Genomic DNA, 46439 nt, shown 5'->3' with positions numbered 1-46439 from the left:
CTCTCCCGTAGAAATAACGGGCGAGGTATTTGGAGGCCGCAGCGGCTGGAGCGGAACGAGCGATAAATCGGATTTGGAATTAGCGCGCGGTGGTCTTCAGGGTGGCGGCTTCTACTCTTGCGCGGGCTAGTTGTAGCGCTTCCTGGGCTGGCTGGTAGTTGGGGTCGTAGAAACTCAGGGTTGAGAATTGTTTGTCGGCTTCATCTACTTGGGCGGCGGCGGCGGTGGCGTCCACCGTCTCCGGGGATTCGGCGGTGCTGGCTAGAACCGTCATTGCGCTGTCCTTCACCTCGGCGAGGCCGCCGGAGATTACCCAGTGCATCTTCGTGCCGTCGGGGAGTTTGGCTTCCAGGACGCCGGGGACCAGCGACGTTATGAAGTTGATGTGATCGGGCAGGATGCCGAATTCGCCCAGCGGGCCGATCGCTGAGACTTCTTCGGCGTCGCCTTCGAAGACTACGCCGGTAGGAGTGACCAGTCTGAATGGGAACGTTGAGGCCATAGGTTCCACAACGAGTGCTATTCGCCGCGGGCGAGGCGTTCGGCCTTTTCGCGCGCGTCTTCGATAGTGCCGACCAGGTAGAACGCCTGCTCGGGGAGGTCGTCGCATTTGCCGTCGAGGATTTCGGCGAAGCCGCGCACGGTGTCCTTGCGGGTGACGTACTTGCCGGGCTGATTGGTGAACGGCTCCGCGACGAACATCGCCTGCGACAGGAAGCGCTCGACGCGGCGCGCGCGTGCGACGACCAGCTTGTCGTCGGCCGACAGTTCTTCCATCCCGAGGATCGCGATGATGTCCTGCAAGTCCTTGTAGCGCTGGAGGATGGCCTGCACACGGCGCGCGACGTCGTAGTGCTCTTCACCGACGACTTGCGGATCGAGAATTCGCGAAGTCGAGCCGAGCGGATCAACGGCGGGGAAGATCGCTTTCTCGAAAATTTTGCGATCGAGCGCCGTGACGGCGTCCAGGTGCGTGAACGTGGTCGCGGGCGCGGGGTCGGTGTAGTCGTCGGCGGGGACGTAGATGGCCTGCACTGACGTGATCGCCCCTTTCTTGGTGGTGGTGATGCGTTCTTCGAGCTCGCCCATGTCGGTGCCGAGGGTAGGCTGGTAGCCGACGGCACTGGGCATGCGGCCGAGCAGCGCGGAGACCTCCGAGTTGGCCTGCACGAAGCGGAAAATGTTGTCGATGAAGAAGATGACGTCCTTGCCTTCTTCGTCGCGGAAATATTCGGCGACGGTGACGCCCGTCAGCGCGACGCGGGCGCGCGCGCCGGGTGACTCGTTCATCTGGCCGTAGACCAGCGCGGTTTTCGAGATGACGCCCGACTCGGTGAGCTCGCGATAGAGGTCGTTGCCCTCGCGCGAGCGCTCGCCGACGCCGGCGAACACTGACACGCCGCCGTGCTGCTTGGCGACGTTGTTGATGAGCTCGAGAATCGTGACAGTCTTGCCGACGCCGGCGCCGCCGAACAGGCCGATTTTTCCGCCGCGCGCGTAGGGGCAAATCAGGTCGATCACCTTGATGCCGGTCTCGAGGATTTCCGCCTCGACTGCCTGGTCGGCGAAGGGCGGCGCGTCGCGATGTATCGGCATCAGCGACTTGCCCTGGATTGGACCGCGCTCATCGATCGCGTTGCCGGTCACGTTCATGATGCGGCCGAGGGTGCCCGGGCCGACCGGCACCGAGATTGGCGCTCCCGTGTTGGCGGCTTCCATCCCGCGCACGAGGCCGTCGGTCGAGTCCATCGCGATGCATCGCACGGTGTTCTCGCCGAGGTGCTGCTGCACTTCGAGCACGAGGTTGCCGACCTCGTCGCTAATCGAGGGATTGCTGACGCGCAGCGCCGAGAAAATCGGCGGGAGCGTGCCGGCGCCGAACTCGACGTCAACGACGTTGCCGAGCACCTGGTTTATTTTTCCTGGAGCGATCTGAGTACTCATAAACGGTGATTTCCCCGTGTGATTTCGATACGTGTTTTCAGCGCAACGCCTCGGCGCCGCCGACTATGTCCATCAGCTCGCGCGTGATTTGCGCCTGGCGGGCGCGGTTCATCTCGAGCGTGAGCGACGAGATCATCTCGTTGGCATTGTTGGTCGCCGCATCCATCGCGGTCATGCGTGCGCCCTGCTCGCTGGCCTCGGATTCGAGCAGCGCGTGGTAGACGCTCGCCTCGAGATATCCACGCAGCACGACGGGCACGAGTTCAGCGCGCGACGGCTCGACGAGGTAGTCGATTTTGCCTGCCTCGGATTTCGATATGGTGGCGTCAACGCTCGCGCCTTCTTTGATACCGGCGTCGCCCGGCGGCTTGATCGGCAGCAGGCGCTCGTAAACCGGCTTCTGCACGATGGCGGATTGGAAACGCGTGTAGACGATGCCGGCTTCGTCGATGGCGCCGGAGCTGTAGTCGGCGAGCATCTTGGCGGCGATATCGCGCGCGAGAGCAATCGTGGCGAGGCGTGGAAAATTATCGATTCGCGAGAGCGCGACCGGGACGTTGGTGCGGCGGAAATGATCGACGGCCTTTTTGCCGACTGCGAACAATTCGATGTCGAGGCCGTTGCCGCGGATCTCGCGCTGCGCCGCTTCGGCCGCGCGGAACAGGTACGAGTTGTAGCCGCCGGCCAGGCCGCGATCGGACGCGACCACCACCAGCAGCGATCGCTTTTGCGCGCCTTCGACCGGACCGACCGAAATTCCTTCCGACGTGAGCAGTGAGTCGGCGACGCGCGCGAGCGCTTCACTATATGGCAGCGCATTGACGAGCGCTTCCTGCGCGCGACGCAGCCGCGCGGCCGAGACCAGTTTCAACGCGCGCGTGATCTGTTGCGTCGATTTGGCCGACGCGATCCTGCGGCGGATTGCCTTGAGTGATGCCATCGTCGAGCGTTATCGCAACTACGCCGCCGTTGCGGGCGCGGCCGTTTTGTTTTCGGCCATGAACGATTGTTCGTAGGCGTCGAGTGCGGCCTTGAGCTTTTTCGTCAGCTCGTCGGAGATTTGTTTCTGGTCGCGGATTTCGGCGAGCAGGTCGGCGTGAAGCGAATCGAAGTTGGTGTAGAGTCCCATCTCGAACGGCCGAATCTGCTCGACGGAGAGCTTGTCGAAGTAACCCTCCTTCGCGGCGAAAATGATCAGCACTTCTTTTTCCACCGGCAGCGGACTGTACTGACCCTGCTTGAGCATCTCGGTCAACCGCGCGCCGCGAGCGAGCAGGCGCTGCGACGACGCGTCGAGGTCGGAGCCGAATTGCGCGAACGCCGCCATCTCGCGGTACTGCGCGAGGTCGAGCTTGAGCGAGCCCGCCACCTGCTTGATTGCCTTGATCGCGGCTGAGAATCCGACGCGCGAGACCGACAGGCCGACGTTGACGGCGGGACGCACGTTCGAGTTGAAAAGATCCTTGTCGAGAATTATCTGGCCGTCGGTGATCGAAATGACGTTGGTCGGGATGTAGGCCGACACGTCGCCTTCCTGGGTCTCGATCACGGGCAGCGCGGTGAGCGAGCCGCCGCCCATCTCGTCGCTCATCTTGGCGGCGCGCTCGAGCAATCGCGAATGGAGATAGAAGACGTCGCCGGGGTAAGCCTCGCGTCCGGGCGGGCGTCGCAGCAGGAGTGACAACTGGCGATAGGCCTGCGCGTGCTTGCTCAAATCGTCGTACACGAGCAACGCATGCTTGCCGGTGTCGCGAAAATATTCGCCCATCGTGCAACCGCTGTAAGGCGCGATGTATTGCAGCGGGGCGGCTTCGGAAGCGGTCGCGGCAACGACGGTGGTAAACTCCATCGCGCCGGCGCTGGTGAGCTTCTCGACAACCTGCGCGACGGTCGAGCGCTTCTGCCCAATCGCCACGTAAAAGCAATGCATGTTGAGGCCTTTCTGATTGATGATCGTGTCGATCGCGATGGCGGTTTTGCCGGTCTGGCGATCGCCGATGATCAGCTCGCGCTGTCCGCGTCCGATGACCAGCATCGTGTCGATGGCCTTGATGCCGGTTTGCAGCGGCTCCTTGACGGGCTGGCGGCGGATGATACCGGGCGCCTTGATTTCGATTCGCCGCGTCTCGGCCGATTTGATCGGACCTTTGTCGTCGATGGGCTGACCTAGTGCGTTGACGACGCGGCCGAGCAGGCCCTCGCCGACGGGAACTTCGGCGATTCTGCCGGTACGCTTGACCTCGTCGCCTTCCTGGATGGCCTGCGGGTCGCCGAAGAGCACGGCGCCGACGTTGTCTTCTTCGAGGTTCAGCACTAGGCCGTAAATCTGATGCGGGAATTCGAGCAGCTCGCCGAAGGCGGCGTTCTGCAATCCGTAGATTCGGGCGATACCGTCGCCGCATGAAAGCACACGGCCGGTTTCGCGCACCGAGATGCTACCCTCAAAACCCTTGATTTCGTTTTTGAGGATTTCGCTGATTTCAGATGGTCGGATTTCTGCCATATAGATGTCGTTTGTTCCTGCCTAGCCCGCGAGCAGGCGCTTGGCCTCCGCGAGGCGAGTTGCAATGCTGCCGTCGTAGATTTTACCGCCCAATTCCGCCGTGACGCCGCCGAGCAGCGCTGCGTCGACTTTCACAGTCGGGATGATTTTCAATTTCGCGATCGTCTCGAGGCCGCCGACCACGCGCGCGACTTCGGCGTCCGAGGGCTGAATCGCAAACGTGAGGGTCGCGCGCTCACGGCCCATCGCCTGATCGAGCAAGTCGCGATACGACTCGGCGATCGCGCCGATTTCGCGGACGCGCCCGTGGCGCGCGATCACGACCGCGAACGAGCGCACCGGGAAACTGAGATTGAGGCGCTCGGCAATCTTCGCCATCGCCTCCTGCCGCGATTGCTCGGACAGCTCGGGCGAGGCGAGGCGCTCGAGCAGCTCGGGCGACTCGACCATCGCGGCCAGCCGGTCGAGCTCGGCGCCCCACTTCTCCTCGATTCCCTTGTCGGCAAGATCGAGCAGGGCGCGCGCGTAGCGCTTGGCGACTCGCGAGCCTTTCATTGGCGGTCACCGTTGCCGAGCTTGTCCATGAAGCTGTCGAGCAGCCGGCCCTGATCGTTGCGCTGAAAATCGCGACTGATCAAACTGCTCGCCAACGTCGCGGCGGATTCGGCAAGCTGCGCGCGCACGCGCCGCTTCGCCGCTTCCGACAGTGCGGAACTGCTCATCTCGGTATCGCGATGGATTCTTTCGGCGGTGGATTTCGCCAGATCGGCGACCTTGCTGACCTGGAAAGCGGTTTCCTGTTCCAGCTCGTCCGCAAGCTTCTTGAGTTCCGCCGAGAGCGCGGCCATCCGCGCCGCCGCCTTGTTGGCTAAATCCTCGGCCTCGGCCAGTGCGCTTGCCGCGCGGGACAGCGCAGTGCGAATCGTGACGGCGCGATCGGCAAAAAATTTCTTCAGCGCAGGACCCGCAAAATGAACCAGCACCCAGACGAACAGGAAGAAGTTGATCGCGAAGAACATCAGCAGCAGCCATGAGCCGTGCTCCGCGCCTCCCTCTTCGGCGGCCAAGGCGGCTTGCGGAAAAAAAGCGGCAGCGAAAATCGCCGCCGATGTGATCCACTTCTTCATTTGGGATTGAAAGCAGTCGTGCCTAATTGTTTTTGCCCGTCGCCGCGCCGCTATTCAATGGCCGGCCCAGCACGCGCTCGGCGAGCTCGCTGGCGAGGCTATGCCCCATCTGCTCTAGCTCTCGCTCCGCCGCCTTGAGCTCCGCTTCTATCTTGACGCGCACCTGCTCGAGCGCCTCCCGCGCCTCGGCCTTTGCCCTTTCCATCATTTCGGTGGCTTCGGCTTCGGCCTTGCGGCGCTCGGCCTCGCGCCGCGCGATCGCGCCCTTCCGAACTTCGGCGAGCCGCGACTCGCGTTCCGCTTCGGCCTCGCGCGCCTGCTTGATCAAGAGCTCGGTGCGATCGTTCAAGTCCTTGAATCTGCGTTCGCGCTCGGACAGCAGGTTCAGGAACGGGCGAAAAAATAATCGGCTGAATATAAACCAGAAAACCAGGAACGAAACAATCAGCGCAAAGAACGTCCCCCAATTCGGCGGGATATGCATTTTACGGCGTCTCCCCTGGGGGGACTATCGAAGTTCTCTCCATCATCGGGAATGGGAACGCGGACTATACCAGCTCAACCGGCCGGGGCAGTTCAGGCCTGCTTCTGCCCTCCGACGGCGGCCTGCGGCACGCGCTCCTCCTTGGGGAATACTGTGACTTTGCGGTCGTCGCGGATGCCCTCGGGCTGCATCGAGCAATGCCCCTCGAATAGCGCGCCTTCCTGGACCGACAAGACGGGCGCCGTGATGTTCCCGCTGACTTTCGCCGACGGGCGGATTTCGATTCGCTGGGTCGCGACGATGTCGCCGCTGACTTTGCCGGCGACTGACACCGAGGCGGCGCGAATATGCGCGGTGATCACCGCGGCCTCGCCAATCGTAAGGCTGTCCTTGGCGTTGATCTCGCCGTCAACCTGGCCGTCGATTCGCGCGGGACCTTCGAATGAGATCTTGCCGGAGATTTTCGAGCCGCGATCGAGATATGCGCGACCGTCGGCCGGAGCAGGCCCGTTGGCTCGTGGAGCCATCGCGGACGTCGTCGAGGAAGCCGATGATGCAGGCGCTGGCGATGTGGACGAAGCTTGCGGCGTCATGGTCGGTTGAATTTTCGGATTCTTTTCGGGCTCTTTCGTGAACAGCGCCATCGCAAAACACTCCTCGGCGCAAACGGGCTTTCGCCCCGCGCCGCATTCCAGATTCGAGCTTAGGCTTGGCTATTAACCCATGCAAATGTAGGTGTCAAATTCATCCGGCAGTTTGTCGCACAGACGGTTGCCTCAACTGAGCGATCGTCTAATCTGAATCGATACCGTCACTAATTAAGGAGTATCCCCGATGGCCTCGAGCACGATCCCCGAGAAATTTCTCGACCTCCTCACTACCAAAAAGCCGCTCGCGAATATCGCGACGATAATGCCCGACGGATCGCCACAAGTGACCCCGGTGTGGTTCGACTACACCAACGGAAAAATCCGTATCAACACGGCGCGCGGACGGGTGAAGGCAAAGAATATGAAAGTCGGCACAAAGGTCGCGCTGGCGATCGTGGACCCTGATAATGCTTACCGGTACGTCGGAATCCGCGGTCCGGTCATCAGCGAAGACGAGACCGGCGCTGACGCGCATATCGACAGCCTGGCCAAGAAGTACCTGAATCAGGACAAGTATCCGTTCCGCACGCCGGGCGAGAAGCGCGTGACGTACGTGATCGAGCCCACCTCGGTGCACAGCCAAGGCTAACGCGGCGCTAGTCTGCGAATGTCGAGAATAGTCGGTGTCGCGGTCGAAGCTGCGGTGCTTTCGCGTTGACTCCAGCTATATCGTACGATATACCTTCCATCATGTATTACGCTGTTGCGGAGGATCACTCATGATGGTTTGCGGAACTCGACGTTTTCACAGACGCGGCCACTGGGGAGAATTCGGCATGATGGGCATGCGCGCGCGATTCTTCGGCCCGGGCGAAGTTCGGCTCGCGCTCCTGTCGCTAATCGCGGACGGTCCCAAGCACGGCTACGAGCTGATGCGTCAGCTCGAAGAGCGCTCGGGCGGAATCTACAGCGCCAGCGCCGGCACCGTTTATCCCACGCTCCAGCAACTCGAAGATGAGGGGCTGATTTCCTCCGATTCAAAAGAAGGCAAACGCGTCTACGCGATCACCGACGCGGGTGCCGCCGAACTCAAGCGCGAGGACGAGACGGTGCGGCGAATCTGGTGGCGGGCGCGTCGATGGGCCGGATGGCGTCACGCGAACGACCCGGACGCGGCCGAGGTTCGCGGCCCAGCCGAGCGCCTGGTCAAGGCCGCATTCAGAGCGGTGGCAGGCGAGTCGGCGTCGCAGGAGCGCATCGACAAGGTGCGGGAAATACTCGAGCGCGCGATGCGCGATCTTGACAGCATGCGCGACAAGCCGTAGCGCGCGCGTTCGCTATCGTGCGATAGGTGGCGGCGTCTCGATCGTCTCGCCACAGGTCGAGCCGCAATCGGGGCAGACGTACAAGTACTTGTCGCCCTGCGGGAGGACAAGCAGCAGGCGTTTGCGCACCTTGACCGCGCGCTTACACTGCGGACACGCCAGCAATGTGGCCTCCATCCGCTCGAACGATGGCCTGCGCTGCTCTCGCATCGGAATGGTAGGGTAGCCTAAGATTTCTTTTCGTCCAATGAATGAACGCACCGCCAATACGACGCGTCCGCGGGTTTATCTGGAGACCTACGGATGCCAGATGAATGTCGCCGACTCGCAAACGGTCAGCGCGGTTTTGCGCCGCGCGGGTTACGTCACCGCGGATGCCGTCGAAGATGCGGACGTCGTGCTGCTCAACACCTGCGCGATTCGCGAGCATGCCGAAGAGAAGGTGCTGCATCGGCTGCGGGAGCTTGCGCGCCTCAAGAATTCGCGGCCGGAGGTGAAGCTCGGGCTGCTCGGATGCATGGCGCAGCACAATCGCGTCGCGATCATGGAGAAGGCCGCGTTCCTCGACGTGGTCGCGGGGCCCGACAGTTATCGCCGCCTGCCTGAAATGATCGGCCGCGCCGGCTTCGACCCGTCGATCGACGTGCGCCTCGATCGCGCTGAGACCTACGCCGACATCACGCCCGACTACGGCGGCGGCGTGCGCGCATACGTGACTGCGATGCGCGGATGCGACAAGTTCTGCGCGTTCTGCGTGGTGCCATACGTCCGCGGCCGCGAGCGCTCGATTCCGCCGACCGACCTGATGCGCGAGATTGGCGAACTGGCCGCGCGCGGCGTGAAGGAGGTCGTGCTGCTCGGGCAAACCGTCAACGCCTACCACTTCGGCGACACCGACTTCGGCGCGCTGCTCAGGACGATTGCGACAATCGATGGGATCGAGCGGATTCGCTTCACATCGCCGCATCCGGGCGACATGAGCGAGTCGATCATCGAGGCGATGGCGACGGAGCCGAAAGTCCAGCCGTATCTGCATCTGCCGATCCAGTCCGGCTCGGACAGAATTCTTGCTGCGATGGAACGCGGCTACACGGTCGCGGAATATCTCGACCTGGTCGCGCGCGTGCGCGCGGCGATTCCCGGAGTCGCGCTTTCGACGGACATCATCGTCGGCTTTCACGGCGAAGAGGAATCGGACTTCGAGGCGACGACCGCGATCATGCGCCAAGTCGGCTACGACTCCGCGTTCATGTTCAAGTATTCGGTGCGCGAGCACACGCGCGCATTCAAACTCGGTGATTCTGTCAGCGAAGAAGAAAAGGGCCGCCGGCTGACGGCCCTGATAGCATTACAGGAAGAAATGTCGCTGGCGCGCAATCGCGCGATGATCGGGCGCGAGTTCCCGGTGCTCGTCGAGGGGCCGGCGCGGCGCGGCGGCGCGATGATGTCTGGCAAGACGCCGCAGTTCAAGACTGCGATCTTTCGCGGTCTCGAGGGAGTCCGCGCGGGCGACACCGTTAACGTGCGCGTCGATTCCGCCACCGGGCATTCGCTGATGTGCTCGATCGCGTGACGGTTTAACGTTAGATAGAAACCGAGCTGGGAGGCATCTCGTCATGATCAAGACCCGCGGAGTGAACCATATTGCGATCAGGATCAGCGATGTCGCGCGCGCATCTGACTTTTACGGCAAGCTGCTCGGTCTCGAGGTCGTGCCGTTTCCCACGATGGACCGCGAGAAGGCGGCGGAATTCCGCGACGGGGTAGCGTCAAGCAAGGGAGTACCCAAGCCTACCGGTGGGATTTGGTTCGCCGCGGGCAGCACGCAGCTTCATCTGATTGCGACTCCCGGGCACACGGAACGCACCGGAAGCCCGTTCGGACCGCATCTGGCGCTGGAGGTGGAAGATTTCGACGAGACCAGGCGGACGCTTCAGAAAGTCGGCATCGACTTCCTTGAGGCGCCGTCCAGGCTGGGCGCGGGCAGGCAAATCTGGATATCGGATCCCGACGGCAACACGGTGGAACTGAGAGCGGAGAAGTAGACGGACCACAGCGCTTCGTTACGGCGTCGACAACTTGCATCTTGATCCGCAGAACCCTCACCTACCGGCCGCGACGCGGCCGGCTGCCTCTCCCGTGAAAATAACGGGCGAGGTAGGATTCGCTTCGCTCAGAGTCACTCAAAGGAAGTTCTAACAGGGACGAAGTCCCGCCTCTTTGTCCTACTACCGGTGCAGGGGTCACCCCTGCCGAAGGAAGTGTGAAATCCACCGCGGGTTTCACATTCAATTGGTTCTTCGCGCTGGTGTGCACTCTCACCGTACGTAAATCGGATTCGACAGTATCCACAGCTTGCCACTGCGGTAGGCTTCGATTCGGTATGCGCCTGGGGACTTGGGCGTGAACTCGAGCGTCGATGCGTTCTCGGCTGACGCCACTTCAGCGCCGTTTTGATACATTGCGATGATATCAGCCGGCGCCGGCAGCTCGGTCCTGAGCGTTAGTCCCGGCGCGAGATGTATTTCGTCGCCCATCATCGCCATCGTGTCGCCGACGTGTGCGAAGAACGCGAACGCGCCGACGTAGCCTAAATAGTCGAAGCTCACGTACGAATGCCCGAGGCGGAGCGCTTCGAGGAGCGGCGCCGTATTGCGCTCGCGCGCAAGCAAATGGGTCGTGCAGAACAGAAAAAGTTGCGGAATCGTCCCGACCTTCGCGCCGAGCACGTTGAGGTTGTCGGGTGCGCCTATCCCCGCGAGCATCGAAATACGCGCGCCGGTCGTCATCCGGTCGTAGAGTGCGAGGTTCGCGTCGGGGCGGACGTCGAGGCCGGCCAGGAAATGATCGGTGCCGGAAAAAATCGCGCGAAAGTAGAGCGTCGTGGGACTCTGTGCGAGCCACGCCGAGCGATCGTTGTAAACTTCCATCGCGTCAGCAAGCGCGTAGTCCTCCGACGACGCGAACTTCGCGGGGTCGCTCGCAATCGCGAGTCCGCCCTGGTCGTGGATCGCCGCAATCAAATCGTTCGATGCAAGATTCGGCTTGATCGGCTCGTGGAGGTTTGCGCCGACTATCTGGCTTCCACCGACGTCGAAGGCGCCGCCTGAAACAAAAAGTATGTCGTTGGTGAAGCCGGCGATTCCGAAGTCTGTGTCACCGGGCCCGACGCGATCGGCGAGAAAAATAAAATCGATTTGGGCAGTCTTGGCCAGGTCCGCGATTCCCGGTTGATCCATCCCCGACGCTTTGATCGGCAGGTCGACGATTCCGCGGTAGTCGTGGAAGCCGGGAAACTCCGGCGCCACCTCGATGTATCGTGCGGGCGGAAGTTCGGTGCTCGGCAGCGGCGAACTGCATGCTGTCAGAGTAGCCACGATAGCCAGCAGCCAATACTGAAAAAAGCGCGGACGCGTCATCAGAGAATCGAGCGTCCCTGCGCACCGTCCACGGGGAGGTTCGCGCCCGTAATCCAGCTCGCGCGCGGCGACGCCAGCATCACGACCGCGTACGCGACTTCGTCGGGACGGCCCAGGCGCCCGGCCGGCATCTCGTGGCTGATGAAATCCTTCTCGAAGGCTGGATTCTCGCGAAAGCGCCGCTCCCAGTTGCCGCCGGGCGTGAGGATCGAGCCGGGAGCGATCGTGTTGACGCGGATATTTTTCGGCGCAAACTCCCGCGCGAGCATCTTGGTGAACGAATGCAGCGCCGCCTTCGACGCGTTGTAGGTGAGCGGCCCACCCGACTCGCGCCCGTAGATCGAACCAATATTGACGATCGAACCGCCGCCGCGCTTCTCCATGTGCGCGGCGCAAAGCCTCGCGAGCCGCACCGGCGCGAACAGGTTCAGATCGAACTGCTCCTGCCACGCAGACTCGGGCAGTTCCGCGAGCGCCCCCGGCCGCGCCGCGCCCGCATTGTTGACGAGCACGTCGATTCCGCCGAATTTTTTCACTGTCTCGTCAACCCACCTTTGCGCATCGCCGGGCTTGGTCACGTCGCCGACGAATCCCATCGCCGACCCCGTTTTCGTCAGCACGGCGACCGCTTCGTTCAACGTATCCCGCGTTCGCGCGCATACGCTGACGTGCATCCCTTCGTCCGCGAGCGCATGAGCCATCGCAAGGCCCAACCCGCGGCTGGCGTTACCATCGCGACTTTTCCCGTCAATCCCAAGTCCATCTGGAGCTCCTTCCTAACACTGGGTGCAGGGGTCACCCCTGCCGCCCACTGCGCAGGTGATTTCTTTTACCAGACGCGGGTTGTGCTCATGAAGTGGAACTGCGCGATCCGCAAAGAACCTGTTGCCGCGACTTCGCAGGTTGACTCTGACCGGGGGCGGACCTAGACTCGACGGGCTAATCACCGGACGGACGGAGGACTATGGAAATTCGGGTCGAAGGCTCTCTTGATCAGGCGATGCGAGTGCTCAAACGCAAGCTGGCCAAGGAGGGCGTTTTCAAAGAGATGAAGAAGCGGGCTTTTTACGAGAAGCCCAGCGTCCGCCGCAAGCGCAAGCGTTCCGAGGCCCAGCGCCGCCGCCGCAAGGAACAGCGCCGCCGCCGCGCCTCCGCGATGTAGCTTTTTTCAGTGAATCCGCTTTTCTGCGGATGATCGAGTGAAATTTCCCTTCCTGTCCGCGAAGTAAACTACGCTGGCAATGGGCGCCAGGTGAAGATCACCTGCCCGCCCGCGACGTAGCAGTCTAAATCATAATGAGGTTGGCCGCCTTCGGCGCGGTGGACGCGGAAATTTTCGACCGCGCGATGCAACGCGTCTGGAGTCAGCGTCCCGTCAACGCACTTGCCTTCGAGCTGCTGCGCGCGCACCTCGGCGCCGAGATGGACCGGCAGGCATCGAGCGCCGCAATGCTGATCGAGGGTGCCGGCGCCCACGCATGAGCATCGCAGGCACAGCACTACCGGTCCGCGAGTGTCACTGGGCGCGGCGAAGAACTCGCGCTCGAGGCGATCGAGTCCCATCGCACATTCGCACCATGCTTCGCGCGCGCGCTCGGCGGAAAAGCGGCGAATCGCGCGGGCCAGCTCGCGCATCAGCGTTTCATTCGAGCGCGGCTCGAGCGCGACGATCGAGTCGTCCTCGATTCGCATCGAGGCTCCGAGTTGCTCGGCCAGGAAGTGGCGCAGGTTGATCGGCAGGCGGCTGCCAAGCTGCAAGCGCTGCGTCTCGAACGGCGCGGGCTCGGTTGGGGTGCCGCGCGACGGGCGCGAAAACGTCCGCGGGTTGCCGAATACCGACAATGATTGCAGACGCTCCAACGGCGACGGCGCGCCGTAAGCAAATCGCGATGCGTGGGCGCGTCGATGAACCAGGGGTCCGTTTCGCACAGTCTCAACCTCCCAAGGCTTCGAGTTCCGGTCGGTATGCCGCGCGCGCGGCCTTGCCGCCGGACACCGTCAGGGGCCGTCGGATGGATATTTCAAATTTCGAATTGTAACTGCGAGTGATGTGTGAGAAATCGAATCGGGAAGCGCGGGAAATGGTCCCTATCGCCCTCGCGCCGCGCCAATAACAACAGCCGCGGCGCCCGGCGACGCCGACTTCAGGGCTGCGTGATCGAAAAGCGCCAATACAAACTTGCGCCATGCGCACCGGCTCTTTTCATCGGACCATCAGCCCGGCTCGGCATCTCGCGATGCCCGCCCGCCTGCCCGCACCACACCTCAATCCAAGCAGCGGCTCGATGGATATGCGCGCGTCGAACTAAGTGGTCAAATCCCCCAAACTTGGCCGTTGCGATCCGCGCGACGTTTTCAGGCCATCAAGAGTAACGATCAGTAAGACGGCATCTTAACTAGCGCGCGTACCGTGGTCGGGCAACATCGCGCGAGCGATTAAGATCCGATTGCAAACTTGACAACCGGTGGCGCAAGTGCACCTTTTCGCGCGCGATCGAGCCGTGCCCACAGCAGCTAAATGAGATGAGCTAATGAACTTCGCTCGCCGCTAAAACACCGTGGTCCGCAAACGCCTCGAAATCAAAATATCCACTGCCGCAGGCCGGAATAGGGTTTGTCGCATATGCGACACTTGCGGAGGCACTCTTCGACATACGCTGATCCGAACGCGCCGCTTTGCAATCGCCGAGCGCGCGAGAATTAAGCGAACAAATCCTCTGTCTTGCGCGGATGACCGCAAGTCCATTCGCGGTCTAATGGAAAAGATTTACACCCTGGAAATTTTTTTTAATGGGCCGCTTCGGCCGGCAGGTTGCGCGTGTCGCGCTTGAGGAACAGGAACGTCGGCACCAGCACCAGCATCAGCACCGTCAGGATGCGGTAGATGTCGTTGAACGACAGCATCATCGCCTGCCGCTGCACCATCCCGTAGAGCATCGCCATGCCGTGCTTGTGCCCCATCGCGAATTCGGTGCCCATGTTGAGGCCGCCCGGCATCTGCATATGCGGGAGAGTGAAGACCGTGATGTGCTCGACGAGGTAGCTCTGATTGATCTGCTGGCGATGTATCAGCAGGGTCGTCAGGTACGACGTGCCGATCGCGGCGCCGAGGTTGCGCGTGACTGAATAGAGACTCGCCGCGCGCCCCATCTTGAATTTCTCCATCGAGCTGAGCGCGGCCGCCGACAAGCCCGGGAATATCAGCCCGGTGCCTACACCCTGGATCACTGTCGGAACTACGATTCGCCGCACGTCGGACGCGAGATTCAGCCCCGCCATCCGCCACATCGCGATCGCGACCAGGATGAAGCCGATACCGACCAGCGGCCGGATATCGCCGCCGCGGCGCGCAATCGAGCCCAACACGATCATCGAGAACATCGTGCCGAAGCCGCGCGGCGCCATCACCAGTCCCGCCTTCGACGCCGTGTAACCGAGCGTCTCCTGCAGAAACACGGGATTCAGGATCGCAGTGCCGTAGAGCGTGAAGGTCAGAAAAATTATCAGCACCACCGGCAGGGTGAAGTTCATGTTCTCGAGAATCGAAAGATCGACGACCGGGTCCTCGGTGTGCAGCTCGTGATAGATCAGCACCGCGAGCGAGACGAGCGCGGCGGCCGTGCAGTAAACGACCCAGGGGCTGGTGAACCAGTCGGCGCGCTCGCCGCGATCGAGCACGATTTCGCCGAGTCCGAGCGTGACGAACAGGCAGGTGATGCCGAGCAGGTCGATGGGACCGCGCCGCAGGTTGCGCATGTAGGCGGGGTCGTCAACGAAGCGATACACCATGAACGCCGCCAGCGTGCCGATCGGCACGTTGATATAGAAGTTCCAGCGCCAGCTCCACGCGTCGGTGATATAGCCACCGATCGTCGGACCCATGATCGGCGCGACCATCATCCCGATTCCCCACACCGCCATCGCCATCGCCTGCTCGCGCGGCGGAAACGTCTCCATCAGGATCGCTTGCGACAGCGGCATCATCGCCGCGCCGGCCGCTCCCTGCATCAGGCGGAAAAAAACGATTTGGTTGAGCGATTGCGCCACCCCGCACAGCGCCGACGACACGATAAACATCGTGATCGACGCGACAAAGTAGCGCTTGCGCCCGAAGCGCTCGGCAATCCAGCCGGTCATCGGGATCATGATTCCCGCGGCAACCAGGTACGAAGTAACGACCCACGCGATCTCGTCAACGCTCGCCGAAAAACTACCCTGCATATGCGGCAGCGAGACGTTGACGATCGAGCTGTCGAGCACCTCGAGCACCGTGCCGAGCATCACGGCGAACGCGATCACCCACTTGCGCGTCGAGGAAAACTCATGCACCTCGTGCGTCGGTTGGGTGAGAGTTTTAGGCGCAACAGCCATAGAGGGAATCCTCGCCTCTAGGCTACAAAGGCGTTGTCGAGGATGCAAAAGACTTGAACCGCCGATGCGGTCATCGCGACAGCATCGACAGGAACTCTATTGAATGTGAAACCCGCCGTGGGTTCCACTACAATCAAGTTCCTCATGCCTCATTCCGCCCTGCCAGCCGGCCCCGGCCTGATCGCGACTTTCGATTTCGTGCGCAATCCGTTTCGATTCCTCGACGCATGCGCGCGCCGCTACGGCGATTGGTTCACGGTGCGCGTGCCGGGAGTCTCGCCGTTCGTATTCACCAGCGATCCAGCCGCAGTGCGCGAGGTTTTTCTCGGCGACCCCGACGCGCTTCATGCGGGCGAGGCCAACCGTCCGCTGGGCGCGTTCATGGGCGAGCGGTCGTCGCTGTTCCTCGACGGCGCAGAGCATCTGCGCCAGCGCCGGCTGCTGCTGCCGGCGTTTCATGGCGAGCGGATGGCCTCGCACGCTGATGCGATGCGCACGGCGGCCGACAATGCGATCGCGTCGTGGCCGACTGGGCGGCAGTTCGCGATTCATCCGCAGATGCGCGCGATCACGTTCGAAACGATCATCCGCACAGTCTTCGGATTCGCCGACGATGAATCTGGCACGGAGCTGCGCGCCTTAATGAAAAAATTGTTCGCGCTCTACTCGAGCCGCCTCGGCACGCTGCTGTCTCTGCCCGCGATGCGCATCGACGCCGGCCCGTGGAGTCCATGGGGCCGCGCGGTCAGGCTGACGCGTCAGATCGATTCGATCCTCTACGCGGAGTTCGCGCGGCGGAGAAAGGAGGGCCTCGAAGGACGCGCGGACGTCCTTTCGATGCTGCTGGCGGCGCGCTACGAAGACGGACAACCGCTCCCCGACAACGTAATCCGCGACGAGATGTACACGCTGATGCTCGCCGGCCACGAGACCACCGCAGCCACGATGGCGTGGATAATCAACCGCCTGCTCACGAATCCCGACGTGATGGAACGCGCCCGCGCCGAAGTCTTTTCAATATTAAGAGACCAACAACTCGATTCGTCTCACGTCGGCAAATTGAAATATGTAGAGGCGGTGATCAACGAGACGATGCGCCTGGACCCTGTGATTCCAAACTTCGGCCGCACGCTGAAAAGGCCGCTGAAGATCGCAGGCGGCGATCTACCCGCAGGCGTGACGATCGCACCATGCATCTACCTGGTGCATCGCCGCCCCGAACTATGGCCAAACCCCAACCAATTCAACCCCAACAGATTCCTCGAATCCCGCCCAAGCCCCTACACGTTCTTACCCTTCGGCGGCGGCGCAAGAAGATGCCTGGGCGCAGCCTTCGCGACGTATCAGATGAAAATAGTAATCGCAGAAATCCTATCGCGCGTGGAGCTAAAGCCAGTGGATGGCTACGTCGCGAGAGCCACCCGCCGCGGCATCGCCTTCGCGCCGAGCGAAGGCCTCCCGGTTATCGCGACCGGTGCCGCTGTATCGTGACCTAGCGCTTTTTCGGGGTGGAGGTCATGCCTAGAGTCGGTGGTCCGGGAGAATTGAACCCTTCCAGTCCTTACCAAACTGGGTCAGTTCGATCCAATTGCGATGACTGCGGGTCTGTCTGGTTCACAGAGTTTGAAGACGGCGCGGAAGCAACCGCTCGATTGCTGGATCGTATGAAATTTCGGAAAAATCCTTCTTGAGAAGCTCGGGCTCTCTGATAGCGATAGCTATTGTCACGACTGCTAGGTGCGAGATTCGAGCTGGCTCAAGTCCGGATGCTGCGGCGGTGATCCAATCGACCTCGCCTCGCTTCGTTCCCATGTAAGGACTTGTCGTTGGAGCGGGTCCGACGGGCGCACGGAGCGGCACATTCCGGATGACCGCTACGTTGAGAAGTACTCACTTCGCCGATATCGATCGCGGTCGGGAATGCGTAGATTTCGTCCTTGACTTGGGGGGAAGACTGTATCTACCTTCCACCCACACTCTCGGGCTTGCTTTTTGAAGCTTCTTGTTCGTCAGGGCGCAGACCATGTTTCGGCTTCCACGCGGCGGCGAGCGCATTGGCTTTTTTGATATCCGCCGAGTTCATTTGCCGTTCTGCTCCTTCAACTTGGAGCTCGTAAAATGGGAGATTGCCCTTGGCCGCGAGCCGCATCCACATATCCGCCTGAACCATATCGCGTGGGAGCTCCTTGAGGCCCTGCATATAAGTCTGGCCTCGCAGTAACTGCGCATCCTGGTTTCCCTGTTCGGCGGAAAGCCTCATCCACATCAATCCCCGGGCGACGTCTTTGCGGGGCAGGAGGTAAATAGTGCCGAGAAAGAATTGCGCGTCAGCGTTGCCCTGATCGCCGGACGCCTTGAGCCATTTAATTGCCTCGTCACGATCCATCGGGACCCCCTGGCCCAGCAGATACATTTTGCCGAGATACAGTTGCCCTTCCGCGTCGCCTTGTTTGGCCGCAGGCGCAAATTCCTTAAGTGCCGTGGCATAGTCCTTATTCTTGTAGGCGCGCTCGGCAGATTTAAGATCCGCGGCAACCGAAGGCTGAGCATAGAGCAAAATGGCGAAGGCGCAGAACCACACACGCTGTAACCACAAACCCATCTGGACTTCCTCTTCTTCGCGGTTGTCTCGCGCCGCGGATTTGAAGTTGGGCGCCGTACTCCGGATTACATGAAGCGAAAGCAGGCCTCAAGCTAGGTTCGCTTGAGGCCTGCCTTGTTTCAGCGGAGAGCAGTCGTCAGAAAGAAAGATCCGAAGTGGCCTCAGCGCTTGGCTTGAAGACCTTGTTCTGTTGGATGGTGAGGTTCACCGGCCCGACGCAAGTCATCGATTTGGCTATCCCAAAATCGGCCAGAGAAGAAGTCCATGTCGTCCGAACATCGTAGACGCCCGAGCTGAGGGGTGCGAGGATCCAGTCGAAGCTGTGGGCCGAAACTGTGCCCTCATTGAAGCTGATGAAGCAGCCACCAGCCGACGCCGTGCAAGTGGCTTGAAGTCCCTGGAACAGGTTGGTGCTAATCTGGATGAAGCGGGAATCGTAGGTGACCGGGAAGTTCGGTGAGGGCAAGGTGGTATTGCCGCTCGGCCCAGATTGGACAGTCACTGCGAAGTCCACCCTGGCGAACGCGGAGCTCGTCGAAGTGGTTTGCTTCGAGCTGATGGTCGCGTCCGTCAGAAGGCCGATGACCGCTGAGGGCCTCACGTCGAACACGTTGCCGTTCCCACTACTGGTCTTGATAGCGACGTCGGTGTGTCCGACGCACGACGAAGTCGCGGAGCCTGAGCAAATGCCTGTGTTCGAGCAAAAGCCGTTGATGGTATCGCAAGTTGTCCCGCTAGCTAGGCACTGTGTACCGCCCGCAGTGCAAGCGATGGCCCCTTGGCAGGTCTGTGTTCCGCTCGGACAATTGGCGTCTGTCGTGCAGGCGGTGCCCCCGGAGGAAATCGGACCGCAAGGCATGCCACCGGTTATTGAACCGTCGGAGTTGTTGAGCACGCATGCGGTGAGACCGCCCGCGTTTGAGTACTCGAAACTGCCGCTGCTCTGGGCGAACGCTCTTGGAGCACCCACTGCGGCGATCAAAGCCGCCCCTGCTAAAAGGCCCACGATTCCCTTCATGATTTCCTCCCATCTTTAAGGGCTCCACTATTAGAGCGCCCGGTTTGGCGCCGCCCCAAATCAGCGCGGCGCGATTAATTTGGACTCAATAAGATAGAAAAAGATGAATATAGGCGCTTTTAGCATCGGATCGGAATATCGTCAAGTTCTTCGCCCTCAGTTCATTCACAGACACTTCGTCAGCCTAGGGCGGGTGAACAATTTGAGGCTCCTGTCTTACAATCTGGGCGGCGTTGACTCACTTCTTGGCCCTAACGTATGTTAGGCAGATGACTCGCTGCGGACATCGCGGCGCAGCAAATCGGGTGATCAGATGCCTCATGAATCTCGACTGAACTTCTCTACCGACGAAATTCTGGCCAACGTTGATACGCGCGAGCCGCTCATCGTTAAGGGCGTTAAGTGCCATGGCGGGTTTGATGCGGACGGCAATTATCGGTCGCCGCGGACTGCGTTTCGCGTGCCCGCGATCAAGGCATGGCAGGAGCAGCATGTTGCGACTTCCGGGACTGCGCTGTTTGAGATTCCGGCCGATACCGTCTCGCCGCAGGTGCCTAATGTTGCGCAGGTGAAATTTTTGCTCCGGTCGGGCGTGCGCAAGCCGATGGTGCGATGGCTGTCGGAAATCGCGATCGTCGAGGGCTTCGGCGCGATGATTCGCGAACTGCCGGTGCCGCCCCTCAACACTTTCATCCGCGAGGATACCGCCGGCACCGCGCTGGCCCATCTCGCGAGCGGCCTGTTCGAAGCGCATGCGCGCGACGAAGCGGGATGGACCGAGGAGGGCGGGCATCGCCAGATGTGGGACGCGGCCCGCGACGCGGCGCTGTCCAATCCCGCTATCTCGCCTGAAATCTACGCCGCTATCATCGCACGGCGTAGAGGCCAGCCGGTCGCGATGTTTCCGGAGCTTGGCGAGCCGGTCGAGCGCTTGATTCGCTTCATGGTCAACGTGCTCGCGATCGAAGTCTTTGCCGCCTCGACGTTCGCGTGGGCCGAGGAAATCCTGTCCGATCCCGAAGTCTCCGACGCGCCCGCCGCCGCCGCCAACCTGGTGCGCTACATCCGCGCCGACGAGGCGCCGCATGTCGAGTACCTTCGCACCGCGCTGTCCGAAGTTCAGGCGCGCACGCTCCTCACGCTCGACGGCAAACCCATGTCCGGCCGCAAGGTCGTCAACGATCTCGCGAACCGGGGGATTCGCACGATGCTGCGGCAGCGCCTGAACGAGCGCCCGGTGATGGTCCGCGATTTGATTCGCAAGACCGCCAACGTCAAGGACCTCGACGCCTTGATGCGCGAGTTCGACGCGCTCGGCACGCCATGGACCCCGCCCGCGCGCTACGCGGACCTGGCGCCGACGCCTGGCGCCTCCGCGCACGTCGGCTACTGATTCCGTTTTCCTCCCACGTTCGTCGGGGGAGGGCGAGGGTGGGGGACAATTTTGCGGCGCGGTTGTCCGTTTGCGCCGCACGTCCTCATCCATCCGTGGGGATGAACTTCTAAGCCTGCTCGCGCGGCAGCAGACCTGCTAGACTGTCGAGCCTATGTGCTCCTCTAACCCTCGCTCCGCCAAAGTCTCTTTACCGGCCGGAGAAGAACGCCCGGTTGCGATCTCGAATTTGACGGAACGAAACTAGCCATAGCGGCAGCTTCCTATCAAACCACTATATGTAGTGTGAAATGCCTCTTTTCCGTCTGATCCAAAAGTCGGGATCGTCGCGAATAGTCGCCGCCACGATCGCGATTGCGATCGCGATCGCCAGTGCGCCCGCATCTGCGCAGGGTCCTGCGACTGCGTCGCAGGGCGCATCGGCGGCGCCGAGCGTCGCTGCGGCTGCCGCGCCGCAGCCGGCGGCGGCGGCGAGTCCCGCGGCCGTGAGCACGGCCGCGGCCGCATCGCGGCCCGACGCGCACACCGTGATTTCGTACCTGAGCGACGTAATCAACTGGTACGGGCATCTCGGCGTCGAAGCGCAGCTCGTGCGCGATCCCGACGAGACGCTCTTCTTCGCCGATGACCGCCAGACAGCCGGCGAAGTTCTGAAGCTCGCCTTCGAGTACGCGCGCGCGCAGGCGGCGTACCTCGCCAAGGCCGGCTCGAAGCCCGCCGCCGCTGGTACTGCGGCTGCACCTGCGGTTGCGCCCGGCGCCGCCGGGCTGGGCAACGTAACGCAGTCTTTGCATGCGCTCGACGCCGCGGCGAGCAAGCTCCGCGCGCGCATCAAGGATTTGCAGGCGCAGCTCGCGAAAGCGCCGGCGGCCAAGCGCAACGCGATCGCGTCCGAAATCCAGGGCGCGCAGAACGAGCTCGATCTCAACCAGGCGCGTGTCGAGGCGCTCAACGCGCTCGCGCAGTACGAAAGCGGCAGTGCGGCGCCCGATCAGAACGCCGGACTGATCGCTCAAATCGACGAGCTCGAGCATTCGATCTCCGACAGCAGCAAGAAAACGCTTGCCCCGGCCGAGACCGCCCTGGCGGCGAGCACCGAGCCCACCGGGATTTTAGGCCTCGTTACCGAACTGTTCGCGCTCAGCAACAAGCTCGACGCCCTCGAGCAGAACCGCGCGCTGGCGCAAGCGCTATCGACGCGGGCCGCCGGCGTCCGCAACTCGATCCTCGCCTTGATCACCACGCTCGACGCGCGCGGCAACGCACTCGCTCAGGGCGCCGGCGCCGCCGACATCGCTTCGCTTAAAGACCGCAAGCAAGCGTTCGAGAATCTGCTCGACGAGCACAGACTCCTGAGCGCGTCCGCGCTGCCGCTCAGCAAGCAGATCGTGCTGCTGGGGATTTACACCAAGAACCTCGGCCGCTGGCACGACGCGATCTCACAGCGCTGGAAAAGAGAATTCCGCAGCCTGCTGATCCGCCTGATCGTGCTCGGCGCTTCGTTGCTAATCATTTTCCTCGGCTCGATCGTGTGGCGATGGCTGACCAATCGCTACGTGACCGACATCCGCCGCCGCGGCCAGGTGATGGCGGCGCGGCGTCTCGTGCTCGGCATCATCATCGTAGTCGTCGTGATGGTGAATTTCGCCGACGAGCTGGGCTCGGCCGCCACCGTCGTTGGATTTGCCGCCGCCGGTATCGCCGTCGCGCTGCAGAACGTGATCCTGTCGATTGCCGGCTACTTCTTTTTGATCGGGCGCTTCGGAATCAAGGCCGGCGACCGTGTGCAAATCGGCGGCGTGACCGGGGACGTGATCGATATCGGGCTGGTGAAACTCTCACTGATGGAACTCGGCGGCACCGGGACGCATCGCGAGCCCACCGGCCGCGTGGCGGTGTTCTCCAACGCGATCGTGTTTCAGCCGTCAGGCAACTTCTTCAAGCAGGCGCCCGGCACCAGCTTCGTATGGAACGAGGTGCGGCTCACGCTCGCGCCCGACATCGACTACCGGCTGGCGGAGAAGCGGCTGCTCGACGCCGTGAACGAAGTATTCGCACGCTATCGCGACCGCGTGATGCGCGACTACCGGCATCTCGAGCGCGACCTCAACATCATGCTCGAGACGCCTAAGCCGCAGAGCCGGTTGCACCTGAGCCAGTCCGGGCTGGAAATAGTCATTCGCTATCCCGCCGAGACCTACAGCGCTCCGCAAATCACCGACGAAATTTCGCGCCGCGTGCTCGACGCGATTAACCGCGAGCCGAGCCTGCGCCTCGCGCCGCAGGGCAGCGCGAACATCCAGTCGCAGGTCCCACCGTCGGCGAGCGGCGAAGATGGCGCCGAGCAGCCGGCCGACGCCAACGGGCAGGCGGCCGCGGATGCGCCGAGTGCGACTGCCGGCGAAGAAAAATCCGCCGGCACGACGCGCGCAAATAAGTAGATTTCGCGGAGCGCACTTTTTTAAGGGCAGAATCTTGAATCGCGTGCGAAAAATGCGCGCTGTATAGGGACCCTCACCTTCATCCTCTCCCTAACAGGGAGAGGAGACAGAGAGCTACGCCGGGGGAGTACCGGCAATGCTGTCGACGATGTCGGCCAGTTCGGGAATACGGTAGCGCTCGCCGTTGTAGGCCTTGTACATCAGGACCACCCAGAACACCGCGAGTGCGATGTCGATCAGTGTCAAAATGAAATTGAGCAGCGCCCCCAATCCATGCGGCAGCACTGCGATGAAAACGCCGAACACGACGGCGATGGCAAACCACGCAACCGAGAAGCCAATCGACTGACGCGCGTGGAAGCGGATGTACTCGTCCTGGTTGTATGGTTCGAGGTAGAGAAAAATCAAGCCGGTGACGAAGCCCAGCAGGTAAGTCAGCGCCGCGATAATGTTGGCCTGCGGTTTTCGGCTATCACCGTCCATCGCGAATTCCTCCTCTCATCTCGACCGATGACCTGGAAGCGAGATCAACCCGGTACCAGCACCGGCCACTAATTTGTAGTCGAACGCGTCAGGGGATCGCAACGCGCCGATGCAGCGCGCGCACTGCGGCGGGGCAGGCTTCTCGATCGTGTTACTGTGAACGTCGCTTCGCCGCCTCGAGGCGATCCATCGCAGCGGTCGCATTGCGCGCCGTCTCGACCACCTCGAGCTGTGCGCGGACGCGGCTGGCGAGCTGGCGACGGAATACCGGCTTGGCCAGGAAGTCGCTGACTCCCAGGCGCATCCCCTCGGCGCGCGCATCCAGATCGTCGCGCGCGGTGATCATAATGATTGGAATCTCCGCCGTCACGGGATTGTCCCGAAGCGCCTTGACGACCTGGAAGCCATCCATATCGGGCATCATCAGGTCGAGCAGAATCACATCGACTTCGTTTTCATGCACCAGTTTGAGACACTGTGCGCCGGAGCTGGCCTCTATTGGAACAAAGCCTTCGCGCTGCAGATGGCGGGCGAGGATGGCGACAGTGTCCTGATCGTCGTCAACCACCATTATCTGTGGCGGCCTGATTGCTTCATCCATACAATTCCCTGCCCGTCTAGCCTTCCTCGCTTTCGTCCAAAGACGCCGGAGCTATCACGCCGCAGCGCCTCAGCTTCGCGGAAAATGTCGTCCGCTTGAGCCCGAGCAACCGCGCCGCCGCCTGTTTGTTCCCTCCGGTTTGTTTGAGCGCGTCGTTTATCAATCTACCTTCCAATTCCCGTACCAAGTTGTTCAGGTTCAGACCGCCGCCTTTCAGATTGACCGCAATCGGAGGCGTCGCAGGCCGCGCGCTCGCCATCAGGTTCTCCGGCAGAATCGAGGTGTCAATAGTTGAGTCCTCGCACAGGATCGCCAGCCGCTCGACCATATTCTCGAGCTCGCGCACGTTGCCCGGCGAATCGTACGACCATAGCGCGACCATCGCCTCGCGGCTGATTGCGATTTCGCGCCCGGGCGGGCGCTCGCGGATACGCTCCAGAAAGTGCTCCACGAGCAGCGGGATATCGGAGCGCCGCTCGCGCAAGGGCGCAATCACGATCGGGACGACTTGCAGCCGATAGAAAAGGTCCTCGCGAAACTTGCCCTGCGCCACCGCCTCGGCGAGATCGACGTTGCTCGCCGCGATCACCCGCACATTGACCCGCGTCGCCCGGTCCGCACCGACGGGACGCACCACACCGTCCTCGAGCACGCGCAGAAGTTTCGCCTGCAAGCCGTTGGGCATCTCGCCGATTTCGTCCAGGAAGATCGTGCCGCGATCCGCCGTCGTCAGCAGACCGTGACGCGAGCCCGCCGCGCCCGTGAACGCGCCCCGCTCATGCCCAAACATCTCGGACTCGAGCAGCTCGTGCGGAATCGCCGCGCAGTTCACCGGCACGAACGGCTGATTGCATCGCGGCGACAGCGCATGTATCGCCTGCGCTACCACTTCCTTGCCGGTGCCGCTCTCGCCTGTGATCCGCACGGTCACCTCGGCCGGCGCGACGCGCTCGATCAGCGCGCGCAGCTTCACTATCGCCGGATGCTCGCCGACGAGCGCCCGTTCAACTGCGAAAGGCGCCTCAGCCTCCGCGAATTTTCGCTGCAATGCCAATCTGGTTTTTGCTCCGTGAGCGGCGAAGAAAGACCGCCGCGTTACGTGCGCAATCGTCGCACGACGCGCCCGCAGTTGACAGGACGATGACTGCCAGTGAGCAGATTAGACTAAGCAAACCCGCTGAAATTGTTACGCAGAGAACGCTATCAGACGCCGTCCGTCGAGTTGCGATAGTGCGCGGACTGTCCCGGCCCCTCGGCCACAGAGATTTCCATCGAGGTCACTTCCTTAAGCGCACCGCGCGCCCGCAGCGCCGCCGCCAACTCGTCCCAGATGTACCGCGCGAGTTCTTCCGCCGAGCTATGCACCAGCGGCACGATACACACGTCCGCGGCGGGCAGCACGAACTCGTCTTTCTCGTAGCGGATTTTCACCCTGCCGTTTTTGGGTCCGTCGATCGCCATGCAATCGCTGTTACCCGGAACGATCGTGCGCTCGTCGAGCCGGTCGACGATCTCCTTGGTGAGCTTCTTGATCAACCCGAAATCGATCACGTAACCGGTCTTCGCCAGCCGCCCCTCGAGGTACACGCCGACCTGGTAATTATGGCCATGCAGCGGTTCGCGAAATCCCGGGTAGGCGATAAAATGCGCGGCCGAAAATTTCAGATTCTCTTTCGCGACATGAATTGAAAATTTCGCCTTCGTCGCCATCGGCTCGTCCCTATACCTGCACTACTCCCGCCAGCTCCAGCAGCGCCGCTAGGCTCGATGTGCGCCGAGTCGGAAACCGCTCGCCGTAGCGCGCCGCGTCGAGCGAGGTCGCCTCGATAAACCGCTCGCGCTCGCCGCGCGCGAGCGGCCCGAGATGCGCCGCCAGGTCGCGCGCCCAACCCGCCTCCGCATCGAATCCCGCCGCAAGGTCGCCGATATCAAGCCCATGCAACCCGCCGAGAATACACTCAGCGTAATATCCAATCTGCCCCGCACGATCGAACCCTGGAATCTCGGCTCGGATCGACTCCTCGAGTGACAGGAGCCGGTCCATCCCGAATTCCCGGCGTCGCGAGACAACCTCCGGGTCTCCGCTGCCGTCAAATCCCGAGCCGATCGCAATTATCGCGATACGTCCATCATCAATCTCAATTGGATGGAAAATATATCCCGGCGATGTGTAGTCGAGCATCGTGCGCAGCGCGCCCCGGTACGCGAGCAAATCGAAATTCGTATCGCTCGCGATTTCCATGAGGTACTCGCCAAGCGGCATACCCGCGCGCTCGGCAAGCTCAATCAAACGCCCGAACGCATCGGGCTTATAGTCCTCCCGTCGTGCGATTTTGCGCGCATCCGCTCGATCAAACGCCAGGAGCAAACCACCGATTCCAGCACCATCTAGTCCAATAGATGCGGAGATCGGCTTTGCGCGATCAACCGGCTCAACATCCATAGCCAAATAGCTTCCATGACTGGACCACTTGGCAAGTCCGCGCCGTGCGTTGTGAATCGAAACCGGATGCGCATCACGCGCGACAAGCGGGGTTCTATTCAGACCACGGCCGCTAAGCAACGACCCATATCCGACGACTAGTATCTCGCGCTGGTGCAAAACTGATTCTCAGAATCTCGGAAAATTTGGCCCCTCACCCGCCGCGCGCGGACGCGCGTCGGCCTCTCCCGACGAACGGGCGAGGCAAAGACTCGCTTCGCTCAGGATGACACAAAAAACGTCCCAACAGGGACGAAGTCCCACATCTTTTTCAGAACATTGGGTGCAGGGGTCACCCCTGCCGAAGGAAGCGTGAAACCCACCGCGGGTTTCACATTTAATTAAGTGATTTACCCTTCCTATATGTCCTCCGCGCCCGGGTAATACTTCCCTTCCCCCAGCGAATCCACCGCCGCCCAGAATTCGGGACCGCCCGCCTTCATCGGATCCTCGAGCGCCCATGCCTGCCGCTTGTAGTTCCAGCTTTCCGGGCGCAGCCGCTTGGCTTCCTCGAAATATTTCTGCGCCGCCTCGGCGTGTCCGTGCTCGAACAGAAATTCGCCGAGCCTGAAATTCGCCGCCGCGCGGACCTGAGCGTCATCCGGCGTATGAATCCGCTTGAGCACTTCCACGTCGCCAGGCACGAAGCGGCTCGCCGCTCCGTGCGCCACCCAGTCGCGGAGCGCGTCGAGGTACGCCTTCCGCTTGGCCTGCAGCTCGCTCATCGCGTCGGTGGGAATCGAAAGGTTCGTTCGGTTCATCTTTCGAAATGCGTCCGTGACGCCGGCGGGTTCGCTCGGCCGCACGATTTTGCCGCGCTCGTCGATCCAGACCGCGGTCGGCACGTTGACCATGTCGTAAAGCTCGGCGACAAGATGCCGCCGATCGATCAGGCATGGATAGGTGGGCTTGGCCGCCTTGATCCACGACTCGGTCACGACATTGCCGCCACTATCGAATGCGATCGCGATGGGCACGAAGCCTTTCGGTCCGAGTTCTTCGTAAAGCGCCTGCCAGACTGGCAGGTCAAAGCGGCATCCTCACCACGACGCCCATGAAACGACCAAGACTTTTTTGCCGCGATACTCGGACAGCGAATGCGTCTTGCCGTCGAGATCGGGCAAACTGAAATCCGGCGCGGCGAGCGAAGTCAGTACGCGCTTTCTCCCAGCAGCAGCCTCGCCGAAGCACCATGCATGGTGCTCCGCGTCCGTCACGACCGGCTGTCCAAGCAGACTCGCCAGCGCCGCAAGATTGTAACGGCCTCCCGCGACGAACTCGCTCCTGCGCGCGTCGGGCACCGGCAAACAGACGTCGCCCTTGCAGAATCCCTGCGGCTTAAACTCCCATCCGCTGACGCGCTTCAAGTCGTCGCCGCCAAGCCACAACCCGCCGCCGTTCGATCCAGCATCGACGCCAGTCGTATCGCGTTCGCCGAATATAATATCGATAGCCATCGTTAGTTAACCCTCGCGCCCAGATTTCACCACAAACCCGCGACCCGCACAAAACACTCCGCATCCCAACTTCTCATTGTCCAAGGAGAGGTTAGGATCCCTGCGCCTCAACCCTTTCTAACAGGGACGAAGTCCCGCATCCTTTCTTGACATTGGGTGCAGGGGTCACCCCTGCCCGAGGAAGCGTGAAACCCAGGCGGGTTTCACATTAAGCAGAGTGATTTCCTCTTCCTCTATATCCACAATATCGCACCGCTGGCCGGCCGCCCCGTACTCTCTCTCACTGCCCGCACATAGAACCTGATCTGCGCGCGATACTCGCCGAGCCGCGCCGCGACTTCGACGTCGGTCTTGAAATCGACCACCGTCCAGGCCGCGCCAGCCGCAGTGTTCGCCGCGAACGCGAGATCCGCGATCCCTTCGACCGCGGTACCGTCTTCGAGCCGGATCATCAGCGGACATTCTCGCATCACCGTCGGCGCAGCCCCGGCCCGAAGCATCAGCGGAGACTTGAGCGCCGCATCTACGGCCTTGACTGCGGCGACGACTTCCTCCTCCGGCGCGCCGATCATCTTGGCCGCGCTCGCCGCGATCCTGCCGAGCGCGCGCGCGTCCGCGTCAAAAGGCGCACGCAGCATCATCAGATGCACGAGAGTGCCGAAGCGCTTGCCATGAGGCCGGCCACCGTCGCGACGCGTCTCTTCGATCGCGATGGCTTCGCCGGACGCCGGCCCGTCCGCCGGTGCCGCGAGCGCGAGCTCGGTTGCCGTCACGACGCTTATCCTTGGCGTCGTTCCCGCCACGAGCATCGCCGCCCGGTTCGCGCTCCACTCAGCGTGCATTTTTTCGCCGCGGTCTGAGACGAGCTTGTTCTCGTCGGCCTGCAGCAGCTTGTCCTGCCGCAGTCCCATCTTCTCTTCGACGTTCAGAATCAACAGCCGCGGATCCCACCATACTATCTGATGGTCTCCGCGTTGCCCGCGATGTGATCCCGGCGCGACCGATTTCACTTTGCCCGGCGCCTTCGGCGGCCGGGTTAGCACGCTGTCGTCGCCGAATTCGGGGCATCCCAGCGGATGCGTCGAGATTGGCGCGCGCCGCTCCGCCTGCGCCGGATAGACGACGGGGTTCAACCGCGCGAGCCAGCCGTCGCTCTCTTGGGGGTCGTCGCCAACCGCCGGCACCACGATCAGATCGCGTGCGCGCGTCGCCGCCACGTAAAGCAGGCGAATCGCTTCCTCTTCGTCGCGCTGATGTTCTCGCGCCTGATTCTCCTGCAGCTCGCGCGGCGCGCATCTAGCAAGTTCCATCGCGGCCAGCTTGGACGCCGGCTCGATATATCGCGACGCGTCGGCGCGAGTTTCATTGCAGGTGATATCGGCCAGGATGACGATGGGGAACTCGAGGCCCTTCGCGCGATGCACCGTCATTATCCGAATGCCCTCGGTCCCTTCCTCGACGATCGGCGTCTCGCTCGCCTCGTCGCGTTCCGCGCGCGCTTCGAGCTCATCGACGAACGCCCGAAACGAAGTGGTCCCGCCGCGCGCTTCGTAACGCCGCGCCTGGTCCATGATTCGCATGATATTCGCCAGCGCCTGCTCGCCGGTCGGCCAGATCGCGAATCCCGCATGCGCGCGCGTCTCAGCCAGGAGCATCGCGAGCGTCTCCGCGATCGGCCGTCGATTCCGCCCGCGATGCAGATTCTTGATCACCTCGAGCGCGCCCTTCACTTCCTTCAGACTGTCTGGGAGATCGTCGGGCAGTTTGCGAAACGGATGCAGGCTGCCAAGCGTCATGCGGAATTCGAGCAGCGCCGCGTCTGACAGTGCGAACACAGGCCCGCGCAATGCCGCGAACACAATCAACTCGTCATCGGGCCGCTCGATCGCTCCCAACAGATTGCGGATCGCGATTACCTCTTCGCGTTCGTTGAACGATCCGCCCTTGACCAGCACGTGCGGCAGAAGCCGCGCCTCGAGCGCGCGCAGGTACGGCCGCGTCACGTCGCGCCCGAACGAATTCATGCGGCGAAACAGGATGCAGATATGCCGCGGGCGAATCGGCACGCGCATCTCGGGCGCGTCGCGTTCGGTCACCGTCCATCCGCTTTCATACACCAGCCATCGCGCGTACGCGGCAATCGCTTCGGGAAGCGATTCGTCGATTTTCCAGTTGACGACCCGGCCATACTCGCCGTACGGCTCCGGCACCGGCAGCACAACGATCGACGGCTGCGCCCCGGGCTCGACGCGATACGGCATCAGCGGCGCATACGCCGGCTGGGTGCCCGATTCCTGGCTCATGAGCGGCGCGAAGGCGGCGTTGACCATGGTTTGAATCGCGGGCGTCGAGCGAAAGCTCACCGTCAGATATTCGAGTTGCGCGCCATGCATCAGCAGCAGTTGTTTCACGCCCTGGTAGAGCGAGACATCGGCGCGGCGGAATCGATAAATCGATTGTTTCGGATCGCCGACGATAAACAATTTCCCGGCGATCGGCTTGACCTTCAGCCAGTTGGTCTCGGCCGGATCGGCGGACGCGAGCAGCAGCAGGATTTCAGCCTGCAGCGGATCGGTATCCTGGAATTCATCGATAAAAATATGCGTGAAGCGACTCTGCAGCCCGGCGCGCACCGCCGGGTTGTCGCGAACCAGGTTGCGCGCGACCAGGAGCAGGTCCAGGAAGTCGAGGCGTCCAGCGCGGCGCTTGATATCTTCGAAGATACCAACGATCGGCCACAGTTCGTCGCGCAGCAGAGGCGCGAGATTCGCGCCCGCATCGTCGCGAAACTTTTCCAACCGCGCGCGCAGCTCGGCGCGCCGGCGAAAGGCATCCTCGCGGGTCACTGCGCCGAAGCCGCCGCCGTATCCCTTCCAATCCCAGCGACGCCCCTTGCAAAGGCCGATCAATACCGACTCGAGCGCGTCGTAGTCGCGCCCGCGCACTGCCTCCAGCCGCGTCGCCTCGGCCACAGGCCGCGCGATCGCGTCGAGGCCCTTCGCGAGCCAATCGTCGTCCTTGCCGAGTTCGGCAAGTTTGCCGAGCGCTTCGACCTCAGCGATTATCGCGTCAATCTCGGCGTCGCGCTGAAGCGGCGAATGCATCCACGGCGAATCGAGGTCGCGCCAGTTCATCAGCTCGAGCGCCGCCTGGCGCGCGATCGCGCGCGGACCCGTGCGATTCGACAGATCGCGCCGCCGCAGCAGGCGGCGCATGCCCTCGCCCGGATTGCTCAGGATTCGCTCGAACCATCGATCGAATGCGGCGTCGAACATCTCGCCCGCAACATCCTCGGGCGCGACTTCGAACATCGGATCGACTTTCGCCTCCACCGGCCGTTCGCGGAGCAGGTCGGCGCAGAACGAATGAATCGTTCCGATTCGCGCTTCTTCAAGTTGCTTTAGCGCCAGGTCGAAGCGCGCGTGTGCTTCGCTCAACGGTTCGGTGCCTTGCCGCGCGCGCTCGATTTCGGCGCGCAGCCGTAGCTTCAGCTCGCCGGCCGCCTTCTCGGTGAACGTCACCGCGACGATCCGCGCCAGCTCGCCGCGCCCCGACCCGATCACCGACACGATTCGATTCACCAGCGCCGTGGTCTTGCCGGTGCCCGCCGCCGCCTCGATAACAAGCGTGAGATCGAGGTCGTCGCGAATCCGGTCGCGCACCGCCTGGTCGGATATGATCGTCGGAGTCACGACGAGCGTCATGGCATCGCCCGCAGCCGCTTCAGAGCTTCCAGCCGCGGTTTCTGTGGTTTGATTTTGGAGCGCCGTTCCTCGTACGGGCCGCAGACGCGCTTGTAGTCGCACCAGTCACATTCGCGAGCGTCCGGCGCGGCCGGCAAGAATCCCGCTTCCAGCGACTCCTTGATTATCGCGACAAGTTTTCGCGCCGCTTCCCGCGCGGGGTCGTTGATCTCAACGACGCGCTCCTCGTAGCCGCCGGCCGCCGTGCAGTAGTAAAGCCGCCCGGCGTAAATCTTCTCGCCGAGCACCTGTTCGGCCGCGAGCGCGTACAAAACCGGCTGCAACGTCTTGCCGCCGCCGATCACGAAGTTCTTCTCGGCGCGCACTTTCCCGGTCTTGTGATCGGTCACGCGAATGCGTCCGGCCGGATCGCGCTCGAGCAAATCGATCGAACCGCGCAGGCTAAGACCGCCGTCGATTGCGACCGGATCGGACGAGCTGTGCGGATCCGCCTGCGCGCGATCGCTCAAGCCGAAGCCGAGCTCGAACCATTCGGGGCGCCAATGATCCGGATCCTCAGCCGCGCGCCGCATCCACTCTCGCAAGTCGGCGCGGATACCTTCGATTCCGTCGAGCCACACACGCTCGATCGCCGGCGCGAGATCCTCATGCCATCGCGCGGCAACTTCGTCGAGCCGCTCATCAAGCAGCGCGGATGCGTCGTCCAAATCTTCCGGCGTGACCGGCAGCACGTCGAGTTCGCGTAGCGCCGACAGAATTTCGTATTGGACTTCCGCGAACAGGCCGCCGCGCGTGAGCGGATCGAGCGTCTCGATCGCCTCGGGTTCCTCGCGCGGCTCCAGCCGATGGACCGCTTGCAGAAAAAATCGATACGGGCATGCGGCGAAATTCTGCAGCGCAGTCGGCGAGTACGAACGCGCGCTCAACTGATGCTTCCCCAACGCCGCCAGCGCCGCCGCGTCCGGATCGACCAATCCGTCGGCCGGCGTCCATCGCCGGAGCCACCGCCGCGCCCGCGCACGCAGCGCCCGCCCTAGATGCACGTTGGCAGTGAGCAGATAATGCGCCGCGCCAGTCGTCGTATCCGGATCGGCATCAACCAGCCTGTCGAGCACCGCCAGATCGAATTCCGCGTCATCGATCGCGTCTGCAGGATTCGCCGGCGCCGGCCACGAAAGCCGCGTCGTCGGCTGCGACGACGCGCGATTCGCCAGCTCATCGAAGCCGGGCAGGCGTCCCTCCGCAGCGCGCAGAACTTCAAGCGCGTAGAACGACGGCACTCGAGGACGGCCCTGATCGAGATCGACGCGCGGATAGGAGAACAATGCACGTTCGCGCGCCGCACCCGCCGCGATTCTCAAGGCGAGCCGCTCCGCGCCGACCCGCCGTTCATTGCGCGCGAGATACGGACTCAGCCGCGCGCGCGCCGCATCTGAAAGGATCGGATCCTCGGTCAGCTTGCGCGGAAACATCCGCTCGGCAAGACCGGGGACGATAACGACGTCAAACTCCATGCCACGCGCACGATTCGGCGGCGCGACGAACACCGCGCCATAACGGCGCACACGCCGCGGAGCTTCCAGCCGCCCGAGCCGATCGTTCAGCACCAGGCGCACCTCGTCGAGTCCGACCGGAGCGACGGGCGCCATCGGTTCGAGCTCGGCCAACGCTGCGAGCACCGCTTCGCGATCGCGAATCGCGAGCTCAACCAGCCCGCGCAGAAATTTGAGCCAGTCGCCCCAAGTCGCATCGCGCGGCGCCGCCTCCAGCATCGAAAGAATCGGCATCGCGACCTCGCCGAGATGCGCGAGGTCGAGAATGCGCCGTTCGAGGCCCGCCGCGTGCGCGTCGTCGTCGGCCATTTCCTTGCGCCGCGCCACGAGCTCGTTGCCCAAACCCGCCAGCCGCTTGCGCCAACGCTCAGCGCTGCCGATCACCGCGGCGTCGACGAGCAGCCGCTCCCATCGCCACGGCGCGCGCGCCGTTCCATCGATGACCGGAATTGGATCAGAGACGAAATCGGAGGTGGCGGCATTACCTGCACTTTCGCCTGCGGCGACGTTGCCCTCGACTTCAAGATCCGACTCAAGTGGCGCGGGCGCGAGTTCCGCGTCGGGGCCGATCGTCGCCTCGTCGACACGGGGGCGATCGGGATCGGGCACTTGAGCGAGCGAAAGATATTCCGCAAAACGGCGCGCCGAGAGGTCTTCCGCGGCGCAGCAAAGCAGCGCGAGCATCGCGCGACCGCCGGGCTCGGGGCGCCGCGTGCCGCGCGCGAAGTATGCGGGGATGTCGGCGCGGGCGAGCGCCTCCTGCAAGTACGGCGCGTAGCGAACGGGGTCATGTAGCAGCACGGCGATTCGATCAAAGGGTATGCCACGCCGCGCCTCGGCGGCGATTCGCCGCGCGATCTCGACGCACTCGTGCATCTCGCCGGGCGCCGAAATCACCTTCACGGTTTCGTCCACGTTGCGCTCCGGCGGGGCTGTGTCCGCGAACAGATGACTTTGGAGACGCTGGAGCGAGGGGGCGATGTTTTCGTCCACGGTCGGCGATAGCGCAGTTGCGCGGACATCGAGCGCATCTTCGAGGAGCGTTTGAACGGGCGAGTCGCCGGCGGGGATCGTTGCGAGAATCGACGGCGAACGCGCGGCGAGGGCAGCGATGAAGTCGCGGTCGAGCGCGCTGTCCACGGAAACGTCGAGCAGCAGGATCGGAAGGCCGACGAAGCGCGGCGGCTCGCTCGCGCCTCCAAGCACGGCGCGGGTCGCGACTTTCAGCATCCCGGCGCGATCGATCAGTTTCGCTTCGGCCAGCTCGGCGTCGAACTGGGCGAGCGTCGCGGCAATCGCCTCGCCGACCGCGCCGAGTACGCGCAACTCGTCAACGGCGATGTTGTTCCATCGAAGCTCGATCAGCGTGCGCGCAAGTGCGCGCGGGAAGCCGGGCAGATTCAGCACAGGCGCGAAATGCGCGAGTGCTCCCGACGGCGCCAGGCGGAAGACGGCGCGCGCCGCGACCGCCTCGGCCGCCAGTCCGTCGGCGGGCGCCAGGCCGGCATCGGCGAGTTCTTCGGCGGCGAGCAATCCGACCAGCCGGTTGAGCGTCATGCGATGCACGCCGAGCATCGCGCCGCGCGAGAGCGCGAACGCGCGCACGAGGTCGTCGGCGGCCTCCTTGACCGAGGCGATCACGAGGATTTCGGCGGCCGACGGCTGAGACTCGAGCCATGCGCGGGCGGCGGCGATGCGTTCTGCGGCGCGTTCGGAGATTATGATTTCACGAGAAGCTGGCATCGGCGCGGCGCGGCTCGATGCCACGCCACATCTCTATCGTCTGCTCCGGCGCTCGGATCTCGCAAGAGGCCGCGCGGGTTGTTTCCACAGCGCGGACAACGGTTGTCAGCGGGTTTTACTCTTTCACTTGCCGGGGCGGGCGGTCTCGACGCTTTGCGCGGGAGCGATGTTGAACGGGCCCGCCACCGTGGTCGCCATCGCTTCAGCGGCGTTCTTGTCGGAACTGATCGCCTTCATGATTGCGCCTGTAGCGGCCGCCATCAGGGTTTGCTTCTTGGCGGTGACGCGGGCGGCGCTCGCGTCGATCGAATCGAGCAGGCCCTGGCATCGCGGCATCACATAGCGCGCGAGCAGCTCGTAGCTGCGCCACATTTTTTCGCGCGGTGCCCAGTCGTGCGCGAAACTCAAAATCGTGCCGAAGCCACCCGACAGCTCCTGCAGCTTCGCGAGCTTTTCGAGCGCGTCTTCGGGGGTGCCGAAGATTCCGCCGCCGAATTCGTCCATGAACTTCGCGGCCTGGTGGCCGTCTTCGAAATCTTTGCCGTCGGGACGGCCGAGGATTCCCACCACGTACTCGTTGTTCCAGCGCTTGAGCCCGTCGGCGACGTCGCGATAGGCCTGCTCTTTCGAATCCGCGAGATGAAACGGCATGACGATTCGCCAGTTCGCGCGATCGACCTGCTTGCCGTGTTCCTTGGCGGAGCTTTCGGCGAAGCTCCACTGCGTTTTGAGCGCGGTCAGGCCCTCCTGCATGTACGACGCGACCGACAGCACGCCGACGCCGTACTTGCCCGCGGCTTTCATTCCGGCCGGCGAGATCATCGAGGCGACCGCTATCGGCATCTGCTTTTGCAGCGGCTTCAGGTGCAACGCCGCGTCGCGCAGCCGATACCACGAGCCATCGACAGTGATCGGCTCGCGCTCGTTGAGCAGCCGGATGATCACGCCGAGACCTTCGTCCATCTGGTCGCGCTGCGTCATCGGATCGATGCCGAGCATGAACGCGTCCGACGGCAGCGCGCCGGGTCCGACGCCGAGCATCGCGCGCCCGCGGCTCAGCATGTCGAGCATCACCATGCGCTGCGCGACGGTGAACGGGTGATGATACGGGATCGAGACGACGCCGGTGCCAAGCTTGATCCGCTGGGTGCGCTGCGCGGCGGCCGCGAGGAACATTTCCGGCGACGCGATCGTTTCCCATCCGCCCGAATGATGCTCGCCGACCCAGAACTCGTCGTAGCCGAGGCCGTCGAGCAGGGTCGCCAGTTCGAGGTCGCGCTCCAATTGGAGCATCGGATGTTCGCCGATCGGATGATGCGGAGCGAGAAAAACGCCAAAGCCGAGTCGATTGTCCACGACGGCCTCCAATTCGGTAACGCTCGTTCAGTTCTGAACGAGTGTTACCGCAGGGCGAGGCGAGCGCGCAACAGAGGAGTGGGAAGGGTAAATCGGTTTATTGAATGTGGAACCCACCGTGGGTTCCACACCTCCTTGGGCAGGGGTGACCCCTGCACCCAGTGACAGGAAGAAGTCTAAGCGCGAGATGTCGCGGACGACATTTCGCTCTCAGGTTCCTTGGGGATTGAAGCCAGGCGTCGGGATCTTACCCTCGCCCGTTATACGGGAGAGGCGGCGGCGGGCGCAGCCGCCGGTGGGTGAGGGTTCCGGGCTTAGAGATGCAAGCGTGCGAGGTCGCTATTTCGAGCCGCCTTTTTCTCGCATTGAGACTTCGTCCCATAGGAGTAGCTGGTAGTCGTCGGGGTCTCGGAGTTCGGCGCCGTAGCCCCAGAAATATTTTCCGGGTGGATTCACGAATGGGACGCCCTTCGATTGCAACTCTTTATATTTCGAATCTACGTCGTCGACTCGCAGGGTGAGAGAGCATTTTGCGCCGGAGAGTTGCGCTGGTTGTTCGTAGAGGAAGATCGTGAAGCCGGCGTCGTCCTGGATTGCGGAGGTTTTGCGATCGGGGACTTCGAATTCAATCTTGAAGCCAAAGTTTCGCACGTACCAATCGCGCGAAGCCTGGTAGTTGGTGACCGGAAGATTCATGTGATCGAACTTGACCATGTGGCGCTCCTTGGTTTCCCGCCTTCGATCGCATCACATGCTCGCTGCACTCGGCGCGGCCGACGGTTGAACGGTAGGAATGGGGGTCGGCATGCTGCCCGGCTTCGGCGATTCCGTCGAGTTGGATGCTGACGCAGCTGGAACCGGCGGTGCACTAGACGATGCCTGGGGAGTCGGCACGGACACAGTGGGGAGCGGTCCCGAAGAAGTAGGCGCCGACGCGGGACTCGCGGCTTCCGACGGCACCGCTGCGGACGCCATCAGCGCCGTGCCGGCGCCGTAGTCGTACACGAGTTCGCCGCCCAGATGCGCCGAGTAACCCAACGTCGCAATCGCGAGGACGGCGACGATCAGATAAATCGCGCGCGACCCCGCCATGAAGCCGAACGCCTGAATCAGAATTCGCCACAGGGCCAGGATGCCGAAGGTAATCGCGAGGTACTCGCCGAGTTCCGAGTGCCGCTTCAACACCTCCCGCGCCGGCTGACCCAGCGCATTCCAGATGCGGTCGGCCTCCATGTCGCCCGTGGCAAAGGAGCCACCGGCCGCAAGAGCGCCCAAAATCATCAGCGTCAGGGCGGTGTAGCGAAGCCAGATGCGATTCGGGGCGGCGCTCGCGACAAGATCGATCAGCACCGCGACGAAGAGCAGAGCAACCGAGAAGTGATCGACGACCGGATGCAGTTGGTAGGGTTGCAGGAATTTCACGACAGCGTCCATCGATGCTCCTTGAATTGAACGGGATGCGATACGCGCGGGCGACGGAAACGGAAATTGCACGGCGCGATGCGCGGCCTGTGCATTTTATCGCAAAGCATAGGTCCGCACGCAAATCTGCCGCGGACGGAGGGGCGAACAATTCACGAAGGTTTGCCAGTTTTCGACACTTCGATTTCGAGATCCCGTATCTCGACGTCGCTCCACGTTCGCTGCGTGAAGAAATACGTGAGCGCGCGTGCCGCAGTCAGCGTGCGGAAATCCGGCGTCCACCATTCTTCGAATCCGAAGTGCGTCGCCTCAGGGTTGCCGGCGACCGCGCCGCTTTCCGTGACGCCGATGTCCACGACGATGTTCGCTTCGGCGACCGAATCCGTCAGCGCGAGATCGCGCAAGTACCACTGCACCTGCGGCGCGTCGTCAGGAATCATCGCACTCCCACTGGCCGGCACCGCACTTAGCACGCGCTCGCATTCGCGCGCCGTCTGAATCGAGGTGGCAGGCTCGGACCAGAACAACAGCGCGTGCCGGCTCCACGGCGCCTCACTCGTATCGGGCGCGGGATACACGAAATTGGTGGCGAGCTGAACGTACAGCGTCAGCGCGACCGCCGCCGCAGTCGCGTAGCGAATCGAGTTCCACTGCGCCGTCCGATGCATCCAATCTACCGCGAAAGCGCCGAGAATCGCCAGCGGCACAACGATCGCGACGACCGCGTCCGCGGAATTTTCGCCGACCGACGCAAGCATCGCGAGGCTGACGATTCCCCACACCACCGACCACGCGGCGAAGCGGCCCCCAATACGTCCCGAGACGATCGCCGCCACGCCGACGATCGCGAGCGCCGCGACAATAAACTCGTAAAACAACAAAATCGGGATCAGCCTGTGAACCGCGCGATGCCAGGCGATCAACGGCGGAGCGAAGGCGGCATGCAAATCGTAATCGAGCATCGGCACGAGCGGTTGGGTGAAGAAGGCCGTCGTCAGCAGGAGCCATAGGACGAACGCGACGATCGTACAGACGATGACGAGCGCGCGGCGCCGCTCCCACCATACGCGGATTCGCAGGCGCCGATGGTCGAGTCGCATGGCGTCGACGGCGCCAACCGCAATCATCGATACAATCATCGCGGCCGCCGTGAGGTAGCCGATCGGATCGGCGCTGAGCCACATTGCGATCGCGGCGCCCAGCCCAGCCGCCCGCGGCAGGCTCGCACGCCGGCGAACACTCTCTGCGATTACGATCGCGATCATCATCAACGCGACCGATGCGATCGCGGTCGAACCGCCGCGCGAAAAATAGGTCATGCTCGGCGAAACCGCGATCAATGCGGCGAACGCGAGCGAGCCTGCACGTCCCAGTATCGGCCGCATCGCAAATCCGAGTGCAATGAGCAGCAGGCCGCATAGCATCACGACGATTCGCGAATTGGCATCCGACGCGCCCACCGCTGCGAAGATCCAGCCCTGAATTATTGTGACCCACGTCGCGTCCACCGAGGCGAGCGCGTCGCGGCCACTCGTCGCCAGCGCGAACGCCGAAAGCGCATCCGCTCCCTGGGCTGCGTCCAGCGGACGCGCTCCCAGAGCCGCGATGCGCGTGATTAGCGCGTAGGACGCGACCAGGCACCAGGCGAGATGCTCCGCCGTGACGACGTAAACCGCGCGCGCCAGCCGCTCGTGGCTCAGGTTGGCGGCGAGCCCGGTCGTCGCCGGCGCGGCTCGAGGCTCCTGCTCGATGCGCTCGACTGATTTGTCGTCGAGCCGCCACTCGTCGTCAGGAATTCTGTCTGCTTCCGCCACTATTGTCTTCCACTCTTGCGACTTCGCTATTGTCCGGACCGCGCGTTGTCAACGCTGGCGGGCCGAAAATTAATCTGTCCGAAATGCAGTTTGCCCTTGAGCGAAACCGGGGCGCGGCTATGCTTGGGGTTTCGGGTCTTGCGAAAATGTTCGGCACGAAAATAAATCCGCGGCGCCTGGTCAACGGCACGCTGTCGTTCCTTGCGCTCGCCGCGATCATCGCGCTGTTCTTCGCGTATCGCAGCCACGCCCAGCATCTCATTCCGCACAGCGTCCCCATCTCGATCCGCCATCTCCCATACTACGCGTTCTGCTCGTTTTACCGGATGCTCGCCGCGTACATCATCGCGCTGGTTTTTTCGATCATCTATGGCATGGCGGCGGCGCGCGGCGGGCTCTACGAGCGCATCCTGATTCCCGCCATCGATATCGCGCAGTCGGTGCCGGTGGTCGGATTTTTCCCCGCCGCGGTTTATTTTTTCGTAGCACTTGCACACGGCAGCCGCCTTGGGGTCGAGATGGCCGCCGTTTTTCTCATCTTCACCAGCCAGGCGTGGAACATGGCGCTCGGCGTTTACGAAGCGGTCAAAACGATTCCCGACGACTCCAGGGACGCGCTCGAGTCGTTCGGCGGGCGCGGATGGCTCAAGTTCAAGCGCCTGCTGCTGCCGGCCAGCGTGCCGAAGCTGGTGTACAACTCGATCCTGTCGTGGGTCGCGGGCTGGTACTTCCTCATCGCCTGCGAAATCATCACAGTCGGTCCAGCCAGCTACCGGCTGCCGGGGCTCGGCAGTTTTTTGTGGGAGGCCGCCGAAAAAGGACGCAGCTTCGATCTCGCCGCAGGACTTCTCGCGCTGCTCGCGATCATAGTCGCGATGGACATGATCGTATGGCAGCCGCTGTCCACGTGGGCGGAAAAGTTCAAGTACGAATTCGCGGCGTCGTCCGGCGCTGTGCAATCTCTCGGGATGTTCGACGCGCTGTCCGGAGTAGGCCCGGCAGTCACGCGCGCGTTGCGATCGGTCCTGGTGCCTCCGATTCGGCTGATTGGCCGCACGCTGAACGCGATCCCGCGCGGCCCGCAGCTCACTCCGGAACAAAGCCGGCGCGCGGGCGCTATCGTGCGAACGCTGGTGATCTCCGCGATCGTGATCTTCATGCTGTGGGCGTTGGCCCGCGGCTTCCTCGCCCTGGTCAGAACGCTCTCGCAGCCGTGGCCGTCCGACGCCAAGCAGATTCCTGAAGCTATCGTTTTCTCGACCATTCGAATGACGATCGCGTACGCGATCTCGCTGGCATGGACGGTGCCCTGCGCGCTCGCGGCCAGCGAGAGTCCGCGCTTCAACCGCATCCTGTCGCCGATCGCGGAAATTGTCGGCTCGATGCCCGCGACGGCGCTGTTCCCGATCATCGTAATCTTCGTGATCGAGTTTATCGGCGGGATGAACCTCGCGTCGATCCTGCTCATCCTGACCGGCATGCAATGGTACCTGCTCTTCAACCTGCTCGCCGGCATCAACCAGGTGCCCGAGGACTTGAAGGAAGCCGCGCGCGCGTTCGGGCTCTCCCGCTTCCACCGATGCCGCAAGCTGATTCTTCCGGCCGTGACGCCGTCGCTGATCACCGGCAGCATCACCGCGTGGGGCGGGGGATGGAACGCGCTGATCCTGTCCGAATACTTCGTGTACAAAAGCCAGACCTACCAGGTGCTCGGAATTGGCTCGCTGCTCGATGCCGCCACCTACAAGTCCGGCAACGGCGTCATGATCCTGCTGAGCCTGCTATCAATGATAGCGGTAGTGCTACTGTTGAACCGGCTGATGTGGCGGCCCTTGTACAACCTTGCCACGGAACGCTACAGGCTGGACTACTGACGCGTCCTACAATGTGCGATTCGGACTCATCTGACCCATGGCCTTCCTCGAGCTCAAGAACATCTCGAAAAGTTTCGCGCATGCGAAGGGCATGCTGCAGGTGCTCAACGACATCACCTTCGACGTCGAGGAGGGCGAGTTCGTCGCGATCGTCGGCCCCTCGGGATGCGGCAAGTCGACCCTCCTGCGCATCATCAACGGCATCGTGCCGATGACTTCCGGGCAGGTGCTGTACCGCGGCCGCCAGGTCGATGGGATCAATCTTGAATGCGCGCTGGTGTTCCAATCGTTCGCGCTGCTGCCGTGGCTGTCGGTCAAGGCCAACGTCGAGCTCGGCCTCGAAGCACAGGGACTGCCGCCGGCTGAGCGCGAAAAGCGCGCCGGAATCTATATCGACAAGGTCGGACTCGACGGCTTCGAAGAAGCCTATCCGCGCGAGCTTTCCGGCGGGATGAAGCAGCGCGTCGGTTTCGCCCGCGCGCTCGCCGTCGAGCCCAAGGTGCTCCTGATGGACGAACCGTTCTCCGCGCTCGACGCCCTGACCGCGATCACGCTGCGCGAAGAGCTGCTCGACATCTGGCAGTCGCCAGACATGCCCGTGAAAAATATCGTGCACGTCACCCACATCATCGAGGAAGCCATCGAGCTCGCCGATCGCATAATAGTGATGGCGGCGGGACCCGGCCGCGTCGTCAAGGATCTCAAGGTCGAACTGCCAAGGCCTCGCGACCGCCGCACCGAGGCTTTCAATGCGCTCACCGACAAGGTGTTTTCGATGATCGAGGAGCGCGGCTGATGGCGCCTCCGATCATAGCTCCGCTGCCCGACTGCGGGCTGACGCTGGTGTTTGGCCTGCTCGAATTGCTCGAGGATCGCGGCGGGCGCGAGGACGGCTACAAAATCGCGCGCGATCTCAATTTCAAATTCGGCGATTTGCTCAAGGTCATGAAGTCCGCGGAAATCCTCGGCTTGGTTTCGACTCCGGCTGGCGACGCGGTGCTCGAGCCGCTGGGCAAACAATTTCTCGAGGCGAAGATCAACGAGCGCAAACTCATCGTGCGCGAGCAGTTGAAGAAGCACAGTCTCTTCAGCTACTTCATCCGCCTGCTCCATGGCCAGGAGGACAAGTCTCTTACCAAGGAAGTCGTGCTCGAACACCTCGCGATGCTGCTGCCGAGCGAAAAGCCGGAGCGCCAGTTCATCACGATGGTGAACTGGGGGCGTTTCGCCGAGCTGTTCGGCTATAACAAGGACGAGGACCGCTTTTATCTCGACAACGAATAAGGAGAACTCGCAATGGCAACCGACGCTGAAAAAGTTGTGACCGAATTCTGTAACGCATGGCCGCGCAAGAACGTCGATGAACTGCTCGGCTTCTTCACCGACGACGCCGTCTATCACAACATCCCGGTGGAACCGGCCAAGGGCAAAGAAGCGATCCGCGGCGTAATCAACATGTTCCTGCCGATGGCCAAGTCGGTGCAGTTCAAGGTGCTGAAGAGCGCGAGCGCCGGCAACGTTGTCTTCAACGAGCGCGTCGACATCTTCGACCTGGGCAACGGCAAAACGATCTCGCTGCCGGTAGCAGGCGTGTTCGAAGTAACCGGCACAAAGATCAGCGCATGGCGCGACTACTTCGACATGGCAATGTACACGAAGCAGATGTCGTAGGGATGTAACATCCACCCCAAGATGGCTTCCACTGTCACCCACGCCATCATCGGCACCGCCGGCCACATCGATCACGGCAAGACCGCGCTGATCAAGGCGCTCACCGGCCTGGACACCGACCGCCTCAAGGAAGAAAAGGAGCGCGGCATCTCGATCGATCTCGGCTTCGCCTACTTCACGCTGCCCGACGCCACCCGCGCCGGCATCGTCGATGTCCCCGGCCACGAGCGCTTTATCCGCAACATGCTCGCCGGCGCCCACGGCATCGATCTCGTGCTGTTCACCATCGCAGCTGACGACGGCGTGATGCCGCAGACCGAGGAGCATCTCGACATTCTCCATCTGCTCGGCACCCGCCGTGGCATCTTCGTGATCACCAAGTCCGACCTCGCCGACGCCGCGCGGATTCGCGACGTGCGCGACGAGATCGAACTGCTCGCCGACGGCACTACGCTCGCCGGCGCACCGGTAATCGAGGTCTCGTCGGTCAACGGCCTCGGCCTCGACACATTGCGCGCCGAGATCGTTCGCCAGCTCGACGGCTTCCAGGCGCGCCGCGCCACCGGTGTCTTCCGGCTGCCTCTGGACCGCGCGTTCGTGATCAAGGGCCACGGCATCGTCGTCACCGGCACCGCGATGGGCGCCGAGGTCCGGGTGGGACAGAAACTCAGCGTGCTGCCGTCAAACAACGAGGTCCGCGTGCGCTCAATCCAGGTGCATTCGGACTCCGTCGAGAGCGCCGGGCTGTGCCAGCGCGTCGCGCTCAATCTCACCGGTGCCGAAAAGCTCGAGCTGGCCCGCGGCGACGTGCTCGCCGACGAGCGGCTCGACTCCGGGACCGCGCGCTTCGACGCATGGCTCGAGATTCGCCCCGCCGCCAAGCGCGCGCTCAAGAGCAACACCCGAGTGCGATTGTTCGTCGGCACCGCTGAAACGATCGCGCGCGCGATCGTCCTCGACGACGCCAGCGCGATCGCGCCCAAAGCCTCCGGCTTCGCGCAGCTCGTGACCGAGGATCCCGTCGTCGCGCTCTCGGGCGACCGCTTCGTCATCCGCGACGAGACCAATTCGCGCACCCTCGGCGGCGGGGTTGTGTTGAACCCGCTCGGCCGCCGTGTCCGCAAACCAATCGAGTCCTATCGCGCCAATCTACGGATGCTCAGGGACTCGTCCGGCGCCGACGCGCTCGAAGCGTTCATCAATCTGCAGGAAAGTTTCGCGCTCGGCCCGACCAAGATCGCAACCCTCATGAACATCCCTGACGCAGAGGCCGAAGCCGCACTCCGCGAGGCGAAACGTTTCATCAAGCTGTCGATTGGCGACGAAGAAGCGTTCACTACGCGGACCAGATGGGAGACACTCAAACGCTTCGTGCTGGACGCGCTCGAGAAGCATCACAAGGCGGAGCCGCTGTCGCCCGGCCTCGAGATGGAAGCGCTACGCACGCGCCTGCCCTACGAAATCGGCGCGCGCGCATTCCGTCCGATCGTTGATCGCCTCAGCCATGAGTCTGAAATCGTGCGCGAAGAAAGTGTGGTCCGCATGAAGAGCCATCGCGTCCAACTCGGCGGCGACGCCGAAACGCTCGGCGCGAAAATCGAAGCCGCGCTAACCAGCGCGCATTTCCAACCGCCGGAGCTCAAGCAGTTAGCCGAAGCATTGAAGCTTCCCGCCAATCAACTACCGCATCTAAGAACCGTGCTGCTCGCGATGGAACGTCAAGACCGCGTCGTGAAAATAGCGACCGATCTGTATTTCAGCCGAGCCGCCGCCGACACCGCAAAAGATCGCCTGGTCAAATATCTCGAGACGCATCCCGAAATAACTGCCGCGACATTTCGCGATCTGCTGGGCGCATCGCGCAAGTTCGCAATCGCCCTTCTCGATCACTTCGACCATGTCGGCGTAACCACAAGAGTAGGCGACACCCGTCGCCTCCGCCTCCCGAAACCATCTCCCTGAGCCCTGTTACTCGGCGTCCAGTTGCTTGGTCACTGTGAGCCCGGCCCGGTTCCAGCCTTCAAGGTCGGCCATTGACAGCAGCGTGGAGCTTGCTAGTGGTCGTTCACTAAGAGCGGGCAGGCGATCGAAGCCATCGGGGCGGAAGTAGTCGAAATCGCCGGCGGTAAGATCAGGGAGATTCGCGGCTACCACCGGGCGCCAAACAGCAAAGGCAGCTTGAGCACGTCCCCGAAATCAAGTAGGTACCGGCGGGTGACAGTTTGAAGCTATTCACATTCGCTACCAGTGCGCCGCTCGAGCGGCTCGTATCGGACGCCTTTGTAGTCGGGCACCATCCGAACCTTGCGGGCATGCGGAAATTCACGACCTGCGCTCCGAATTGGAGGGTCCCGATGGACGTGTGCATTGGCGTGACAATCGGATCGAATGGCCAATCCGCCGCGGCTTCGTTGATTTCATCGCGCGCGAGTTTCATTCACGCCGGATGATGTTCCCTCCCGACGCTGCCTAGGTTAGGTAGCGCGCTGCGACGAGGCGCCGACAGCACTCACCTCGGATTGCTACCGTGCTGAACGCGGATCTCATCCGCTTCAGCGCCTTTTCGGCCGTTCTAGTCGTGATGGCGCTGAGGGAGAGCGTCGCACCGCGGCGTATCCGCTCAGCGTCTCGCACGACACGGTGGGCGGGCAATCTAGGGGTTGCTGCGTTGAACACGGTTGCGGTGCGCATTCTGTTTCCCATTGCCGCCTTGGGCCTGGCACTCGTCGCCGAGACGCGCGGCTTTGGACTGTTCAACGAGATTAAGCCCTTTCGCTGGTGCGCGATTATCCTCTCAGTCGCGCTCCTTGATTTGGTCATCTACCTGCAACACGTCATGTTCCACGCGGTTCCGCTTTTGTGGCGTGTACACCGGATGCATCATGCCGCTTATCGCGCGCAGGCGGCTGCCGGTCACGACACTATGACTATCGGTATCGAGCAGTTCCGCGACCTGCACGAACTGCGTCTGGACCGGATGCTGTCGCAGCCCTTCCGGGGCCGGGTCGGTGACTACCCAATCAGTCACACGGGCCTAGATGCCGAAAGCCTCACCAAGGCTT

General features: G+C 62.6%; 41 protein-coding genes. 14 read left to right on the top strand and 27 right to left on the bottom strand.

The genetic code is table 11. From position 1 onward, the window contains the following. Positions 1-79: 79 nt before the first annotated feature. From atpC to VJX68_RS11005, 8 genes are all read right to left on the bottom strand, one after another. Positions 80-502, bottom strand: a complete 423-nt coding sequence (gene atpC, locus VJX68_RS11040; protein WP_324095744.1) for an ATP synthase F1 subunit epsilon — start codon at positions 500-502, stop codon at positions 80-82. 17 nt (positions 503-519) lie between these two features. Further along, on the bottom strand, positions 520-1944 hold the full coding sequence (atpD, locus tag VJX68_RS11035) for a F0F1 ATP synthase subunit beta (RefSeq protein WP_324095743.1): 1425 nt from the start codon (positions 1942-1944) through the stop codon (positions 520-522). Positions 1945-1981: 37 nt separating this feature from the next. Then, the gene (gene atpG, locus VJX68_RS11030; RefSeq protein ID WP_324095742.1) at positions 1982-2884 is read right to left on the bottom strand and encodes an ATP synthase F1 subunit gamma; all 903 of its coding nucleotides are present in this window, start codon (positions 2882-2884) and stop codon (positions 1982-1984) included. Positions 2885-2902: 18 nt separating this feature from the next. Then, positions 2903-4447: a F0F1 ATP synthase subunit alpha gene (gene atpA, locus VJX68_RS11025; protein WP_324095741.1), complete on the bottom strand. Its 1545-nt coding sequence runs from the start codon at positions 4445-4447 to the stop codon at positions 2903-2905. A gap of 21 nt (positions 4448-4468) precedes the next feature. After that, positions 4469-5002 carry an ATP synthase F1 subunit delta gene (atpH, locus tag VJX68_RS11020; RefSeq protein ID WP_324095740.1) on the bottom strand — a complete coding sequence of 178 codons (534 nt, stop codon included), beginning with the start codon at positions 5000-5002 and terminating at the stop codon, positions 4469-4471. After that, entirely contained in the window at positions 4999-5574 is a 576-nt protein-coding gene (locus tag VJX68_RS11015) for a F0F1 ATP synthase subunit B family protein (RefSeq protein WP_324095739.1), read from the bottom strand. Before VJX68_RS11015 ends, atpH begins: the two co-directional genes overlap by 4 nt. A 22-nt stretch (positions 5575-5596) precedes the next feature. Then, positions 5597-6058 (bottom strand): ATP synthase F0 subunit B, encoded by a 462-nt coding sequence (locus tag VJX68_RS11010; RefSeq protein ID WP_324095738.1) that lies wholly within the window; start codon positions 6056-6058, stop codon positions 5597-5599. 92 nt (positions 6059-6150) lie between these two features. After that, a complete protein-coding gene (locus VJX68_RS11005; RefSeq protein WP_324095737.1) occupies positions 6151-6702 on the bottom strand; it encodes a bactofilin family protein in 552 nt (183 codons plus the stop codon). Positions 6703-6892: 190 nt separating this feature from the next. Between VJX68_RS11005 and VJX68_RS11000 the strand changes: the two genes are divergently transcribed. Then, the gene (locus tag VJX68_RS11000; protein ID WP_324095736.1) at positions 6893-7297 is read left to right on the top strand and encodes a PPOX class F420-dependent oxidoreductase; all 405 of its coding nucleotides are present in this window, start codon (positions 6893-6895) and stop codon (positions 7295-7297) included. Positions 7298-7484: 187 nt separating this feature from the next. After that, positions 7485-7973, top strand: a complete 489-nt coding sequence (locus VJX68_RS10995; RefSeq protein WP_324095735.1) for a PadR family transcriptional regulator — start codon at positions 7485-7487, stop codon at positions 7971-7973. A gap of 12 nt (positions 7974-7985) precedes the next feature. Here the strand turns inward: VJX68_RS10995 and VJX68_RS10990 are convergent, their stop codons facing one another. After that, the gene (locus VJX68_RS10990) at positions 7986-8183 is read right to left on the bottom strand and encodes a hypothetical protein (protein ID WP_324095734.1); all 198 of its coding nucleotides are present in this window, start codon (positions 8181-8183) and stop codon (positions 7986-7988) included. Between the two features lie 37 nt (positions 8184-8220). Here VJX68_RS10990 and miaB point away from each other — a divergent pair, with 37 nt between their 5' ends. Further along, positions 8221-9546, top strand: coding sequence for a tRNA (N6-isopentenyl adenosine(37)-C2)-methylthiotransferase MiaB (gene miaB / locus VJX68_RS10985; protein WP_324095733.1), 1326 nt, complete (start codon positions 8221-8223; stop codon positions 9544-9546). 43 nt (positions 9547-9589) lie between these two features. Then, a complete protein-coding gene (locus VJX68_RS10980; protein WP_324095732.1) occupies positions 9590-10018 on the top strand; it encodes a VOC family protein in 429 nt (142 codons plus the stop codon). A gap of 273 nt (positions 10019-10291) precedes the next feature. Here the strand turns inward: VJX68_RS10980 and VJX68_RS10975 are convergent, their stop codons facing one another. Together VJX68_RS10975 and VJX68_RS10970 are read right to left on the bottom strand one after the other, a co-directional pair. Beyond that, the gene (locus tag VJX68_RS10975; protein ID WP_324095731.1) at positions 10292-11392 is read right to left on the bottom strand and encodes a CehA/McbA family metallohydrolase domain-containing protein; all 1101 of its coding nucleotides are present in this window, start codon (positions 11390-11392) and stop codon (positions 10292-10294) included. Next, positions 11392-12093 (bottom strand): SDR family NAD(P)-dependent oxidoreductase, encoded by a 702-nt coding sequence (locus tag VJX68_RS10970; protein ID WP_349255910.1) that lies wholly within the window; start codon positions 12091-12093, stop codon positions 11392-11394. Before VJX68_RS10970 ends, VJX68_RS10975 begins: the two co-directional genes overlap by 1 nt. A 263-nt stretch (positions 12094-12356) precedes the next feature. Here VJX68_RS10970 and rpsU point away from each other — a divergent pair, with 263 nt between their 5' ends. After that, positions 12357-12554, top strand: coding sequence for a 30S ribosomal protein S21 (gene rpsU / locus VJX68_RS10965; protein ID WP_304820716.1), 198 nt, complete (start codon positions 12357-12359; stop codon positions 12552-12554). Positions 12555-12622: 68 nt separating this feature from the next. On the opposite strand, the gene VJX68_RS10960 is transcribed toward rpsU, so the two are convergent. After that, positions 12623-13321 carry a hypothetical protein gene (locus VJX68_RS10960; protein WP_324095729.1) on the bottom strand — a complete coding sequence of 233 codons (699 nt, stop codon included), beginning with the start codon at positions 13319-13321 and terminating at the stop codon, positions 12623-12625. 858 nt (positions 13322-14179) lie between these two features. Beyond that, positions 14180-15763: a DHA2 family efflux MFS transporter permease subunit gene (locus VJX68_RS10955; RefSeq protein WP_324095728.1), complete on the bottom strand. Its 1584-nt coding sequence runs from the start codon at positions 15761-15763 to the stop codon at positions 14180-14182. A gap of 144 nt (positions 15764-15907) precedes the next feature. Here VJX68_RS10955 and VJX68_RS10950 point away from each other — a divergent pair, with 144 nt between their 5' ends. Then, positions 15908-17254: a cytochrome P450 gene (locus VJX68_RS10950; RefSeq protein ID WP_324095727.1), complete on the top strand. Its 1347-nt coding sequence runs from the start codon at positions 15908-15910 to the stop codon at positions 17252-17254. 469 nt (positions 17255-17723) lie between these two features. Here the strand turns inward: VJX68_RS10950 and VJX68_RS10945 are convergent, their stop codons facing one another. Both VJX68_RS10945 and VJX68_RS10940 read right to left on the bottom strand, forming a co-directional pair. Further along, positions 17724-18365: a tetratricopeptide repeat protein gene (locus tag VJX68_RS10945; protein ID WP_324095726.1), complete on the bottom strand. Its 642-nt coding sequence runs from the start codon at positions 18363-18365 to the stop codon at positions 17724-17726. Between the two features lie 136 nt (positions 18366-18501). Further along, the gene (locus tag VJX68_RS10940; protein ID WP_324095725.1) at positions 18502-18975 is read right to left on the bottom strand and encodes a hypothetical protein; all 474 of its coding nucleotides are present in this window, start codon (positions 18973-18975) and stop codon (positions 18502-18504) included. Positions 18976-19696: 721 nt separating this feature from the next. Here VJX68_RS10940 and VJX68_RS10935 point away from each other — a divergent pair. Both VJX68_RS10935 and VJX68_RS10930 read left to right on the top strand, forming a co-directional pair. Next, the gene (locus tag VJX68_RS10935) at positions 19697-20776 is read left to right on the top strand and encodes a hypothetical protein (protein WP_324095724.1); all 1080 of its coding nucleotides are present in this window, start codon (positions 19697-19699) and stop codon (positions 20774-20776) included. 290 nt (positions 20777-21066) lie between these two features. Next, positions 21067-23217 carry a mechanosensitive ion channel family protein gene (locus VJX68_RS10930; RefSeq protein WP_324095723.1) on the top strand — a complete coding sequence of 717 codons (2151 nt, stop codon included), beginning with the start codon at positions 21067-21069 and terminating at the stop codon, positions 23215-23217. A 114-nt stretch (positions 23218-23331) separates the two neighbouring features. On the opposite strand, the gene VJX68_RS10925 is transcribed toward VJX68_RS10930, so the two are convergent. From VJX68_RS10925 to VJX68_RS10870, 12 genes are all read right to left on the bottom strand, one after another. Then, positions 23332-23700 carry a DUF4870 domain-containing protein gene (locus tag VJX68_RS10925; RefSeq protein WP_324095722.1) on the bottom strand — a complete coding sequence of 123 codons (369 nt, stop codon included), beginning with the start codon at positions 23698-23700 and terminating at the stop codon, positions 23332-23334. 151 nt (positions 23701-23851) lie between these two features. Next, positions 23852-24301 carry a response regulator gene (locus VJX68_RS10920; RefSeq protein WP_324095721.1) on the bottom strand — a complete coding sequence of 150 codons (450 nt, stop codon included), beginning with the start codon at positions 24299-24301 and terminating at the stop codon, positions 23852-23854. A 16-nt stretch (positions 24302-24317) separates the two neighbouring features. Further along, complete coding sequence (locus tag VJX68_RS10915) at positions 24318-25355, bottom strand: sigma-54 interaction domain-containing protein (RefSeq protein ID WP_324095720.1); 1038 nt, start codon at positions 25353-25355, stop codon at positions 24318-24320. Positions 25356-25504: 149 nt separating this feature from the next. Next, positions 25505-26011, bottom strand: coding sequence for a 6-pyruvoyl trahydropterin synthase family protein (locus tag VJX68_RS10910; RefSeq protein WP_324095719.1), 507 nt, complete (start codon positions 26009-26011; stop codon positions 25505-25507). A gap of 10 nt (positions 26012-26021) precedes the next feature. Beyond that, positions 26022-26669: a hypothetical protein gene (locus tag VJX68_RS10905; RefSeq protein WP_324095718.1), complete on the bottom strand. Its 648-nt coding sequence runs from the start codon at positions 26667-26669 to the stop codon at positions 26022-26024. A 473-nt stretch (positions 26670-27142) separates the two neighbouring features. Beyond that, positions 27143-28240, bottom strand: a complete 1098-nt coding sequence (locus VJX68_RS10900; protein WP_324095717.1) for a ResA-like WAxxUGC motif-containing protein — start codon at positions 28238-28240, stop codon at positions 27143-27145. Positions 28241-28473: 233 nt separating this feature from the next. Beyond that, positions 28474-31944, bottom strand: a complete 3471-nt coding sequence (locus VJX68_RS10895; protein WP_324095716.1) for a UvrD-helicase domain-containing protein — start codon at positions 31942-31944, stop codon at positions 28474-28476. Beyond that, positions 31941-35240 (bottom strand): PD-(D/E)XK nuclease family protein, encoded by a 3300-nt coding sequence (locus VJX68_RS10890; RefSeq protein WP_324095715.1) that lies wholly within the window; start codon positions 35238-35240, stop codon positions 31941-31943. The genes VJX68_RS10895 and VJX68_RS10890 overlap by 4 nt, the downstream gene beginning before the upstream one ends. Positions 35241-35363: 123 nt before the next feature. After that, the gene (locus VJX68_RS10885; protein WP_324095714.1) at positions 35364-36596 is read right to left on the bottom strand and encodes an LLM class flavin-dependent oxidoreductase; all 1233 of its coding nucleotides are present in this window, start codon (positions 36594-36596) and stop codon (positions 35364-35366) included. A gap of 339 nt (positions 36597-36935) precedes the next feature. Next, positions 36936-37310 carry a VOC family protein gene (locus VJX68_RS10880; RefSeq protein WP_324095713.1) on the bottom strand — a complete coding sequence of 125 codons (375 nt, stop codon included), beginning with the start codon at positions 37308-37310 and terminating at the stop codon, positions 36936-36938. A gap of 33 nt (positions 37311-37343) precedes the next feature. Next, positions 37344-38030, bottom strand: a complete 687-nt coding sequence (locus VJX68_RS10875) for a DUF2231 domain-containing protein (protein WP_324095712.1) — start codon at positions 38028-38030, stop codon at positions 37344-37346. A 140-nt stretch (positions 38031-38170) separates the two neighbouring features. Continuing rightward, a complete protein-coding gene (locus VJX68_RS10870) occupies positions 38171-39832 on the bottom strand; it encodes a hypothetical protein (RefSeq protein ID WP_324095711.1) in 1662 nt (553 codons plus the stop codon). A gap of 146 nt (positions 39833-39978) precedes the next feature. Here VJX68_RS10870 and VJX68_RS10865 point away from each other — a divergent pair, with 146 nt between their 5' ends. The 6 genes from VJX68_RS10865 to VJX68_RS10840 all read left to right on the top strand — a co-directional run. Beyond that, the gene (locus tag VJX68_RS10865; RefSeq protein WP_324095710.1) at positions 39979-41706 is read left to right on the top strand and encodes an ABC transporter permease subunit; all 1728 of its coding nucleotides are present in this window, start codon (positions 39979-39981) and stop codon (positions 41704-41706) included. A gap of 37 nt (positions 41707-41743) precedes the next feature. Continuing rightward, complete coding sequence (locus VJX68_RS10860; RefSeq protein WP_324095709.1) at positions 41744-42502, top strand: ABC transporter ATP-binding protein; 759 nt, start codon at positions 41744-41746, stop codon at positions 42500-42502. Beyond that, the gene (locus VJX68_RS10855; RefSeq protein WP_324095708.1) at positions 42502-42990 is read left to right on the top strand and encodes an AAA-associated domain-containing protein; all 489 of its coding nucleotides are present in this window, start codon (positions 42502-42504) and stop codon (positions 42988-42990) included. The genes VJX68_RS10860 and VJX68_RS10855 overlap by 1 nt, the downstream gene beginning before the upstream one ends. Before the next feature lie 12 nt (positions 42991-43002). After that, a complete protein-coding gene (locus tag VJX68_RS10850) occupies positions 43003-43377 on the top strand; it encodes a limonene-1,2-epoxide hydrolase family protein (RefSeq protein ID WP_324095707.1) in 375 nt (124 codons plus the stop codon). 21 nt (positions 43378-43398) lie between these two features. Then, positions 43399-45339 carry a selenocysteine-specific translation elongation factor gene (gene selB / locus VJX68_RS10845; RefSeq protein WP_324095706.1) on the top strand — a complete coding sequence of 647 codons (1941 nt, stop codon included), beginning with the start codon at positions 43399-43401 and terminating at the stop codon, positions 45337-45339. Positions 45340-46045: 706 nt separating this feature from the next. After that, positions 46046-46439 (top strand): sterol desaturase family protein (locus VJX68_RS10840; protein WP_324095705.1); only part of this gene is annotated, 394 nt, incomplete at its 3' end.

This window comes from Binatus sp. (SeqCode) (assembly GCF_035272065.1).
GTDB lineage: Bacteria > Desulfobacterota > Binatia > Binatales > Binataceae > Binatus.
This window is presented reverse-complemented; position numbering and strand designations above follow the sequence as displayed.

Coding starts and splice junctions, on each gene's coding strand:
- atpC (WP_324095744.1), bottom strand. CDS start 502: ATGGCCTCAACGTTCCCATTCAGACTGGTCACTCCTACCGGCGTAGTC.
- atpD (WP_324095743.1), bottom strand. CDS start 1,944: ATGAGTACTCAGATCGCTCCAGGAAAAATAAACCAGGTGCTCGGCAAC.
- atpG (WP_324095742.1), bottom strand. CDS start 2,884: ATGGCATCACTCAAGGCAATCCGCCGCAGGATCGCGTCGGCCAAATCG.
- atpA (WP_324095741.1), bottom strand. CDS start 4,447: ATGGCAGAAATCCGACCATCTGAAATCAGCGAAATCCTCAAAAACGAA.
- atpH (WP_324095740.1), bottom strand. CDS start 5,002: ATGAAAGGCTCGCGAGTCGCCAAGCGCTACGCGCGCGCCCTGCTCGAT.
- VJX68_RS11015 (WP_324095739.1), bottom strand. CDS start 5,574: ATGAAGAAGTGGATCACATCGGCGGCGATTTTCGCTGCCGCTTTTTTT.
- VJX68_RS11010 (WP_324095738.1), bottom strand. CDS start 6,058: ATGCATATCCCGCCGAATTGGGGGACGTTCTTTGCGCTGATTGTTTCG.
- VJX68_RS11005 (WP_324095737.1), bottom strand. CDS start 6,702: ATGGCGCTGTTCACGAAAGAGCCCGAAAAGAATCCGAAAATTCAACCG.
- VJX68_RS11000 (WP_324095736.1), top strand. CDS start 6,893: ATGGCCTCGAGCACGATCCCCGAGAAATTTCTCGACCTCCTCACTACC.
- VJX68_RS10995 (WP_324095735.1), top strand. CDS start 7,485: ATGATGGGCATGCGCGCGCGATTCTTCGGCCCGGGCGAAGTTCGGCTC.
- VJX68_RS10990 (WP_324095734.1), bottom strand. CDS start 8,183: ATGCGAGAGCAGCGCAGGCCATCGTTCGAGCGGATGGAGGCCACATTG.
- miaB (WP_324095733.1), top strand. CDS start 8,221: ATGAATGAACGCACCGCCAATACGACGCGTCCGCGGGTTTATCTGGAG.
- VJX68_RS10980 (WP_324095732.1), top strand. CDS start 9,590: ATGATCAAGACCCGCGGAGTGAACCATATTGCGATCAGGATCAGCGAT.
- VJX68_RS10975 (WP_324095731.1), bottom strand. CDS start 11,392: ATGACGCGTCCGCGCTTTTTTCAGTATTGGCTGCTGGCTATCGTGGCT.
- VJX68_RS10970 (WP_349255910.1), bottom strand. CDS start 12,093: ATGGCTCATGCGCTCGCGGACGAAGGGATGCACGTCAGCGTATGCGCG.
- rpsU (WP_304820716.1), top strand. CDS start 12,357: ATGGAAATTCGGGTCGAAGGCTCTCTTGATCAGGCGATGCGAGTGCTC.
- VJX68_RS10955 (WP_324095728.1), bottom strand. CDS start 15,763: ATGGCTGTTGCGCCTAAAACTCTCACCCAACCGACGCACGAGGTGCAT.
- VJX68_RS10950 (WP_324095727.1), top strand. CDS start 15,908: ATGCCTCATTCCGCCCTGCCAGCCGGCCCCGGCCTGATCGCGACTTTC.
- VJX68_RS10945 (WP_324095726.1), bottom strand. CDS start 18,365: ATGGGTTTGTGGTTACAGCGTGTGTGGTTCTGCGCCTTCGCCATTTTG.
- VJX68_RS10935 (WP_324095724.1), top strand. CDS start 19,697: ATGCCTCATGAATCTCGACTGAACTTCTCTACCGACGAAATTCTGGCC.
- VJX68_RS10930 (WP_324095723.1), top strand. CDS start 21,067: ATGCCTCTTTTCCGTCTGATCCAAAAGTCGGGATCGTCGCGAATAGTC.
- VJX68_RS10925 (WP_324095722.1), bottom strand. CDS start 23,700: ATGGACGGTGATAGCCGAAAACCGCAGGCCAACATTATCGCGGCGCTG.
- VJX68_RS10920 (WP_324095721.1), bottom strand. CDS start 24,301: ATGGATGAAGCAATCAGGCCGCCACAGATAATGGTGGTTGACGACGAT.
- VJX68_RS10910 (WP_324095719.1), bottom strand. CDS start 26,011: ATGGCGACGAAGGCGAAATTTTCAATTCATGTCGCGAAAGAGAATCTG.
- VJX68_RS10895 (WP_324095716.1), bottom strand. CDS start 31,944: ATGACGCTCGTCGTGACTCCGACGATCATATCCGACCAGGCGGTGCGC.
- VJX68_RS10890 (WP_324095715.1), bottom strand. CDS start 35,240: ATGCCAGCTTCTCGTGAAATCATAATCTCCGAACGCGCCGCAGAACGC.
- VJX68_RS10880 (WP_324095713.1), bottom strand. CDS start 37,310: ATGGTCAAGTTCGATCACATGAATCTTCCGGTCACCAACTACCAGGCT.
- VJX68_RS10875 (WP_324095712.1), bottom strand. CDS start 38,030: ATGGACGCTGTCGTGAAATTCCTGCAACCCTACCAACTGCATCCGGTC.
- VJX68_RS10865 (WP_324095710.1), top strand. CDS start 39,979: ATGTTCGGCACGAAAATAAATCCGCGGCGCCTGGTCAACGGCACGCTG.
- VJX68_RS10860 (WP_324095709.1), top strand. CDS start 41,744: ATGGCCTTCCTCGAGCTCAAGAACATCTCGAAAAGTTTCGCGCATGCG.
- VJX68_RS10855 (WP_324095708.1), top strand. CDS start 42,502: ATGGCGCCTCCGATCATAGCTCCGCTGCCCGACTGCGGGCTGACGCTG.
- VJX68_RS10850 (WP_324095707.1), top strand. CDS start 43,003: ATGGCAACCGACGCTGAAAAAGTTGTGACCGAATTCTGTAACGCATGG.
- selB (WP_324095706.1), top strand. CDS start 43,399: ATGGCTTCCACTGTCACCCACGCCATCATCGGCACCGCCGGCCACATC.